Origin of the sequence: Isoptericola halotolerans (assembly GCF_013149785.1) — a bacterium.
GTDB lineage: Bacteria > Actinomycetota > Actinomycetes > Actinomycetales > Cellulomonadaceae > Isoptericola > Isoptericola halotolerans.
This window is the reverse complement of sequence record NZ_JABEZU010000005.1, coordinates 112810-168242: the sequence shown is the minus strand read 5'-3', so window position 1 is coordinate 168242 and position 55433 is coordinate 112810. Positions and strand designations below refer to the sequence as shown.

Here is a 55433-nt window from a genome sequence, read left to right as displayed (position 1 = left end):
CGGCCGGCCGGCCGGGGGCCAGGACGTCCGCCGACCGCGGGTCCTCGAGCACCCTCCGCATCCGCGCAGGCCAGTAGGCGAAGCGCCCTGTGGGGTCTCCGGGACCCACGATCAGCCCGGGACGGACGACGGCGGCGCTCGCGACGCCGTCGCGCACCAGCTGTTCGCAGGCGATCTTCATCGCGCCGTACGTCTCCGGCCCCGCGGGACCGACGTCCGCCGGCTCGGGGTCGCGCAGCCTCCCCGCACCCGGTCCCGCCGGGTCAGCGTCGTCGGCGTAGACGTTGATCGTCGAGACCAGCACCCAGTGCGCGCCGGGCCAGGCGGCGACGGCCCGCCGCACGTGCGACGGCGTGCCGGACACGTCGACGACGGCGTCGACGTCCTCGGCCGCGACGTCGACCGGGACCGGGTCCGCACGGTCCAGACGCAGGTGCCGGACGCCGTCGGGCACCGGGCCGGACCTCCCCCGGTTCACGGCGGTCACGTGGTGCCCCCGGGCCACCGCCTCGGCCGCGACCGCCCGGGACAGGAACGCCGAACCACCCAGCACCAGGAGTCTCATGCCTGCCACCCTGGACCGTCCGGGCCGTCGCGGCACGCCTCTTCTGCCACCGGCAGAAGGATCAGCCGCCGGTACGCGGCGTGCGATCGTCGCGGATCCCCACCATGCTCACCAGGCCACCGACGACGAGCAGCACCGCGGTGACCACCAGCGCACGGTGGAAGGAGGCCACGTCGAGCACCCCGCCGAGGATCACGCCCGCGAAGGCGATGACCACCAGCCCCGCCACCCGGGAGACCGCGTTGTTCACGGCCGAGGCGATGCCCGCGTCCGACGACGGCACCGACCCGAGGATCGCCGCGGTCAGGGGCGCCACGGTGACGGCCAGGCCCAGACCGAACACCAGGATGCCGGGGAGCACCTGCGTGACGTAGGTGGCCTCGGCATCCATGGTGAGCATCAGCAGGAAACCGCACCCGGCGACCACCGGACCGACGGTCATGAACCAGCGGGCGCCGTAGCGGCCGGCCAGGGTGCCGAAGCGCGTGGAGAGCAGGAGCATCGCGAACGTCGTCGGCAGCTGGGCCACCCCCGCGGCCGTCGCGGAGTACCCGGCGACCTGCTGCAGGAACAACGTGAGCACGAAGCCGCCGAAGGCCAGGGCGCCGTAGACGGCCGCCGTGGCGAGGTTGCCCCACGCGAAGTTGCGCACCCGGAACAGGCGCAACGGCAGCATCGGGTCGGCGGACCGCCGCTCGACGACGACGAACGCCACGAGCAGCACCGCCCCGACCCCCACCATCGGCCAGATCTGCTCGATGAGCCCCAGCACCGCGGCCGCCAGCCCGAGGGCTGCGAGCGCCGCGCCGAGCAGGTCGATGCGCCGTCCGGCGACCACGCCCGACGGCGGCACGCGCCGCAGCAGCACCAGGGTCACCGCGACCACCGGCAGGTTGATCCAGAACACCCAGCGCCAGGAGACGAGGTCGACCAGGCCGCCGCCGACGAACGGGCCGACGATCATCGCCGTGCCGGTCCACGCCGTCCAGGTGCCGATCGCGCGCGCCTGGGCGGGGCCGTCGAACGTCGAGATGATGAGCGCGAGCGAGCTCGGGACCAGCAGCGCCCCGGCCACCCCCTGCAGCAGGCGTGCCACGACGAGGACCGGCCCTGTGGGTGCCACGGCGCACAGCACCGAGGCGACGGCGAAGCCGACGAGCCCGACCCGCAGGATGCGGCGTCGCCCATGCACGTCGGACAGGGACCCGGCGAGCAGGATGAACGACCCCAGGGTCACCAGGTACCCGTCGACGACCCACTGCTGGAGCGTCAGCCCGGCCTCGCCCGGCCCGCCGAGCTCCTCGGCGATCGCAGGCAGCGCCACGGTCACCACGGTGCCGTCGAGGAACGAGACGAACGAGGCGAGGATCGCGACGATCAGCACACGTCGCCGCAGGGGCGTGTCCACGCCGGTCACGCTACGGCGGCCGCGCGGCACCGGCCATCCGTGCGGCAGGACCGCAGGGCCTCGGGTCGCCAGCTGTGGCGAGGCGGCCGGGTCACGACAGGAGAGACCACGTGCTGCAGTCGACGACGATGATGCAATGGAAGAAGACGCTGCCGGCACTCGTTGCCGTCTGGCATGAGGATCGGTGAGGCATCGAGGGCCAGCGGCGTCAGCGTCAGATCGCTGCGCTTCTACGAAGGCGAAGGACTGATCGTCCCGGGCCGTTGCAGCAACGGGTACCGCGACTACTGCCCCTCCACCCTCGAGCGGGTCCGGGTGATCCGCTCCTTGCTGGCGTCAGGCCTGTCCGTGAGGCTGATCATGACGCTCTTGTCGCGCCCCGGAGACGATCCCGGGGTCGATCCGGAGCTGCCGTCCGCCGAGTTCCTCGCGGAGGTTCGACGCTATCGCGATCGGCTCGACGACCGCATCACCGCGCTCGTCGCCCGGCGGTCGGCACTCGAGGGCTTCCTCGCACGGGCTCGCGACGGCCGCCGATGACATCGGCTTGACCTTCACGTACGAGGGAGGGTTCTACGGTGCGGGCATGACGACCGAGAACGACACGATGCGAGCCCTCGTCCAACGATCGCGCGGCGGACCGAGCGGCCTCACCCTCCAGGACGACTACCCGCGACCGACCGCCCCCGGCCCGGGCGACTACCTGGTCCGCGTGGAGGCAGCCGGGGTCAACTTTGCGGACGTGATGCAGAGCCGAGGGACCTACGGGGGCGGGCCCGAGGTTCCCTATGTGGCGGGCTTCGAGGCGGCCGGCGAGATCATCGCCGCCGGGGTCGACGTCGAGGACCCCCACCCGGTAGGGACACACGTCATAGGAGCCGGGCGTGGGGCGTTCGCCGAGCACATGACGATGCCTGCCGCGGCGGGAGTGCTCCCGGTACCGTCGGGCTGGAGCGACGCCGAGGCTCTGGGTCTGGTGCTGAACTGGGCGACCGCACTGGCGGCACTCAGGCCCCTGGGCGAGATCGCGCACGGTGACGTCGTCCTCATCCACGCGGCGGCAGGTGGCGTGGGACAGGCCGCTGTCAGAATCGCCCGCCACTACGGTGCGCAGGTGATCGCCACCGCCTCACCGGCGAAGCACGGCATCGTCCGATCGCTCGGTGTGGACACCGTCCTCGATGCCGACCGCCCCGACCTGGCGGCGGAGATCATCCGCCGGAGCGGAGGTGTTGATCTGGTCCTCGAGTCCGTCGGGAAGAAGACCTTCGCGACGAGCCTGTCTGTCACCAAGCCCTTCACCGGACGCATCGTGGTCCTCGGTGCCGCGTCCGGAGAAGCGAGCCTCACCACCCATGACCTGGTGTTCTCCCACCCGGTGCAGATCAAGGGGCTCCACCTCGGTGCCCTGGCCGACGCAGCACGTCCCGTCTTCCGGGGTCTGCTGGACGAGATCCAGGAACTCATCGATCAGGGTGTCTACGCCCCCTGCACTCCACACGTCCATCCCCTCCACGAAGGTCCCACGGTGCTCCGGGCGGTCGCATCAGGTACGACGCACGGCAAGCACGCCCTCGACCCCTGGTGGTGCTGAGGCCGGACGGTCTTGGAGCCCGAGCCGCTCAGCAGGACGCCGCGACGTCGGTGCGGTAGGCCAGCGCCCAGCACAGGACGCCGACATCCTGGCGGATGCCGTCCACGGCACCCCGGAGGTCGCCGATCTCCTGGCGCACGGCGTCGATGTCGGTGTCGGTGGTGGCGTCCTGGTCGGCCCGCAGGTCGTTGCGCACGCTCGCGAGGTCGGTGCGCACGGTGCCGAGGCCGTCCTGCAGGTTCGACTCCAGGCTGTCGATCCCGTTCGACACCTCGAGCAGCCGGGTCTGCAGGTCGGCCATGCCGGTGGTCCCCTCGGCGGGGAGCCCGGTCCAGGCCTCGACGCTCTCGAGCCGTCCGGCCAGCGCGTCGACCGTCTCCGTGTCGGGACCGGCCTCCAGCGCGGCGCGCAGCTGCGCGGACTCGGCCTGCGCCGACTCCGCCTGGGCCAGCGCGACCTCCACCTCCCCGGCGAGCTTGCGGTTCGCGGACCAGACCAGCGCCACACCGAGCGAGGCGACGAGGGCGAGCACCAGCGCGGCGGCGAGCAGCGCGACCTGGGTGCGACGACCGTCGAGGCGCTCCACCAGCCCCGTGCTCCTCGTCGCCGGCTCCGGCGGGAACATCGACGCGACGGACACGAGCTGGCCGGTGCCCGGCCTGCGGGCGATCCGGCCGCCGTCGGGAGTGGAGCGGGCCGGCTGCGCACCGGGCTCGAACGTCATCGCGGTCCTCCTGAGGCCAGGGGCGGGTCGCTGACATCCTTCCGCCACCGGGCCGAGGTCACAAGCGGTCCGCTAGCGTCGCAGGACCACCCGATCGACGAGGAGGACCTGTGACCGGCTTCCGCGAGCGCCTGCGCGCGCTGCCCGTGCTCCCTGACGGCCTGACGGCCTGGGACGTCGAGGATCTCGACGACCTCCCCGCGACGCCGCACGCGCTCTTCGAGAGCTGGTTCGAGGAGACGGTCGCCGCCGGGGCGACCGGTCCGCACGCGATGACCCTGTCGACGTCGGACGGGCGCGGAGCGGTGCACGCCCGCACGGTGATCCTCAAGGACCTGACCCCTGAGGGCTGGTGGTTCGCGGGGCACGCCACGAGCCCCAAGGGCGTCGACCTGGCGTCCGACCCCCGCGCCGCCCTGACCTTCCTCTGGCGGGAGACGGGTCGGCAGGTGCGCGTCACCGGCACCGCGGTCTCGGACCCCGACGCCGGGGCGGCGGACTTCCGCGCCCGGCCCGACGCCTCGCGCGCGGCCGGACTGGTGGGCCGCCAGAGCGAGACGCTCGCCGCCGTGGGCGAGCATCGTGCCGCGTGGGCCGACGCCCTCGACCGGGTCCGCGCCGACCCCGAGCTCGTCGCCCCGACCTGGACCGCCTGGTGCCTGCGCCCGCGCGACGTGGAGTTCTGGGGCTCCGGCGCCGGGACCGGCCAGACGCGGGTCCGGTACTGCCGACCGGACACGAGCGGTCGGCGGTGGACCAAGGAGTTCCTGTGGCCCTGATGTGACCCACATCACTGCAGGTCAGGAGCCTGTGACCTTGCTCTCATTCTTTGTGACACTTTTCACCAGCGTCGTAGCATGATCTGGTGACTACGCGCGCAACGGCCTCCAGCAACGGCTCCACCGACGCCGTCGACGTCGTCCTCATCGGCGGTGGCATCATGAGCGCCACTCTCGGCACGCTCATCCAGCAGGTCGAGCCGACGTGGTCGATCCGCATCATCGAGCGCCTCGACGACGTCGCGCTCGAGTCGTCCAACCCGTGGAACAACGCCGGCACCGGACATGCCGCCCTGTGCGAGCTCAACTACACCCCGGAGAAGCCCGACGGCACCGTCGACATCTCCAAGGCGGTGTCGATCAACGAGCAGTTCCAGACGTCGCGCGAGCTCTGGCACCACCTGCTCGCCACGGGCCGCCTCGCGGACTCGTCCTTCGTCAGCCGCACTCCCCACATGACCTTCGTCCGGGGCGCGAAGAACGTCGACTACCTGCGCCGCCGGCACAGCACGCTCAGCGCGCACCCGCTCTTCCGCGACCTCGAGTTCTCCACGGACCGCACCGAGATCAACCGCTGGGCGCCGTTGCTCACGACCGAGCGCGACACCGAGGAGCCGATCGCCGCCACCCGCTCCGTCGCCGGCACCGACGTCGACTTCGGCAACCTGACCCGTCAGCTCGTCGACGGGCTGGTGGCAGGTGGCGCAGAGCTGCAGCTCCAGCACGAGGTCAGGTCGCTCAAGCGCACCCGCGACGGCGGCTGGCGCCTGCGTGTCAAGGACCGCTCGTGGAACGCACCCCAGCGGATGTCGACCCTCAAGGCCCGCTTCGTGTTCGTCGGCGCGGGCGGGGGCGCCCTGCCGCTGCTCCAGTCGGCCGGCATCCCCGAGATCAAGGGCTTCGGCGGCTTCCCGATCTCCGGCGAGTTCCTGCGCACCGACAACCCGGAGATCGTCGCCCAGCACCAGGCCAAGGTCTACGGCAAGGCCGACGTCGGTGCCCCGCCGATGTCCGTGCCGCACCTGGACACCCGCGTCGTTGACGGCAAGAGCTACCTGATGTTCGGGCCCTACGCAGGGTTCAGCCCCAAGTACCTCAAGAAGGGCAAGTACCTGGGCCTCGTCACCTCGCTGCGAGCGCACAACCTCACCTCGATGCTCGGCGCGGGCCTGAAGAACCTCGACCTCACGCAGTACCTCGTCGGCCAGGTCGTCGCCGCACCCGAGACCAAGTTCCACGCGCTGCAGCAGTTCATGCCCACCGCGCACCCCAAGGACTGGGAGACGATCACCGCGGGCCAGCGCGTCCAGGTGATCAAGCGCGACGCCGACGGCAAGGGCGTCCTGCAGTTCGGTACCGAGATCGTCTCGGCCGCCGACGGCTCGATCGCCGGGTTGCTCGGCGCCTCCCCCGGTGCGTCCACGGCCGTCTCGGCGATGGTGGACCTGCTCGACCGGTGCTTCCCGGACCGGTTCGCCACGTGGCGTCCCCAGCTCGCCGCGATGATGCCGAGCCTGGACGGTGTCCCGGCCGACGCCCGCGAGATCGAGACCACCTCCGACGCCGCCACGGAGCTCTCCGCGACACAGGTCGCCGCGGCGCAGCACCAGACGGTCGACGGCGTCCTGCCGGCCAGCGTCTACGAGTCTCAGGCCGACAGCCGCATCTGAGCCGCTCCTGACCCGAGCCGTACCCGGCCTGAACCTCTCGCGGGGCTCAGGCCACCTCGGCCCGCAGCCGCGCGACGATCGCGTCGACCACCGGCGTGGCGAGACCGTGCGCCGCACCGCGCCGGGACACCGCCCCGCCGATCGCGTCGAGCTCTCCGAGGTGCCCGGCCGCCAGGTCCGCCTGCAGCGACGACCGCATCGTGGGCGGGAAGCCGCTCAGGATCGCCCGCAGGTCCTCCGCCGACGTCGGGACACCCTCGGCCGTCGTGACCGCCGCGACCTCGGTCAGCACGCCGTCGGCCAGAGCGGGGTCGGCAGCCAGGCCCGCCCCGATCCCGCTGCGGTGCGCGGAGGTGAGCAGGGCCAGCGGAGCCAGGAACCGCAGCTTGGACCACAGGACCTCCGCCTCCGTGCCACCGGTGACCAGGTCGATGTCGGTGTCACCCAGCGCCCGCACCACGCCCAGGTCCGCGGCGTCGTCGGGCACCGTGATGCGCAGCAGGTCGCCCCGATGGCGCACGGTCATCGCGCCGTGGTCGCCGGCTGCCGTGCGCAGCGTCTCCCCCGCGTAGGAGGCCGCCACGAGGCGGGTCTCCCGGCCGGCATCGCCTCGCGCAGCGCGGCCATGTGCTCCACGCCGTTGAGCAGCGAGACGACCTCGCGGGGCGCCGCGGCCGCGATCTGGGCCGTGACGTCGGCGACCCCCTCGGCCTTGACCGCCACGATCACGCGGGCGCCGTGCGGGACCCCTGTCGTCGCCCGCAACGGGGCGTGCCACGACCCGCAGCGGTCCGTGACGATCTCCAGGCCGTGGTCGGCGACACGTCGGGCGGTACCCTCGCGTCCGACCAGGACGACGTCGTGCCGCGCCCGCTGCAGGAAGGCCGCGACCAGACCGCCCACGGCACCGGGCCCGACGACGGCGATCAGCGGGTTGCGGGGGTCGTCCACACCAGGCATGCGCCGATGGTAGCCCGTCGCCTCGCGGGGGCTCAGAGAGACGTGATGATCCTGTCCACCTGCTCCTTCGCGTCGCCGAACACCATCGCGGTGTTCTCCCGGAAGAACAGCGGGTTCTGCACGCCCGCGTACCCGGTAGCCATGGACCGCTTGAAGACGACGACCTCGCGCGCCTTCCACACCTCCAGCACCGGCATGCCCGCGATCGGTGAGGCAGGGTCGTCCTGGGCGGCCGGGTTCACGGTGTCGTTGGCCCCGATCACCAGCACGACGTCGGTGTCGGGGAGGTCGGCGTTGATCTCGTCCATGCCGAGGACGACGTCGTAGGGCACCTTGGCCTCGGCGAGCAGCACGTTCATGTGGCCCGGCAGGCGGCCGGCCACCGGGTGCACCCCGAACCGGACCTGGACGCCCCGGGACCGGAGCTTCTCGGTGAGGTCCGCGACCGGGTACTGGGCCTTGGCCACCGCCATCCCGTACCCCGGCACGATCACGACCGACGACGCCGCCGTGAGCTGCGCGGCGACCTCCGCCGCGAACGTCTCCCGGTGCTCCCCCGCGGGCCCGGCGTCGACGGCACCCGGCGTGGTGCCGTACCCCCCGAGGATCACCGAGACGAACGACCGGTTCATCGCGCGGCACATGATGTACGACAGGATCGCTCCGGAGGAGCCGACCAGCGCGCCGGTGATGATGAGCAGGTCGTTGCCCAGCATGAAGCCCGCCGCGGCCGCCGCCCAGCCGGAGTAGGAGTTGAGCATCGAGACGACGACGGGCATGTCGCCACCACCGATCGACGCGACCAGGTGCCAGCCCAGCACGAGCGCCACGACCGCGACGAGCACCAGGGCGGTCAGTGCCGTGGCCTCCGACCCGGCAGCGGTGGCCGTCAGGAACCACGCGAGCAGGGCTGCCGACGCCACCACGAGGCCGAGGTTGATCAGGTTGCGACCGGGCAGGCGCAGCGGCGCCGACCGCATCCGCGCGGACAGCTTGAGGTTCGCGACGACGGAACCGGTGAACGTCACCGCCCCGATCAGCACCCCGAGGAACACCTCCACCAGGTGCACCGTGCCGGAACGCGGAGCCGACAGGTACGACCCGAACCCGACGAGCACGGCGGCCAGACCGACGAACGAGTGCAGGAGCGCGATGAGCTCCGGCATCTGCGTCATCTCGACCCTGCGCACCCGCCAGGTGCCGATCGTCGCGCCGACGACGAGCACGCCGAGGATCAGGGCCGCCGTCACCTGCCACGGACGCTGCGACTGCACGAGCGCCAGGGCCACGGTCGCGACGAGCGCGAGTGCCATGCCGATGATGCCCAGCACGTTGCCGCGCCGGGCGGACTCCTGCCGCGAGAGGCCGGCGAGCGAGGCGATGAACAGCACCGCCGCGACCACGTAGGTGGCCTGCACGGCCGACAGCGCCGTCACCGGGCCACCTCCGTCGCCGTGGGGGCACCGGCCGGCGCACCCTTGCGGAACATACGGATCATGCGGTTCGCGACGAGGAAGCCACCGAAGACGTTGATCGACGCCAGCGTGGCCGCGGCGACCGCCAGGGACGTGACCACCCAGTCGTCGACCCCGATCTGCAGCAGCGCGCCGACCAGGATGATGCCGCTGATCGCGTTGGTCTGTGCCATCAGGGGCGTGTGGAGGGCGTGGGTGACCGCGGAGATGACGTAGAAGCCCACCACCACCGCCAGGGCGAACACCGTGAAGTGGCCGATCGTGTCCGGGGGCGAGGCGGCGACCGCCAGACCGACGAGCACGGCGGCCGCGGCGGCCAGCAGGCCGTTGCGCCGTGACCGGGACCGGTGCGCGGCGGCCTGCTCGGCAGGGCTCGGGCCGACGGGCTCCGGCGCGGGGGCGGGCGGGGACGGTGCGGCCGACACCGGCACCGGCGGCGGGGGCCAGAGCACCTCACCGTCGCGAGTGAGGGTCATCGCCCGCACGACGACGTCGTCGAGGTCGACCACGAGACGACCGTCCTTCGCCGGCGTCATCAGGGAGACGAGGTTGACGACGTTCGTCCCGAACAGCTGGGAGGTGTGCTGCGGCATCCGCCCGGGCAGGTCGGTGTAGCCGAGCACCACGACCCCGTTGTCGCTCACCACACGCTCACCCGGCACGGTGAGCTCGCAGTTGCCGCCGCCCGTGGCCGCGAGGTCCACGACCACCGACCCGGGGCGCATCGCGGCGACCATCTCGGTGGTGATCGTGGTCGGTGCCGCACCGCGGACCAGAGCGGTCGTGACGACCACGTCGGCCGCTGCGGACTCGGCGGCGTAGGTGCGCAGGGCCGCCGACTCCTGGTCGGCCGTCAGCGCCCGCGCGTACCCGTCGGCGCTGACCTCCTGGGCGGCGCCCTGCCCCGCCACCGCCACGGCGCCGAGGGACTCGATCTGCTCGGCGGCCTCGGGGCGGACGTCGAACGCCCGGACCTGGGCTCCCATCGACGACGCCGTCCCGATCGCGGCGAGGCCCGCCACCCCGGCCCCGATGACGAAGACCGTGGCAGGCGGCGTCGTCCCGGCCGCCGTGACCTGGCCGGTGAACATGCCGCCGAACTCCTCGGCCGCCTCCACCACCGCACGGTACCCGGCCACGTTGGACTGGGCGGAGAGCACGTCGAGCGCCTGGGCCCGGGAGATCCGGGGGACGGCGTCCAGCGCGAGCGCGGTCACCCGGCACGCGGCCAACGCCTCGATCCGCTCCGGCCGTGCGGCCGGGGCGAGCTGGGAGACCAGGACCGCCCCCGGGCGGAGCAGCTCGAGCTCGTCCGACGGCGGGTTGACGCAGGTGACGACGTCAGCGGCCCAGACCTGCTCGCGCCCGGCCAGTCGTGCGCCCGCCTCGACGTACGCCACGTTCGGCAGGTTGGCCCGCTCGCCGGCACCGTCCTCGACGACGACGTCGTAGCCGAGTGCGACGAGCTGGCGGACGGTGGCGGGGGTGCCGGCGACGAGCCGCTCACCGGGGCGCGGCTCACGCGGGATACCGATCTGCACGGGGCTCGGACCTCCTTCGGTCGAAACCCCTGCAACCTACCCGCTGCCCGGGCCGGGGACGAGGACCTCCGGGTGGACGAGACGCGGTCTCGGTCGCGCTGCCGTGTCGCACCGAAGGCCGATAGCATCCAAGAGCGACGACGAACGGAGCGAACATGTCGAACCTCGAGGCCCTGACCGCGGTCCACCTGGCGAAGGCGCGCGCCGCCGAGAACGGGCGCAGCGCCGAGGTGCTGGTGCACGACGGCACGCTGCGGCAGTCGGTGCTCGCCCTCGTCGCCGGCACCGAGCTCGGCGAGCACAACGCGCCTCCGGCGGCCTCGATGCTCGCGCTGCAGGGCCGGCTGCGCGTCACGGTGGCCGACGGGCACGAGGAGATCTCGGCCGGCGAGCTCCGCATGCTCACGCACGACCGGCACGCGGTGCTCGCCCTCGAGGACTCCGTGTTCCTGCTGACCACCGTCACGAGCGTGCCCAAGCCCTGAGAGCTCGTGCGCCCGGGGCCAGACACCCGGACGGCGCTCAGCCCCGGCGAGGGCCCACCCACACCTGCTGGGCGTTGACGAACTCCCGGATCCCGTGCGGTCCGAGCTCCCGACCGTACCCGGATCCCTTGATCCCCCCGCTGGGGAGGCGCGGGTCGGTCTTGACGATGCCGTTGACCGCCACCTGGCCCGCCGCGATGCGGGACGCCATCGCCTCGCCGCGCTCCGACGTCGACCACACCGAGGCGGCGAGACCGTAGTCGGTGTCGTTCGCCATCGCGAGCGCCGCCTCGTCGTCGGCTGCCTCCATGACGACCATCACCGGTCCGAAGGTCTCCTCGCGGCACGCGGTCATCGTCTCCGTGACGTCGGCGAGCAGCGTGACCGGGTAGTAGTAGCCCGGCCCGTCCGGGAGCTCGCCGCCCAGCAGGAGCCGAGCGCCCGCCTCGACCGTCTCGGACACCTGCCGGTGCAGCCCGTCGCGCAGGTCGGCGCGCGCGATCGGGCCGACGTCGGTGCTCTCGGCACGGGGGTCACCGAGGGTCAGCTTCTCCAGCCGCAGGCGCAGACGCTCGACGAGCTCGTCGTAGACCGACGACTCGACGATGATGCGCTTGGCGGCGATGCACGACTGCCCGGCGTTGATGATCCGGGACAGCGTGATGGTGTCGGCCGCGGCGTCCAGGTCGGCGTCGGCCAGCACGAGGCAGGGGTCGGAGCCACCGAGCTCCAGGACCGTCGGCTTGATCTCCCCGGCCGCGACGCTCGCGACGGCGGCGCCCCCCTTCGCCGACCCCGTGAAGGAGACCGCGTCGATGCGGCGGTCCCGGATGACGTCGGCGACCGCCGGGGTCTCCAGCGGGAGGTCGGCGAACACCCCGGCGGGCGCGCCGGCCGCCTCCAGCTCGGCAGCCACCACCTCGGCAAAGGCTCGGGCGCACCCGGGCACGTGGGGGTCGTGCTTCATCACGCAGGTGTTGCCCGCCATGAGTGCCGGCGCGGCGAACCGCGCCGCCAGCCAGAAGGGCGCGTTCCAGGGCAGCACGCCCAGCACGGTGCCCAGCGGCAGGTGCTGGACGTAGCTGTGGGTGGCGTCCGACTCGATCGTCTCCGGTGCGAGGTACTGCGCTCCGTGGTCGGCGTAGTGCTCGAAGCACCAGGCCGCCTTCTCCACCTCGCCCCGGGCCTCGCGGATCGGCTTGCCCATCTCCTCGGTCATCACCGGGGCGAGCTCCTCGACCTGGGCGCGCAGGCGGGCTGCCACCGCTCGCAGCACCTCGCCGCGCCCGTCGAGCCCGCGGGCGGCCCACGCGCTCCGGGCGGCCTCGGCGGCGGCCAGCACGGCCTCCGTCCTGGCGGCATCCGCGGGCGGGACCTCGCGGACGACCTCGCCGGTGCTGGGGTCGATCACAGTGAGCATGGTGCTCCTCTCAGGCGACTTCGGGACGGATCGGTGTGGCGCCCTCCTGCGGCACCGCACCCGTGGAGGACTCCGAGGTGACGGTGAAGTCCTTGTCGAGGGTGAAGAAGGACTCGCAGCCGTCCGCCGTGACGTGGACGGTGTCGGAGATGCCGACGGTCTTGTCGCCGTCCACCCCCCACATCCACGGCAGGATGTGGAACGTCATCCCCTCGCGCAGGATCGCGGGGTTGCCCTGGTTGAGGCTGACGATGTAGCCCTCGTCCCAGCTCGGCGGGAAGGCGATGCCGATGGAGTAGCCCGACCGCGTGACCAACCGGGCACCCACCCGGTTCTCGCTGATGATGCTGCGCACGATGTTGTCGGCGTCGGACACGGTCAGCCCGGGGCGGATCGCAGCCTCCACCTCGCTGAGCGCCAGCTTCATCCGCTCCTGCGCCTCGAACATGGAGTCGGACAGGTCGTCGAGGACGGCGGTACGCATCATCGCCGTGTGGTAGCGGCGGAAGCACCCGCCGACCTCCAGGAAGACGTGCTCGCCCGGCTGGACCGTGCGCCCCTCCCAGGTGGCGTGCCCGATCATGCTGCGGGGCCCCGAGGTGACGTACGGCATGACGGCCGGGAACTCGCCGCCGGCGCGGAACATGGCCGAGCTGATCTCCGCGGCGATCTCGTTCTCCGTCACCCCGGGCGCGCACGCCTCGAGCCCGGCCCGCATCCCCGCCTCGGTCGCCTGGGCGGCCTTGCGCATGATGTCGATCTCGACGGGCGACTTGCACACCCGCCCCTCCTCGACGATGCCGAAGCAGTCGAGCAGGCGTCCCTCGGTGAACGACGCGTGGATGTAGTCCTGGTGGTAGGCCGGGAAGTAGTAGCTGTTGCGCTCGTACCCGACCTCCTTGGTGTGCAGCCCGAACTCCCGCATCGCCTGGACGAGCCCCTGGATCGCGTCACCGGTGTCGGGGTACGGCCGGGTCTTCTCCACCCAGGTGCGGGCGTGGACGTTCGACTCCTCCATCGCACGCGTGATCATGAACGGTTCGCCGTCCAGCGGGACGACCAGCGCCTGGAAGAACGAGTACCCCGTGGTCTGGTAGTCCGTGAGGTACATGAGGTTCTCCGGGTCGGTGATCACCACCGCGTCGAGCAGCCGGTCGGCCATCCGTCGGCGCAGCTCGCCCACGCGCCTCTCGTACTCCTCGAACGGGAACGTCATGTCGTCGCGTGGGTTCATCCCGGGCTCCTGTCGGTCGGTCAGATGGCGCGTCGCACGGCCTTGTCAAGGATCTGCAGGCCCTCGTCGAGGTCCTCGTCAGGGATCGTCAGCGGCGGGATCAGCTTGAGCACCCGTCCGCCCGAGCCGCAGGCACCGATGAGCAGGCCGTTGCTGAAGCAGTCGGCGACGACCGCCTTGGCCACGGCCCCGTCGACGACGTCGAGTCCCTGGACCATGCCGCGTCCGCGCACGCTGACACCGCCGCCGACGTCGTCGGCGATCGCTCGCAGGGCGGAGACCATCCGCTCACCCTTCGCGGCGACCTCGTCCATGAGCACGTCGTCGTCGAAGTAGGCCAGTGCTTCCCGCCCGGCCACGAAGGACAGACCCTGCCCCCGGAACGTGCCGGTGTGCTCGCCGGGCGACCAGTGCGCGTCGTGCTCGGGCTTGTTGAGGTTCATCGCCAGCGGCGTACCGAACCCGCCGATGCCCTTGGCCAGGCAGACGATGTCCGGGTCCAGCCCCATGCCGTCGAAGCTGAAGTAGCTGCCGGTACGGCCGCACCCGACCTGGATGTCGTCGATGATGAACAGCGCCCCGACCTCGTGCGCCAGGTCCTGGACCGCCCGCAGCCACTCGGCGCTCGCGACATGGACGCCGCCCTCGGCCTGGATGGTCTCGACGAGGAACGCCGCCGGCGGCACGAAGCCGCTGGACGCGTCGAGCAGCAGGGCCCGGAAGTCGGCGACCGCCTGGACCCCTCCCCCGGGCGCCGTGTCGAAGGGCAGCCGTACCACGTGGTCCAGCGGCACTCCCGCCGCGTTGCGGAAGTAGTCGTTGGCGGTCGCCGCGAGCGCGCCGAGGGTCATCCCGTGGAAACCGTTCGTGAAGGCCACCACGTCGCGGCGGCCCGTGACGCGCCGGGCGAGCTTGAGGGCCGCTTCCACGGCGTTGGTGCCCGTCGGGCCCATGAACTGCATCTTCATGGTCATGTCGCGCGGTGCCAGGACGGTCTCGACGAACTTCTCCATGAAGTCCCGCTTGGTCGTGGTCGCCATGTCCAGGCTGTGCGCCACGCCGTCGGACTCGAGGAACTCGATCATCGCGCGCTTCATGCGCTGGTTGTTGTGGCCGAAGTTCAGGACGCCCGCACCGGCGAAGAAGTCGACATAGCTGCGCCCGGCCTCATCGACCTGCCGGGCGTTCGATGCCGACGCGAAGACCGTCGGGTACGTGCGGCTGTAACCGCGGATCTCGGATTCCCACTTCTCGAACGCCTCCATCAACCACTTCTACGTGTCCCCCCGAGGGCTGTCAACAGATACCGACAAGGGTTTACCGCGGTGACATGTGCGGAGAACCGCGAGCGACAGGTGCGGTCCGCCGTCGGGCGGTAGCGTCGGGACGACATCCAGCGGCACCAGGAGGCCACCATGCCCGATCTGCAGATCCCCGCTCCCGTGGCGTCGTTCGTCGACGCCGTCAACCGGCACGACGAGGCAGGCTTTCTCGACGCCTTCACCACCGACGGCGTGGTGGACGACTGGGGGCGCCTCTTCGCCGGTCGCGAGGCGATCAAGGAATGGAGCGACAAGGAGTTCATCGGCGCCCGTGGCACCCTCACGCCGGAGGAGGTGACCGTCGACGGCGGCAGCGTCACGGTCGTCGGCGACTGGCGCAGCAACCACGCCAACGGTCGCAGCAGCTTCGCCTTCGACCTCGACGGCGACAGCATCACCCGGATGACGATCCGCGAAGGCTGACCGACCCGTGTCGGGTCGACCGGACGCAGCTCAGGTCTCGTCCCGGCGGTCGATGCCCAGCGTGGCGAGCAGGTCCTCGTGCAGCTGGGACCAGACGCGGTGGCAGGAGTCGACACCGCTGCCGTCGACCCACTCGCTCCGGCCGGACTGCGCACGACGCAGCGCCGCCGCGAAACGGACGTCGTAGCCGCCGAACCGCTCGAGCACGCCGGCCAGGCGCTGGACCAACGGCGCCAGGGCGGTCGCGAGGGCTGCGAGCTCGCCCAGGACACGACCGTCCCGCTCGGGGTCGGTGTGATCGTTGGGCACCCACCGGCCGGAGCCGGTGGGCCTGAGCTGCCAGTCGGTGCAGGCCTGCAGCAGCCGCGCGTTGAGCGGGAGGAACTCGCGGTGACCGGCCGCGATCACTCCGTGGAGGTCGGCGTCGACGCGCTCACGAGCGAGCAGCCGCTCGTTCTCGGCCTTGCCGGCCTGGGTCAGCGACCAGCCGTCGAGGTCGGCGAAGGAGGTGTGCTGGACCCAGCCGCGGAGGGCCGCGCCATGCAGCTCCCGGGCCGTGTCCTCGAGGTCGAGGCCGGCACGGTCGGCGACCTCGAGGAGATCGGCGAAGCCGAGCAGGCGCACCGCATGCAGCACCGGCAGCACCGTCGGCGGAGCGCTCACGAGCGTTCGCCGTGCCGGGCGGTGAGCCGCGTGAAGTGCTGCTGGCAGGCCTGGGGGGACCTGTAGCCCATCGCGTCGGCGATCTGTGCCCACGTCAGCCCCGCGCTGCGCGCCGTGAAGAGCAGCCCGCTCTCGAGACCGTCGACCTCCGCCCGGGCGGCAGGTAGCAACGTGAGCGCACCGAGCAGGTCCTCGGTCTCCAGGTCGGACGACCGCCACAGGGCCAGCTGCACCAGTTCCACGGCGGCCGGCGGCAGAGGGTGCGGCCTCCACGGACGGGGCTCGAGGCGCCCGGTCGCCAGGGCGGAGAGCCGCTCCTGCGCACGGTGCTCCCGGCGAGCCTGCCGCTGGTCGGCGTCCGGCTCGTGGTCGAGGTCGTCCTTGCGTTCCATGCGTGACATCCTGCAGAATCAACAAATTATTGTCAACGGATTGTTGAACCGGTCATGCTCACCACACTGGCGCACGCCGACGCCTCGACGTGCGGCCACAAGGCCGCCGCACTGGCCACGCTGCTCCGTGCGGGCCTGCCCGTGCCGGACGGGTTCGTCGTGCCTCTCGCAGCACACCGAGCCGCTGGGGCCGGCGACGATCCGCTGGTCCATGACGCTCTGCGCAGGGACGTCGCCCGACGCCTCGCGACGATGGGTGACCCGTTCCTCGCCGTCCGATCATCGGCGACCGACGAAGACGCCCCGGGCACGTCCGCCGCCGGCCGGTACACGACCGTCCTCGCCGTCCGGGGAGCGCCGGCGGTCATGGACGCGATCCGCACCTGCTGGGCGTCCGCAGCCTCCGGTCGCGCCGCTCAGGACGACACCGCCATGGCGGTGCTGGTGCAGCGTCTGGTCGACGCCGACACCTCAGGCGTGATGTTCACCCCCACGCACACCGGCGGCAGCACCCGGATCGAGGCGTCCTGGGGTCTGGGTCCGAGCACGGTCGGCGGGACGGTCACCCCGGACACCTACCTGGTGGCGCCCGACGGCGCCGTCCGCCGCGCCCTCGGCAGCAAGGCGACACGCGTGGACAGGGACCGGCACGTCGGCGGCCTCACGGCGCAGGCCGTCCCCCCGGCCCACCGGGCCACCCCCACCCTCGACGACGGCACCGCCCGCGAGCTCACCGAGCTCGGTCACCAGGTCGCGGCCGAGCTCGGCCGACCTCAGGACGTCGAGTGGGCGCTCGCGGGCCGCACGCTCCGGCTGCTCCAGGCCAGACCGATCACCGCGCCGCTGCCCTCGTGGCGCATCACCGTCCCCGACGCGCCGGGCCTGCTCCTGGCCGGTACGCCCGGCTCCCACGGGACGGCCTCCGGGACGGCCCGCGTGCTGCACGGTCCGTCCGACATCCCCCGGGTGCGCCCCGGAGACATCGTGGTCTGCCGCGACACCGACCCGGCGTGGACGCCCCTGTTCCGCGTCGCGGCGGGCATCGTCACCGAGGTCGGCGGAGCGCTCAGCCACGCCGCGATCGTGGCACGCGAGCAGGGCCTCCCTGCTGCCCTGGGGGTCCGCGGCGCCACCACCGCGATCCTCGACGGGAGCCCTGTCACCGTCGACGGCACGGCGGGCACGGTCCGCCTCGCGCCGTCCTGACCCCTGGGAGACCCATGGCGACCCGATTTCTCTACCTCGCGCGGCACGGTCACGCCGATCCCTTCGGAGAGCTCACCGACGTCGGCCGCGAGCAGGCCCGCCTTCTCGGCAGCAGGCTCGCGCACCTGCCCGTCGACGCCGTCTGGCACTCACCGCTTCCCCGCGCGGCCACCAGCGCCCAGGAGATCGCCGCACGGCTCGGACCCGGCGTCGAGGTGGCCGAGGCTCCAGAGCTGGTCGACCACGTCCCCGACGTCCCGGCGGACGACGAGATGCCGCCGGCGTGGAGGCCGTTCTTCGACGGGTTCGACGCCGCCGAGGCCGCTGCGGGCCGACAGGTCTCGCGATCGCTGACCCGCCGCTTCGCCGTCGGGACCGCCGGGCCAGGAGACGCCCACGAGGTCCTCGTCACCCATGCCTACCCGATCGCCTGGCTGGTCCGCGACGCGCTCGGCTCCCCCACGCAACGGTGGCTCGGCCTCGAGAGCGCCAACACGGCGCTGACCGTCATCGAGCACCGCCCGGGTCAGCCGGCCGGTCTGGTGATGTTCAACGACCAGAGCCACCTGCCCGCGGCGCTGCGGTGGACCGGGTTCCCACGCGCGCCCCGGCCCTGAGGACCGCACGTGGGGGCGGTTCTGAGAACGACGAAGGCCCCGCCTCTCGGCAGGGCCTTCGTCGTTCATGATCCTTCTGGTGGAGCTGAGGGGACTCGAACCCCTGACCCTCTGCATGCCATGCAGATGCGCTACCAGCTGCGCCACAGCCCCGTGAACCTGACGCGGACGCCGGATTCGGGTGGTTCGTGCACTTCCTGGGGGCTTGCGCCCCTTGGGAACGGAGATATCTTAGGCAGACTTCGGCTCTGGCTCCAAATCCGCGTGCGGGCCTGCCTGCCAGCGGTCCAGCGGGTAGCCGGCCCCCACGTTGTGCGCCACGAGACGCCACCCCGGGACCGCTCCCGGAGCGGATCGGTGCAGGTGGGACCAGTGCACGTTGTGCATGCCGGAGATGCCTCGCCAGCCGGCGGCGTCCAGACCGAGCAGGCCGGTGATGGCCAACGAGATCGCTGCGCCGTGCGAGACGACCACGAGACTCTCGTCACCCTGGAGCCGCTCCGCGTGCTCGAGCACCGCCTCGACCATGCGAGCCGCCACCTCGACCTTGGTCTCCGCACCGATGCCCTGCGGCTCGCCGCCACGGCGCCACTCGTCGCGCTCGGCGGGCCAGCCGGCCGCCATCTCGTCGGCCGTGAGCCCTTCCCAGTCGCCGAACGACCGCTCGCGCAGCCGGACGTCGACCTCGACCGGTGCCCCGACGAGCCGCGCGTACGCGCCCGCGGTGTCCACGGCACGCACCAGGTCCGAGGAGACGATGCGCGTCGCCCGGTGGGAGGCCAGGAGTGCTGACGCACCCTCGGCGGCCTGCCACCTGCCCACCTCGTCCAACGGGATGTCGATCTGCCCCTGCAGACGCAGTGCCGCGTTGTACGCGGTTCGTCCGTGGCGCAGCAGCACGATGGTCCCAGCCGTCATGTCCGGGTCACACCCCGCCGGAGAGGTGGATCGTGCCGTCGGGCGAGGAACCGCCGAACTCCGCGCGGGCAGCCGCCCCGTCGCCGCCCCGGGCGTCCTCGGGCAGCACGACCTCGGGGCAGTCCTTCCAGAGACGCTCGAGCGCGTAGTAGACGCGGTCCTCGGCGTGCTGCACGTGGACGACCACGTCGCCGAAGTCGAGCAGCACCCACCGTCCCTCGGCCTTGCCCTCCCGGCGGATCGCCTTCGCGCCCGCGGCGAGCATCGCCTCCTCGACGGCGTCGACGACGGCGACGACCTGACGCTCGTTCGTCCCGGAGGCGATGAGGAAGACGTCGGTGAGGACGAGCTGCTCGCTGACGTCCAGCGCGATGATCTCCTGCGCCTTGCGGTCCGAGGCAGCGCGCGCGGCGACGACCGCCAGCTCGACCGCGCGGTCCGTGGCCGTCATCGCGCCCTCCCCTCGTGGGGCGTCACGACGGAGACGGACGCCTCCTCGGTCCCGAAGCTCTCGTCGTCCGGTCCGTCCAGCAAGACGTTCCACAGCAGCAGGCCGAGGACGAACGCCACGACCACGAGCACGATGTAGTGCAGCCAGGTGTACGACGGCTCCGGCTCGTCCCACTCCTCGTCCTCGTCCACGTCGTCAGCGAGATCGACCCGCGCGGGCTGCCCGTGGCCGACCACCGACGCGAAGGGTGACGCGGCGGAGTCCTGCACCGGTGCCTGCGGTGCGCCGACCGGTTCGGCGGCCGAGCGCGAGCTCGCGGCGGCCGGGCCCGGCGTGCCCCAGGGCAACGGCGGTGCCACCGCGGTCGCGTCCGGGTCCGGCGCCGACGGGCCGGCCGGGGCCGGCGTGCCGGGCCACGCCGGCGCACCCCGGGACGGCATGGGCGCGGCCGGCGCCGGCGTCGCCGGCGACCTCGTCGGAGCCGGGGCGCCCGAGCCGTAGGCGGAGCGCCGGCTGGGGGTAGCGCCGTCGAACGGGTTCGGCACGGGCTCGGCACCTGCCGGCGCGGGCGTGGTCGCACGGGAGGGTGGCCCGCCGAACGGCGAGCGCGGCCCCTGGTCCGTGGGACCCGCGGAGGGGCGCGGTGCGTCCGGCGCGCTCGTCGCCGACGGGGCGAAGGGCGACGGCGACCGCATCGAGGTGCGGGTCGGGGTCCTCGTGGGCGACGACGGTGCCGGGGCCGGAGCCGGTGCCGACGGAGCTGCGCCGCCGTCACCGGGTCGGCGCACGGGCGCGAGCCTGCCGGTCTCGTCGAGCCCTCGCACACCGCCGGAGGTCGACGGCGGACGGACGGTCGGTGCCGGGGCGGACGCCGCGCTCGCCGTCGGCGCCTGCTGCTCGCGCAACGACCGGCGCGACGGCGGCGCACCGGCGCCCGTGCCGGGGGGTGCGGGCGGCGGCGAGGATGCGCTGGGCACGCCACGACCGAAGGCGGCCGGGCCGGCACCGGGCACCGGTGCCGAGCCGCCCGGGGCGGACTGACGGGCGGCCGCCTCGGCAGCCGCCTGCTCGCGCTCGCGGATCTCCCGACGTGTCAGCGGCCGGGACGTGTTGTCACTCATCGAGACCTCGATACAGACCGTGCTTGGCGATGTACTGGACGACGCCGTCCGGCACCAGGTACCAGACCGGCTGACCCGCTTCCGCGCGCCGGCGGCAGTCCGTGGACGAGATCGCGAGCGCGGGCACCTCGAGCGTCGTGACACCCTCCGGAGGCAGGCCTTCGACGGTGAGCCGGTGGCCAGGCCGGGTGACGGCCACGAAATGAGCCATCTCCCACAGCGACCCCGTGTCCTTCCACGTCAACAGCTGTTCGATCGCGTCCGCGCCCGTGATGAAGTACAGGTCGGCGTCCGGACGATCCTGACGCAGATCGCGCAGCGTGTCGACCGTGTAGGTCAGACCCGGCCGGTCGATGTCCACCCGACTCACCGTGAACCGGGGGTTGGACGCCGTGGCGATGACCGTCATGAGGTAGCGGTGCTCGGCCGGGGACACCTGGGTGTCCTGCTTGAAGCTGGGCTTGCCGGTCGGGACGAAGACGACCTCGTCGAGATCGAGCAACGCCGCCACCTCGCTCGCCGCCACGAGGTGACCGTGGTGGATGGGGTCGAAGGTCCCGCCCATCACCCCGATGCGGGGACGACGCTGCTGGCTCACCGTTCGGCGGGCCGCGTCAGTGCTTGTTGCTGGCGTTGCGGAAGGCGAACGTCGCCAGGAGCGCGACGACGAAGCCACCGAAGGACAGCACGCCGAGCATGATCGGCGAGATCCCGGTCGACGCGTGCGCGGCAGCCTCCTCGGCTACCTGGACGGCGGTGTGCAGCACGGTGGCTCCTCAGGGGTGGTCGGGTCAGGTCGGGGCACAGTCTCTCACGACGGGCGCTCAGGGCCGTACGTGGCCGTCACCGTGCACCACCCACTTGGTCGTGGTCAGCTCGGCCAGCCCCATCGGCCCCCGCGCGTGCAGCTTCTGGGTCGAGATGCCGATCTCCGCGCCCATCCCCAGCTGGCCGCCGTCGGTGAACCTCGTCGAGGCGTTCACCATCACCGCTGCCGAGTCGACCTCGGCCACGAACCGCTCGGACGCGGCCAGGTCCTGGGTGACGATCGCCTCGGTGTGTCCGGAGCTCCAGGTGCGGATGTGGTCGATCGCCTCGTCCAACGACCCGACCACCCGTACGGCGAGCTCGGCCGCGAGGTACTCCGTGGCCCAGTCGTCGTCGGCGGCCGGGGTGATCTCGACGCTCTCCGGGGCATGGGCACGCGTGCCCTCGTCACCGTGCAGCACGACGCCGGCTCCGCCGAGCGCGGCGAGCGCCGCCGGCAGGAACGCCTCGGCGACGTCGACGTGCACCAGCAGCGTCTCGGCGGCGTTGCAGACGCCGACGCGCTGGGTCTTGGCGTTCATGACGATCTCGACCGCCGTCGGGACGTCGGCGGTGGCGTCGACGTAGACGTGCACGTTGCCCGTCCCTGTCTCGATGACCGGCACGGTCGACTGCTCCACGACCGTCCGGATCAGGTCCGCCCCACCGCGGGGCACCAGCAGGTCGACGAGGCCACGGGCCTGCATCAGGGCGACGCCGCCAGGCCGTCCGAACCGGTCGATGGACTGCACGAGATCACCGGGAAGTCCGCGGTCCTCCAGCGCACGGCGCATCACGTCCACGATCACGGTGTTGGACGACGACGCCGCGCTCCCACCCCTCAGGATGACCGCGTTGCCGGACTTCAGCGCCAGGCCGGCCGCGTCGACGGTCACGTTCGGTCGCGCCTCGTAGATCATGCCGACCACGCCCATCGGTACGCGCAGCTGGCGCACCCGCAGGCCGTTGGGCAGCGTGCTGCCGCGCACCACCTCGCCGACCGGGTCGGGCAGCGCCGCGAGCTCGCGCAGCGCGTCGGCGATCGCGCCCACGCGCTCCCGGGTGAGGGTGAGGCGGTCGAGGAGACCGTCGCTCATGCCGCCCTCCCGGCCACGGGCCACGTCGTCGGCGTTCGCTGCCACGATCTCGGCCGACGACGCGACGAGGGCGTCGGCGACCGCGTGCAGCGCGGCGTCCTTCGTCGCACGGTTGGCCGTGGCCAGCGCACGCGAGGCGGTCTGGGCGCGCCGGGCGACGTCCTGGACCGCCACCGCGACCTCGGCGTCCGGCTGCGGTCGCTGCACGGTGCCGGGTGTCCTGGGAGGCGTGGGATCGAACGTCGTGGTCATGCCCTCGAGACTACGTCGCCGAGCCGGACGACGACAGGCCGTTCCGTCCTTCGAGCACGAGGTCGTCGCGGTGCACCACCTCGCGGTCGTACCCCTCACCGAGGTCCGCACGCAGCTCGTACGTGGAGCGCCCGAGCAGCGGCGGGAGCTCGGCGGCGTCGTAGGCCACGAGCCCTCGGGCGACGACGGTGCCGTCTGGGGCGACGAGCTCGACCGGGTCACCCGCGTCGAACTGCCCCTCGACCCGGGTGATCCCGGCAGGCAGCAAGGACGCCCGTCCGCCGAGCACCGCCCGGGCCGCCCCGGCGTCCAGGTGCAGGCGCCCCGCCGCACGGGCCGCGTGGGCGATCCAGAGCCGGCGCGCCGTCGTCCGCTTGCCACCCGCGGCGAAGAACGTGCCGACGTCCCCGCCGGCCAGCGCCGTGGCGACGTGCCCGGCCGCGGTCAGGACGACGGGGACACCGGCCTCCGTCGCGATCCGCACCGACTCCAGCTTGGTGACCATCCCCCCGGTCCCGACGCTGCTCCCCCGGGCCGTGACCTCGACGCCGGCGACGTCGGCGAGGTCCGCCACGTACGAGATCCGCCGGGCACCGGGCCGGCTGGGCGGGGCGTCGTGCAGACCGTCGACGTCCGTCAGCAGCACCATGGCGTCGGCCCGCACCAGGTGCGATACCAGAGCGGCGAGCCGGTCGTTGTCGCCGAAGCGGAGCTCGTCGATCGTGACCGCGTCGTTCTCGTTGACGACCGGCACCACCCCGAGTGCGAGCAGCTTCTCCAGGGACCGCTGCGCGTTGCGGTAGCGGACCCGGCGCACGGTGTCCTCCGCCGTCAGCAACGCCTGCCCCACCCGTAGCCCGTGCACGGCGAAGGCCTCGCTGTACCGGGCCACCAGCTCGCCCTGTCCGAGCATGGCGCAGGCCTGCATCGTCGCGAGGTCTCGCGGCCGCGCAGTCAGCCCCGCCGGGCCGATGCCCGCGGCGATGGCGCCGGAGGTGACCAGCACCACCTCCTGACCCAGCGACCGGCGCTCGGCCAGCACGTCCACGAGGGCACCCAGCGCGGCCACGTCGAGGTGGCCGTCCGGTCGGGTCAGGGACGACGACCCGATCTTGACGACGAGGCGCCGGGCGGCAGGCAGGGCGGAGCGAGAAGTCGCGTTCACGAGGCCATCATGGCCGCAACGGGAGTCAGTCGTCGCTGGGGTCCGCCCAGTGACCCGACTCGCGCTCGGTCCACAGCTCCTCGCGGGCCGCAGCCTTGGCGTCCATCCGCTCGCTGTGCTCCTGGCGCCTACTCGCACGCGTCGGCCGCGAGGGCTCGTCGAAGCGCAGGTCGGTCCCCCGGGCGCCGAGCAGCTCGGCACCGGTGCTCATGGTGGGCTCCCAGTCGAAGACGACGGCGTCACGGTCGTCGCCGATCCGCACCTCGTCGCCCGCGACGGCACCGGCCTTGAGGAGCCGGTCCTCGACGCCGAGCTTGGCCAGCCGGTCGGCGAGGAAGCCGACCGCCTCGTCGTTGTTGAAGTCGGTCTGGCGCACCCACCGCCACGGCTTGCGGCCCTCGACGAGGAAGTAGTCGCGCCCCGTGGACCCGTCGGTGCGCCGCGTGACCGTGAACCCGGCGTCGTCGACGGCCCTCGGCCTCAGGACGACGCGGGCCGGCTCGGGCGGCGGCGCCGCGGCCCTGGCCTGAGCCACGATGTCGCCGAGCGCGAAGGTCAGGGGGCGCAGGCCCTCGTGCGAGGCGGTGGAGATCTCGTAGACCGGCAGGCCGCGAGCCTCCAGGTCCGGTCGCACGAAGTCCGCGAGCTCGCGCGCCTCGGGCACGTCGATCTTGTTGAGCACGACGAGCTGCGGACGCTCGGTCAGCGGGACCCGTCCACCCTCGATCCCCAGGTCGCCCGCGTAGGCGGCGAGCTCGGCCTCGAGCGCCTCCAGGTCGCTGATCGGGTCGCGCCCCGGCTCCAGCGTGGCGCAGTCGAGCACGTGCACGATGACCGCGGTGCGCTCGACGTGCCGCAGGAACTCCAGCCCCAGCCCCTTGCCCTTGCTGGCGCCCGGGATGAGTCCGGGGACGTCGGCGATCGTGTACCGGGTGTCGCCCGCCTGCACGACGCCGAGGTTCGGCACCAGTGTGGTGAACGGGTAGTCCGCGATCTTCGGCCGGGCTGCGGACACCGCGGCGATCAACGACGACTTGCCGGCGCTCGGGAAGCCGACGAGCGCGACGTCGGCGATCGACTTGAGCTCGAGGACGACGTCGCGTTCCTCGCCGGGCTCGCCGAGGAGCGCGAAGCCGGGCGCCTTGCGCTTCGGTGAGGCCAGGGCACGGTTGCCCAGACCTCCGCGACCGCCCTCGGCGATGACGTACTCCGTGCCGTCGCCGACCAGGTCCGCCAGCACGTTGCCGTCACGGTCCTTGACGACGGTCCCGTCCGGGACGCGCAGGACCAGGTCGTCGCCCTTGGCGCCGTCCTTGTCGTCACCCAGGCCCGGGCCGCCCTTCGGCGCCCGGCGGTGCGGCGAGTGGTGGTACTCCAGCAGCGTGGTGGTCTGGGCGTCCACGACGAGCCGGACGCTGCCGCCGTCACCGCCGTTGCCGCCGTCCGGACCGCCGAGCGGCTTGAACTTCTCACGGTGCACGGACGCGACACCGTGCCCGCCGTCACCGCCGGAGGCGTGCAGCACCACTCGATCGACGAAGCTGGCCATGGGTAGATCCTCTCAGCGGCAAGCGGGGAACAGCACGAGGGGCGCACCCGAGTCGGTGCGCCCCTCGTGGGAAGTGCGGCAGCGGTTCGCTGCGCGGCGGTACCAGGCGGTCAGATCGGTATCGTCAGCCAGCGGCGACGATGTCGACGACCTTGCGGCCACGACGCGTCGCGAAGGCGACCTCGCCGGCGGCCAGGGCGAAGAGGGTGTCGTCCCCGCCGCGCCCGACGTTCTCACCGGGGTGGAAGTGGGTACCGCGCTGGCGGACGATGATCTCGCCGGCGCCGACGACCTGGCCGCCGTAGCGCTTCACACCGAGCGACTTCGCGTTCGAGTCACGACCGTTGCGCGAGGAGCTCGCGCCCTTCTTGTGTGCCATGTCAGTCCTGCTTTCTGAGAGTACGAAGAGAGTACGAAGAGGGTGGGACCTGGCGGCCGGAGCCGCCGGAGGTCACTTGATGCCGGTGACCTTCAGGCGGGTCAGCTGCTGACGGTGACCCTGGCGCTTCTTGTAACCGGTCTTGTTCTTGTACTTCTGGATGGAGATCTTCGGACCCTTGACGTCCCGGACGACCTCGGCGGTGACCTTGACCTTCGCGAGCTTCTCCGCGTCGGTGGTCACCTTCTCCCCGTCCACGAGCAGGATCGCGGTCAGCTCGACGGAGTCGCCGGCCGAAGCCCCGACCCGGTCCATGACGACGATGTCCCCCACGGACACCTTCTCCTGACGGCCACCGGCCTTGACGATCGCGTACACCATGCTGTGCTCATCTCTCCTGGTCTTGGCGTGCTCGCCCGACGTCGGTCACCGGCTTGATCTGGGACTCGGACCGCCGCAGCGGTCGAGTGCGGTGCGCCGAGGGCACACGGGACAGGCGCACTGAGAGCGCGCCGACGCACCACTCTACGCGACGCCACCTGCTGCGATCAACTGGCGCACACCGCTCCAGGACGTGACCTGCGGCACGGCCCCGGCCTGCCGGGCGATCGCGACCAGACCGACGTCGCCCGATGATGGCACGGTGACGCCCGAACCACCGCCGCACGGCGGACCCGGACCCGACTCCGCCGACGCGGACGCCATCGCTGTCGCTGTCACCGATGCGATGCATGCCGTCGACCGGCGAGGCTTCCTGCCCCGCGGGCAGCGCAGAGCTGCCGGCGACGACCGTCCGCTGCCGATCGGCCACGAGCAGACCTGCTCTCAGCCGTCCACCGTCGCCACGATGCTCACCATGCTCCGTGTGCCCCGCGGCGGCGCCGTGCTGGACGTCGGTGCCGGCTCGGGGTGGACGACGGCACTGCTGGCCCACCTGGTCGGGGCGGGTGGAGAGGTGCTCGGCACCGAACGCGTCCCCGAGCTCGTCGCGCGGGGCGGTGCGAACCTCGCGCGCCTCGGCATGCCCTGGGCGCGGATCGAGGCCGCCCGGCCGGGCGCGCTCGGGGCTCCGCGGGCGGGCGGCTGGCCGCGCATCCTGGTCTCGGCCTCCCCGGACGAGCTCCCCGGTCAGCTCGTCGAGCAGCTCGCGCCGAGTGGACGCATGGTGATCCCGGTGCGTCACGCGATGCTGCTGGTCGAACGGTCGCCCGACGGCGCGGTCCGCACCACGGAGCACGGCAGCTACAACTTCGTCCCGCTGGTCCAGGACTGAGTCACGACCCGTCGAGCGCGACGACCAGAGGTCACTTCACCCTGACCGCGTCCGTCGCCCGGCCCGACGTCAGCGTCTGCGACCCGGCATACTTGACGATCCACGTACCGGACTTCTTCTGCGTGAAACGCTTGGTGAAGGTGCCCTTGGACGTGACGGTGGCACTTCCCTGGTAGGTCGCCCCCCGAGGTCCGGACGGGTCGAAGTACACCTTCACCTTCTTGCCCTGGAGCGGACGTATCGCGCCCTTGCCGTAGTCGGAGACCGGGTTCCAGTACTTGAGCGTGCCCTTGACCGTGACGACAGCGCCCTTGCGGACGGGTTCGGGCGACGCGTCGACCCGGAGGTACGACGCTCGCTTGAAGGAGAAGATGTCCGCGTACCGGACGTCCGGGAGCTGGCAATAGTGGTCCCAGCGGTCGCCGTCCTCGTCGACGCCGTAGACGTCGAACTCTCGCTGGACGATCGCCACGGCCTTGTACCTGCCGAACGGCTCCCAGTCGTACCAACGGGGCGACGTCACCTTGCCGGAGGCTGCGAACTTGCTCGAGTAGAGGAACAGCCCGCCACCGACGTCGTTCCCGTAGCGGTCGTGATACTCGAGGTCGTAGTTCCAGTAGAAGTCGCCCCACCCCGCGTAGACCTCTCCGTACTCGGGATAGCTCTTCGCGTCGAAGCATGCACGGATCTGCGCACTCGTCGGCTTCTTCACCGAGTAGGAGACCCTGACGGTCTTGTTGTGCTGCCCCTTGTACAGCACCACGTCAGGATGGTCGACGCTGCCGCCCGGCCCGCTGGACGCGGCGTCCGCGGGGACCGCTCCGAGACCGCTGAGCAGCAGCGCACCCGCGACTACCAATGCACACCTGCGCTTCATGAGCTCTCTCGTTCTTCCGGGAGGTCGCCGAACCTCGGGCCCGATCGGACGACAGGCCGATCATTCGCAGGGTAGGCAGACCCCGCCGTACCGGCGCGTCCGCTCACGGGTGAGAACACTCGCCCAGAAGTTCGGCGGTCTCGGCCGTGCCGCGGATCACACCTCCGCGAGACCTTCACGTCCGGGTCGCGACCTCGGAACCTACGGTCCCGTAGGCTCGGCTCATCCGCGGGCGACTGCCCACCGACTCGGCTGGGAAGTCGACACCGAACCATTGCGAGGTATGCATGCCCCCCTCCGCACCGACCCTCGTCGACGCGACCCGCCCGCCGCCCCGTGCTGCGGAGCGCTTCACCAGTTCCTACAGCGAGCTCGCCGGGCAGGTCCGCGAGGCCGGTCTGCTGCGCAGGGCCTATGGGTACTACCTCGCCATGGGCATCGGCGTGACGCTCGCGCTGGGCGGGATCGTGACGGGGATGGTGCTGCTCGGGGACTCCTGGTTCCAGCTGCTGATGGCCGGGGCGCTCGGCATCGTGCTGACCCAGATCGCGTTCCTCACGCACGAGGCCGCGCACCGGCAGATCTTCGCGAGCGGGCCGGTCAACGACCGCGTCGGGCGTTGGCTGGCCAACGCCGTGGTCGGCATCAGCTACTCGTGGTGGATGACCAAGCACACCCGCCACCACGCCAACCCCAACCAGGTGGGCAAGGACCCGGACATCGCGGCCGACACGATCCGGTTCACGCCGGAGTCCGCCGCCGAGGTCCGTGGCCCGCTGCGCCACATCACGCGTCGCCAGGGCTGGCTGTTCTTCCCGCTGCTCACCCTCGAGGGCCTCAACCTGCACGTGACGTCGATCCGGTCGTTGCTGACCGGTGACCCCAAGACGCTCAGCGCCCGTCGGCGCGAGATCGTCACGATCGCCGTGCGCCTCAGCCTGTACGTCGCCGTCATCGTCTGGATGATGCCGCTCGGGCTGGCAGCAGCCTTCCTCGGTGTGCAGTTCGCCGTCTTCGGGGTCTACATGGGCGCCTCGTTCGCCCCCAACCACAAGGGCATGAAGCTGGTGCCGGCCGGCGCCAAGATGGACTTCCTGTCCAAGCAGGTGCTGACGTCCCGCAACATCCGTGGCGGCTGGTTCATGAACGTGCTGATGGGTGGCCTCAACCACCAGGTGGAGCACCACCTCTTCCCGAGCATGCCGCGCCCGAGCCTGGCGAAGGCCCGCCTGCTGGTCCGCGACCACTGCGCCCGCCACGGCCTGCCCTACACCGAGACGAGCCTGATCGCGTCGTACGCGATCGTCGTCCGGTACCTGAACCAGGTGGGGCTCGCGGCCCGCGACCCGTTCGACTGCCCCCTGCGGCAGGAGATGCGCGGCTACTGAACCGGTGGCGTCCCGGACCCCGGTCCGGGGTCCCGGTGCGCCCGGCACCGCGCCTGGTAGGACTCCGTCCCCCCGACGTGTCCTTCGACGGCCACGAGGGGATCACCCACCGGGCCGCGGCGGTGCAGACGCACGTGGTACGCGGCGTCTGCACCGCACACGCTGCAGACGGCGGTCAGCCTGGTGACGGTCTCGGCGTGCGCCATGAGCGCGGGCACCGGTTCGAACGGGCGACCGTCGAACGTCACCGTCAGACCGGCGACGACGACGTCGAGTCCCGCGTCGAGCAGGTCGAGGACGACCGGTACGAGCTCGGGACCGAAGAACTGCGCCTCGTCGACGGCGAGCAGACGCACGTCCGGCGACAGGATGCTCGGGATCGCCCGGGCGTCGTCCACCGACCGCGACGCGACGGCCACGCCCGAGTGGGAAGCCACCCGGCCCGCACCGTAGCGGCTGTCCAGGTCGTGCGTGACCACCAGCGTCCCGCGTCCCGCGATCTGGGCCCGCCGCACACGGCGGACCAGCTCCTCGGTCTTGCCGGCGAACATGGGGCCGCCGACGACCGTGAGGCGACCGGGAGCTCGACCGTCGTCCATACGGACCAGTCAAGCATCCCGGTCGCCGCGATGCTCAGGGCGTGTCGGTCAGCGGCGGAGCCTCGCCGCCAGCCTGCTCAGGAGCCTCTTCGGCCCCGGCTCCTTTGGCCGGCTCGACCTCCGGCTCCGGCGCGGGGGCCGGCTCCTCGGGCTGCGCGGCGGACGTCCGCTCCGCGACCGGCTCGGGCAGGACCGCGTCGACCGCAGCCTCCACCGCCGCGCCGACCTCGGCCGCCGTGCCCTCGGTGACCGGCTCAGCACGTTCGGAGGTGTCGGCCGGCTCCGGTGAGCCATCCGCCACGCCCGCCGAGCCCTCGTCGTGCTCGCCCTCGTGGTCGTGGGCGTGCGCGGCCGCTGCGGCGATCGTGGCCAGTGTCGCCTTGACCGCCTCGCGCGCTTCGGACTTGTCGTCCGGGAGCTTGGCCATCTCAGGGCTCGCCTGCTGCGGCTCGTCCTTCTTGGCGCCACGCTTGCGCCGGGAGCGCTTGGCACCGGAGTCGTCGCCGGAACCGGACGACGCCCCGCCACCTCGCTCGATCGGTTCGCTGTGCACGATGAAGCCGCGGCCCTTGCAGTGCTCGCACGTCGAGGAGAACGCTTCGACGAGACCCTGCCCGACACGCTTGCGGGTCATCTGGACGAGGCCGAGCGACGTGACCTCGGCCACCTGGTGCTTGGTGCGGTCCCGGCCGAGGCACTCCACGAGGCGGCGCAGGACCAGGTCGCGGTTCGACTCGAGCACCATGTCGACGAAGTCGATGACGATGATGCCGCCGATGTCCCGCAACCGGAGCTGGCGGACGATCTCTTCCGCCGCCTCCAGGTTGTTGCGCGTGACGGTCTCCTCGAGCGTGCCGCCCGAGCCGGTGAACTTGCCGGTGTTGACGTCGACGACCGTCATCGCCTCGGTCCGGTCGATCACCAAGGACCCGCCCGAGGGCAGCCAGACCTTGCGGTCCATCCCCTTGGCGAGCTGCTCGTCGACGCGGTGCTTGGCGAAGACGTCGCCCGGCTCGTTCCACTTCGAGACCCGCTCGCGCAGGTCCGGGGCGAGCTCGGCCACGTAGGACGAGATCTCGGACCAGGCGTGCCCACCCTGGACCACGAGCGAGGTGAAGTCGTCGTTGAAGATGTCACGCACGACGCGGATCGCCATGTCGGGCTCGCCCTGCAGCAGGCTGGGCGCGCTCGTCGACGACTTCGACGCCTTCTCGCTGATGGCCTGCCACTGCGACTGCAGGCGCTCGACGTCGGCGCGCAGCTCGTCCTCGGAGGCTCCCTCGGCCGCGGTGCGCACGATGACACCGGCGCCCTCGGGCACGACGTCGCGCAGGATCTTCTTGAGACGGCTGCGCTCGGTGTCGGGCAGCTTGCGGCTGATACCGGTCATCCCGCCGCCGGGCACGAACACGAGGTACCGGCCCGCGAGGGTCACCTGGGAGGTCAGCCGTGCCCCCTTGTGCCCGATGGGGTCCTTGGTCACCTGCACGAGGACGGAGTCGCCCGACTTGAGGGCCTCCTCGATCCGTCGGGGCTGACCCTCGACACCGGCGGCGTCCCAGTTGACCTCGCCGGCGTACAGCACGGCGTTGCGACCCTTGCCCACGTCGACGAAGGCCGCCTCCATGGAGGGCAGCACGTTCTGCACGCGACCGAGGTAGACGTTGCCCACCATCGACGCCTGTTCCTGCTGGGAGACGTAGTGCTCGACGAGCACCCCGTCCTCGAGCACCGCGATCTGCGTACGGCCGTCCTCCTCGCGCACGAACATCGATCGCTCGACCGACTCGCGACGGGCGAGGAACTCGGCCTCGGTGATGACCTGGCGGCGACGGCCCGCGTCCCGGCCGTCACGGCGACGCTGACGCTTCGCCTCCAGGCGGGTCGACCCCTTGAGGGCCGTCACCTCGTCCTCGGCGCGCTCCTTGCGGGAGCCCTCGCGGTCACCGCTGCGACCACCCCGGCGGCGACGGCGACGACGTCGGCTCGAACCGGACGACTCGTCCTCCGTCCGGTCGGCGTCCTCCGCGTCCGCGTCGACCTGAGCATCCTGGTCGTCGTGCTCGCGCGAGCGGGCCGGGCTCTCGGGCTCGGCCGCCTCGACGTCGTCAGGGGTCGCGTCGGCCTCGTCGGCCGAGTTCTCCGCCTCGGTGTCGTCCTGATCGTGCGCGTCGATCTTGCGGCCCCCGCGACGGCCCCGGCCGCCACGGCGACGTCGCCGACGGGGCCGGATGTCCGTCTCGTCGCCGTCCTCGACGAAGTCCTCCGGTCGCAGCTCGGGCAGCGCGACACCTTCCGACTCGAGCTCCGTCTCGATGATCTCGAGCTCGGAGACCGCGGCCTCCTCGGCCTCGCTCAGCGTGAGCGGCTCGGCCTCGGCCGTGGCGGCGCCCTCGACCGCCACGGGTTCGGCTGCGACCGGCTCGTCCGCCGCCTGGGCCGCCCGGGTGCTACGACGCGAGCCCGTCCGTCGCGACGGCCGCTTCGCGGTGGCAGGCTCGCCGTCGTCCGCCGCCTGGGCCGGTGCGCTCTGCGCAGCCTCCGGGGCCACCGCGGACCCGTCGTCGGCGTGCTGGGCAGGCGGGCCGGCAGGGGCCTGCGCCCGGCGCGAGGTGCGCCCAGACATCTCCGGGGCCTGGAACAGCAGGGCCGTGGTCGCCGCGCGAGGCGCTCCGGACTCGCTGGACGTGCTCGCGGAGGCCGGTGCGGACGCGTCGTCCGTCGTGGTCGCGGGCGCGTCCGACGCCGGAGCGTCCTGCGCCGTCGTCGCGACGACCTCCTGCGACTCGTCGGGCTTCTCGACCGGCTTCCTCGAGGCACGGCGGCGCGACGTCGTCGGAGCCTTCTCGGGCTTCTCGGCGGTCTCAGCCTTCGCGGCCTTCGCGGCCTTCTCGGGCTCGCCAGCCTTCTCCGCCTTCTCGGCCGTCTCAGGCTTCGCGGTCTTGCGCGAGGCGGACGTCGACCGCCTCGACCGCTTCCTCGCAGGCTCGGCCTGGGCGGACTCCGACGAGGTACCGGGCAGCACGATGTCGTCCAGGGAGAGCGAGGGCTCCTGGCCCTTCGCGACCGACCCCTGCGGAAGGGTGATCTTCTCGCCCGCCGGGGCGGGGTCGGGACTCGCGACGGTGGCGCGCGCCACGCTGTCGGCGCTGTCGTCCGCCACGGCTTCCTGTGCCGGGTTCACGGCAGGACCTGCGGTCCGACGGACGGCGCGTCGGGGACGCCGCCCGGACGACGAGGCACCACCGTCCGTCGGAGCTGCGGGCTCGGGAGCTGCCGGCGGCGCCTCGTCAGGAGTGTCTGCGGGCGCCGGTGACACGGCAGGGACGACGATGGGCGCCGGTCCGTCGGTCTGCGGGGCGGAGGTAGGGCGAGTGACTCGACGGCGGGTCGCGCGACGGGGCGAGGTGCCCTCGGTCGCGGCCTGGTCGCCGGTCGGGATGTCGGACGTCACGAAGTGCGCTCCTGCTCCCGGGAACCGGCCCACACCTGCCGGCCGCCCGGGCGGTCGTCGTCCCGGGTGGCAGCGCTGCTCAGCGCGCCGCCCGGACGGAAAGTCTCGGTCTCGGCTGCGACTCCCCCGTCTTCGCGGCCGCCGACGACCAGGCCCCTTCACGCCTGGCCGCGGCACCGCGTCCGGGACGCGGGAGCTGCAAGCTTGTCGACCGTCCGAGGGATGTGGCCCCGAAGGTCTGCCGACCAGTATCGCACCCTTGGCTGCTGCCGCCGACCGCGACGTCGTCACCGGCGTGGCGCCGCTCACATCAGGGCCGCCCGGCTTGACTTGTGAAGATCTTCACGAGAACGTTCGTGAAGGTCTTCACAAGCGTGATCCGCTCTCGCCCTGCGCACTCGTCCCGGCAGCAACACCTTCAGGACGGTGGTTCGGCTGCCGGGCGGTCACCTGCACCGGCTCGCACCGAAGGAGTCCACACCGTGGATGCTCTGGCCCTGGCCCGATGGCAGTTCGCCATCACCACCGTGTACCACTTCATCTTCGTCCCGCTGACGATCGGGCTCGCACCGATCGTGGCCGGCATGCAGACCGCCTGGGTCATCACGCAGAAGGAGCGGTGGCTGCGCCTGACCAAGTTCTTCGGCAAGCTGCTGCTCATCAACTTCGCGCTCGGTGTCGTCACCGGCATCTGGCAGGAGTTCCAGTTCGGCATGGCCTGGAGCGAGTACTCCCGGTTCGTCGGCGACGTCTTCGGCGCACCGCTCGCCATGGAGGCGCTGGCCGCGTTCTTCGTCGAATCGGTCTTCCTCGGCGTCTGGATCTTCGGCTGGGACCGCGTGTCCAAGAAGATCCACCTGGCGTCCATCTGGCTGTTCGCCCTCGCCACCAACCTCTCGGCGTTCTTCATCCTCGCCGCCAACTCCTGGATGCAGCACCCCGTGGGCGCGGTCTACAACCCCGAGACCGGCCGGGCCGAGATGGAGTCGATCTGGGCCGTCCTGACGAACAACACCCTGCTCGCCGCGTTCCCGCACGCCATCTCCGCCGCGTTCCTGACCGCCGGCACCTTCGTCACCGGGATCGCCACCTGGTGGATGGTGCGGCTCGTGCGCAGCCGGAAGCCAGAGCACGTCGAGACGGCGCGCACCGTCTACCGGCCCGCCGTCCGTGTCGGGGTGTGGGTGATGATCGTGGCCGGCATCGGTGTCATCTGGTCGGGCGACGTCCAGGGCAAGCTCATGTACGAGCAGCAGCCGGGCAAGATGTCCTCCGCCGAGGCCCTGTGCGAGGGCACCGAGTCGGCGGAGTTCTCCATCCTCGCCATCGGCCCCCTGCACGCCGGCTGCGAGGACGTCCGGCACCTCATCTCGTTGCCGGGTGTCACCAGCTACCTCGGCACCGGGCACTTCTCCGGCGAGGAGTCGTACCTGCCGGGCGTCTACGACGTCCAGGAGGAGTACACCGAGCGCTACGGCGACGTCACCGCCGACGGCGAGGCCGTCACCTACACCCCGCCGCTGGCGATCACCTACTGGTCGTTCCGCCTGATGATCGGCTTCGCGGCGTTCTCGGTGGCGCTCGCGCTCGCTGCCCTGTGGTTCACCCGCAAGGGGCGCGTCAGCGACAACATCTGGCTGTCACGCCTCGGCCTCGTCGCCATCCCCGCGCCCTTCATCGCCTGCTCCTTCGGCTGGATCTTCACGGAGGTGGGCCGTCAGCCGTGGGTCGTGGCGCCGAACCCGACCGGCATCGACCAGATCCGGCTGCTCACCGAGCGCGGCGTCTCCACCGCCGTGCCGGCCGGCGTCATCCTCACCTCGATGATCGTCCTCACCGTCATCTACGCGGTCCTCGCCGTGGTCTGGTACCGGCTCATGCACCGGTACGCCGTGGAGGGGGCGCCGCAGACCGTCCGGGACGAGTCGCCCGAGGCCCAGGAGCCCGACGACTCCGACCGCCCGCTGTCCTTCGCGTACTGACACCGAACCTGAGAAGACAGGAGACCTGACGTGGACCTCGCGATCCTCTGGTTCGTCATCATCGCCGTGCTGTGGACCGGCTACCTCGTGCTCGAAGGGTTCGACTTCGGCGTCGGCATGCTGATGTCGATCCTGCCCCGCGGCGACAAGGAGCACCGGGAGAAGGAGCGGCGCGTGCTGGTCAACACCATCGGTCCCGTGTGGGACGGCAACGAGGTGTGGCTGCTCACCGCCGGCGGCGCGACGTTCGCCGCGTTCCCCGAGTGGTACGCGACGATGTTCTCGGGCTTCTACCTGCCCCTGCTCATCATCCTGGTCGGGCTCGTGGCCCGAGGCGTCGCCTTCGAGTACCGCGGCAAGATCGCCGACGCCGCCTGGGCACGCCGCTGCGACCTCGCGATCCAGGCGGGCTCGTGGATCCCCGCCGTGATGTGGGGCGTGGCCTTCGGCAACCTGGTGCGCGGGCTGCTGCTCGACGCCGACCACCAGTACGTCGGCGGGTTCTGGGCCCTGCTCAACCCCTTCGCGCTGCTCGGCGGCCTGACGACGGCGACCCTGTTCCTGCTGCACGGCGCGGTCTTCGTCGCGCTCAAGACCGACGGTGACATCCGCCGTCGCGCCTCGAGGCTCGCGTCCGGGCTGTCGGTCGTCACTCTCGTCGTCACCGGCGGCTGGGCGGTCTGGGCCCAGGTCGCCTACTCGGTCCCGTGGACCTGGGGGGCAGTGGTCGTGGCAGCCGGTTGCCTCGCCGGCGTCGTCGTCGCCACCCGCGCCCGCCGCGAGGGCACGGCCTTCACCCTGTCCGCGGTCACGATCGTCGCGGCCGTGGTGCTCATCTTCGGCTCCATGTACCCCGACGTGATCCCGGCCGTGGACGGCGGCGTGGCCCTCAGCGTCGCCGACGCATCCTCCACCGACTACACGCTCACGGTCATGAGCTGGGTGGCCGTGTTCCTCACGCCGGTCGTCATCGCCTACCAGGCCTGGACCTACTGGGTGTTCCGGCGCCGGCTGAGCACCCGGGACATCCCGGCTCCCGCCGGGCTGTCCTGGCAGAAGATCAAGGACGCGGCGTTCTGAGGTGAGACCCCTCGACCCGCGGTTGCTGCGCCAGGTCCGTGCCGCCCGCAGCTATGTCCTGCTGACCACCGCGCTGGGCACCGCGCAGGCCGCGCTGGTCGTGGTGCAGGCCTTCGCGATCGCGCACGCCCTCGCCCCCGTCGTCGTCGCCACGAGTCCCGGCGCCGACGGAACGCTCGACCGCGCCGCGCTCACCGGGTGGCTGTGCGTCCTCGCTGGCGCCGCCGTCGGGCGCTCGCTGGTGGCCTGGGCCCAGGAGCGGTTCGGTCGTCGCGCGGCGACGGCCGTGGTCGCCGACCTGCGCGAGCAGGTCGTCGGTCACGCCGTGGAGCTCGGCCCTCGACCGCCGTCGGGCGCGGCGCCCGCGGACGTCGCCACCCTGGCCACCCGAGGGCTCACCGACCTCGAGCCCTACCTCGTGCGGTTCCTGCCGCAGCTGCTGCTCACCGCGCTCGTGACCCCGGCCACCGTGCTGGTGGTCCTGGGGCTCGACTGGGTGTCGGCGGTGATCGCCGCGGCGACGTTGCCGCTCGTGCCGTTCTTCATGTGGCTGATCGGCACCATGACGGCCGGCACGTCCGAGCGCCGTCTGGCGACCGTCGAGCGGCTCGGGTCCCAGGTGCTCGACCTGATCGCCGGGCTGCCCACCCTGCGGGCCTACGGTCGCGCGGTCGGCCCCGGTGCGCGGGTGCGGTCGCTCGGGGAGGCGTCACGGCGCGCCACCATGGGCACGCTGCGCATCGCGTTCCTCTCCGGCGCCGTGCTGGAGCTGCTCACCACGCTGTGCGTCGCGATCATCGCCGTCGGCGTCGGCCTGCGGCTCGTGCACGGCGGCATCGAGCTCGTCCCGGCGCTCGTCGTGCTCGTGCTCGCCCCCGAGATCTTCCTGCCGCTGCGCCGCGTGGGCTCGGAGTTCCACGCCTCCACCGACGGCCTCGCTGCCACGCGACGGGCGTTCGAGGTGCTCGACCTGCCGGTCCCGACCGTCCGGGACGACGTCGCCGACTCCCCCGTCGCCCCCACGGCCGGGACGACCCTCGTGCTCGACGACGTCACGGTCCGCGCTCCCGGCCGCGACGTCGAGGCACCGTCACGCCTGTCGGCGCGGATCACGCTCGGCACGGGCACGCCGGGAGGCGGACGCGTGGTGGCGCTGCGGGGCCCGAGCGGATCCGGCAAGTCGACCCTCGTGCTGCTGATGCTCGGCCTGCTGCGCCCCGACTCCGGCACCCTCACTCTGGAACGGACCGGCGCCGAGCCGGCCGCGCTGCCCGAGGTCTCGGCCCGGTGGTGGGACCAGGTGGTCTGGGTCCCCCAGCGCCCCGCGATCGGCCCGGGCACCGTGCGCGACGTCGTCACCGACGGTCGCGAGGTGTCGCAGGCCGCGCTGGAGGCCGCCGCCCGGACGACCGGCCTGGACACGGTCCTCGCCGACCTGCCGGACGGCTGGCGGACACCCGTCGGTCTCGACGGCGCCGGGCTCAGCGTCGGGCAGCGTCAGCGCGTGGCCCTGGCCCGGGCACTCGTGGGTGCCGCGGACCGGCCGGTCGTCGTCCTCGACGAGCCGACCGCCCACCTGGACGCCCGCGGCGAGCAGGTCGTCCTGGACACCGTGCGGCAGTGGCGTGACGCCGGGCGGACCGTCGTCGTCGTCGCGCACCGCTCCTCCCTGCTGGAGGTGGCCGACCAGGTCGTCGAGGTCGAGGCCCGAGAGGTGGTGCCGTCGTGACCGACCCCCTGGTGCGCGTCCTGCCGATGCTCGAGGTCCGCTGGGGACGCGTGGCTCGTGCCGTCTCCCTCGGCACCCTGACGCTGGTGTGCGCGATCGGCCTGGCGGCCGCCGCGGCGTGGCTCGTCGCCCGTGCCTCGCAGATGCCCCCCGTCCTGGTCCTCTCCCTGGCGGCGGTCGGCGTGCGCGCGTTCGGCACCGGGCGGGCCTTCTTCCGCTACCTCGAGCGGCTCGCCTCGCACGACGTCGCGCTGCGCGGGATGGCGGCGCTGCGGGCCAACCTGTACGACCGGCTCGCTCGTGGTGGGGCCGACGTCGTGGCGCTGCACCGGGGTGACCTCCTCGCCCGCGTGGGCGGCGACGTCGACGACGTGGGCGACGTCGTCGTGCGTGCGCTGATCCCCGGTGCCGTCGCGGTGGTGGCCGGGACCGGTGCGATGGTGCTGGTGGGTGCGTTCCTCCCGGCCGCTGGTGCCGTGCTGCTGGCCTGCCTGCTGCTGACCGGCGTGCTCGCACCGTGGTTGGCGTCGCGGGCCTCCCGGTCGGTCGAGCTGCGCGGTGCCGCCGCCCGCGGGGACGTCGCCGCCCGCACGCTGGACCTGCTCGAGAACGGCCAGCAGCTCCGGGTGGCGGGTGCGCTGGACCAGCGTCGGGCCGCGCTCCGGGAGGCCGAGACGCGGCTCGCCGCCACGACCGACGACGGCGCACGGGTCGCGGGCACGTCGGCCGCGATCGAGGCGGGTGCCCAGACTCTCGCCGTGCTCGGGTGCCTGCTGGTCGGCGTTCCCGCCGCGTTGGCCGGCGACCTCGCCGCCACCGAGCTCGCGGTCGTCGTCCTGACCCCCCTCGCGGTGTTCGAGGTGACGAGCGCACTGCCCGCCGCGGCGGTACAGCTGCGCCGCTCACGCGCCGCGGCGCGACGGCTGCTCGAGCTGCTGCCGTCGGACCTCGATGTCGAGGAGCCCGCCGAGAGGCACGAGGACGGCCGGTCGAACGGCGCAGCGGACGGCACAGGGAACGGCGCCAGCACGCTGCTGGAGCTGTCGGACGTCGACGCCGCCTGGCCCGGCGGGGACGTCGTCGTCCGCGGCGCCGACCTCGTGCTGCGCCCCGGGTCGGTGGCGGCGCTGGTCGGCCCCTCCGGCGTCGGCAAGTCCACGCTGATGCTCACCGCGGCGGGGATGCTCGGACCGGCTGCCGGGCGGGTGACGGGCCGTGGCCTCTTCGTCGCCGAGGACGGCCACGTGTTCGGGACCACGGTCCTCGAGAACCTCCGGGTGGCCCGCGCGGACCTCACGGCGGACGAGGCCCGCGCGGTCCTGGACGCGGTGGGACTGACGGGATGGCTGACCGCCCTGCCCGACGACCTCGACACCCCGCTCGGCACCGGCGGCACGACCGTCTCCGGGGGTGAGCGCCGACGCCTCCTCGTCGCCCGGGCGCTGCTCGCCCGGCACCGCGTGCTCCTGGTCGACGAGCCGGCCGAGCACCTCGACGCCGCCACGGCGGACGCCCTCGTCGAGACGCTGGCGTCCCTCGCCCGGTCCACCGGACGAGCGGTGGTCGTCGCCTCCCACCGGCTCTCACCGCTCGCCGTCGCCGACGAGGTGCTCCTGCTCGGGCACGACAGCGGGGTCGGCGCGGCGGCACGGGTGGTCGCGCGGGGCACTCACGACGAGCTGCTGCGCGACGTGCCGGGGTACCGCTGGGCCGCCGCGCAGGAGGCCGCTCCCCCTGGGGGCTCAGGGTCCCTCCAGGTGGACCCCAGGGTGCCGACCAGGGGTCTCCCTGATGTCGGGGCCGCGCCGCGTCCGTAGCGTCACCAGCATGATCAGGATCGACTCGCTCACCCAGCGGTACGGCGACCTCGCCGCCGTCGACGACGTCTCCTTCACCGCGTTCCCCGGCCGCGTGACCGGGTTCCTCGGTCCGAACGGCGCCGGCAAGTCCACCACCCTGAGGGTCCTCACCGGCCTGGCCAGGCCCACCGCCGGGCGGGCCACGGTGCTGGGCCACCGCTACACGGACCTGCCCAACCCCGGGCTCGACGTCGGGGTGCTGCTCGACGCCTCGGCGCAGCACGGTGGCCGCACCGGCCGCGAGACCCTCGCCCTCGCCCAGCGCACGATGGGCCTGCCCGCGATCCGCGTCGACGAGATGCTCGACCTCGTGGGGCTCACCTGGGCCGAGGGCAAGCGCCGGGTGCGCGACTACTCGCTCGGCATGCGGCAGCGGCTCGGCATCGCGACCGCCCTGATGGGCGACCCGAGGGTGCTCGTCCTGGACGAGCCGGCGAACGGCCTGGACCCCGCGGGCATCCGCTGGATGCGTGACCTGCTGCGCGGTTTCGCGGACGACGGCGGCACGGTGCTGCTGTCCAGCCACCTGCTGTCCGAGATCGAGATGGTCGCGGACGACATCGTCATGATCGGTCGTGGCCGGATCGTCGCGTCCGGTGCCACGGCCGAGCTGCTCGCCGGCGTCGGGACCCTCGTCAGGTCCGACGACGGCGCACGACTCGCCGCGGCGCTCACCACCGCCGGGTTCCAGGCGACAGTGCGCCCGGACGGGGCGGTGGCGACCGACGCCGACCCCGCGGACGCCGGGCTGGTCGCGTTCCGCGCCGGTCTGCCGGTCACCGAGCTGCGGTCCGCAGACGGTCATGGCCTGGAGGACATGTTCCTCGAGCTCACCGCCGCGGACCAGCGCGAGGACTCCCCCGCGCGGCACGCCGGCCTCACGGACGGAGCATCAGCATGAGCACTCCCGCCCTGGACACCCGCGCGGTCGCCCCACGCCTGGCGACCGGACGCCCCCCGATCCCCCTGGCACGCCTGGTCGACGTCGAGGTGCGCAAGCTCGTCGACACCCGGGCCAGCCGCTGGCTGCTCGCGTCCGTGCCCCTCCTGACGCTCGTCGTCGTCACCGGCGTCACTCTCTGGGGTCGCGACGCCGAGGTCACCTTCGGCATGCACACCACGACCAACATGATGCCGCTGGAGCTGCTGCTGCCCCTGGTCGCGGTCCTGTCGGTGGCGAGCGAGTGGAGCCAGCGCTCCGCGCTGACGACGTTCGCCCTGGTCCCCCGGCGTGGCCGCGTCGTGGCGGCCAAGGCCGCGGCACTCCTGGTCGTGACCCTCGCGGCGACGCTCACCGTCGTCGTCCTCAGCGCGATCGGTACCGTGGCGGCCGCGCAGGTGCGCGGGATCGAGGCCGTCTGGGACCTTCCCCTCGACCTCGGGCTTCGGCTGGCCGTCGCGAACGTGCTCGTCGTCGCGTTCGGGTTCGGCGTCGGTGTCGCGATCCGCAGCACGGCGCCGGCGATGGTCGCCTACCTCGGTTTCATGTTCGTCGTGCCGATGATCTCCAGCGTCGTGGCCGGGCTGTGGACCTGGTGGGCCGAGAACGGCGCCTGGTGGGACCTGAGCTGGTCGGCGAGCTTCGTCACGGCCCCCGAGATCACGGGTGAGCAGTGGGCACAGGTCGCCACCTCGGCCTTGCTCTGGATCGTGGTGCCGACGACGCTCGCCGTGCGACGGCTGCTGCAGGTCGAGATCCGCTGACCTGCGCTGTCAGCCGGCCAGCAGCGCCATCGCCGCGGAGCGCCCCGGGATCCCGCTGACACCACCGCCCCGGCGCGCTCCCGCCCCGGCGACCAGCACCCGCGGGTGGAGGGTCTCGACGCCCCACGTGCCCGGGGCGTCCAGACCGGTCGCAGGCCCGGCCTCCGCCGTCCCGGGCTCGGCCCACGGCCAGGACAGGTCACGGTGGAAGATGTGCCCACCCGGCAGGCCCACGCTGCCCTCCAGGTCCACGGGGCTGCGCGCCTCCAGGCAGGGTGCCCCGTCCGGCCCGCGCCACAGGATGTCCTGGATCGGCTCGGCCAGCACCGAGTCCAGCGAGCGCAGCGTGGCCGCGAGCGCCCTCTCCCGTGCCCCGTCCGGGTCGTCGCGGAAGAGCCGCGCCGGCATGTGCAGCCCGAACAGCGTGAGTGTCTGGGCCCCGGCCGCGCGCAGGTCCGGGCCCAGGATCGAGTCGTCGGTGAGCGAGTGGCAGTAGATCTCGCACGGCGGCAGGTCGGGGACCTGGCCGGCGGCCGCCTGGGCGTGCGCGGCCTGGAGCTGGGAGTACGACTCGTTGACGTGGAACGTCCCGGAGAAGGCCGCCACGGGGTCGATGCCCTCCCGCAGCCGGGGCAGGCGGCGCAGCAGCATGTTGACCTTGAGCTGGGCGCCCTCGGGGGCCTGTGCGGTCTCACGCCCGGACGGCGAGCCCCCGGCGGCGGCGAGCAGCGTGTCTAGGGTCGACGGAGCCGCCCCGCTGACCACCGCTCCGGCGCGCACGGCGTGGGTGCCGCCGTCGGCGTCCGTCCAGGACACCTCGGCGTCGGAGCGCGCCGTCCCCGGGTCGACGGCGGTGACCTGCGCCCCGGTGACGACGGTCGCCCCGGCGGCGCGAGCGGCGTCGTGCAGGGCGCCGGAGACCGCGCCCATGCCGCCGACGGGGACGTCCCAGTCCCCTGTGCCGCCGCCGATCACGTGATAGAGGTAGCAGCGGTTCTGGAGCAGGGCGGTGTCGTCCAGGTCCGCGAAGGTCCCGATGAGGCCGTCCGTGGCGGCCACACCCCGCACGACGTCGGAGGCGAACGTCGCCCGCAGCGTCTCGCCCAACGGCTGCTCGACGACGGCGCGCCAGGTCTCGTCGTCGTCGACGAGCGCCCGGGCCTCCTCACGCGAGACGAGCGGGGCGGTGACGGTGGGGAACAGCCGCTGCGCCAGCCGGCCCACCCGGGCGGAGAACGCCTGCCAGGCCTCGTGGTCGCGGCCCGCACCCAGGGTCTCGAACGAGGCGCGCGTGGCGTCGTCGGAGCCGTTGTCGACCAGCAGCCCGCCGTCGCCGACCGGGGTGTAGGAGGAGAAGCGCCGGCGCCGCAGCGTCAGGCGCAGGCCGAGCTCGTCGACCACCTGCCGCGGCATGAGGGAGACCAGGTAGGAGTACCGCGAGAGCCGCGCGTCGACGCCGTCGAAGACCGGGGCCGAGACCGCGGCCCCGCCGACGTGGTCGAGCCGTTCGAGCACCAGGACGGACCGGCCGGCCCGCGCGAGGTAGGCGGCGGCGGTCAGGCCGTTGTGCCCACCACCGACGACCACGGCGTCGTAGCGGGCAGCGATCCGGACCGGGGCGTGCGAGGCGTTCATGCGGCACATCGTGGCACGAGGACTCGGGTAGCGTCCGAGACATGAAGATCCTCGTGCCGAGCAACGTCCCGTTCGACCTGACGATCGACGTCGAGGGGGTCGACGTCGCCCCCTACGTGATGCGCGAGAACGTGCCGGAGGAGCACCTCGACGCCGACGCGCTGGTCACGTGGGCGAGCCCGCAGCGGGTGATGGACGACGCGGCCCGCCGGCTGTCCCGGCTGCGCTGGGTCCAGACCCTCAACGCCGGACCGGACCAGGCGCTCGCCACAGGCTTCGCACCCGAGGTGGTGATCACCTCGGGCAGAGGGCTGCACGACGCCACGGTCGCCGAGCACACGCTCGCCCTCCTCCTCGCGTCCGTGCGCCGGCTGGACCGGACCATGGACGCGCAGCGCCGCCGCACGTGGGACGGCGACCTGGGGCGCGAGCAGGCACGCTCGGAGTCCGAGTTCACGCTGCACGGTGCGCACGTGGTCGTGTGGGGGTTCGGCTCGATCGCCGCGGAGCTGGCTCCGCTGCTCACCGCGCTCGGTGCGCGGGTGACGGGGGTGGCGTCCTCGGACGGCGAGCGCCACGGACACCCCGTGGTCTCCCGCGACCGGCTGGCCGAGGTGCTGCCGACGGCGGACGTGCTCGTCTCCCTGCTGCCTGCGACGCCGGAGACCGACAAGGCGCTCGACGCGTCCGTGCTGTCCCTCCTGCCGGCCCACGCCCGGTTCGTCAACGTGGGACGGGGCGCCACCGTGGACGAGCCGGCGCTGGTGGCCGCACTGCGGTCCGGCGCCCTGGCCGGCGCCGCCCTGGACGTCACCGCCACGGAGCCGCTGCCCGCCGACTCCGAGCTCTGGGACGCCCCCGGTCTGATCCTCACCCCGCACGTCGCCGGCGGTCGGCCACAGGGGGCGGCGGCCTTCGTCACCGCGCAGGTGCGCCGATGGCTGTCCGGCGGCGCGGCGGAGCTCCAGGCCGTCGTCGCCCGCTGAGCAGCCCGGCCCGCCTCACCGGCCGCGCTGCTGCTGGCGCAGGTGGCGGCGCTCCTGCAGCGCGGTCGCCGCGATGGTCACGAGGAAGAAGAACCCGACCGCCTGCAGCCGGCCGTCGGGCTCGGTGGTCCCCAGCACCACGAGGAGCAGGACCAGCACCACGGCGACGTAGAGCGTGAACCACGCGAACCGGCGGGGGTCCTTCTCCTCGTGCGCCGTCCAGTAGCGGGTCGTGAGGAACGACGCCGCGACCGGCCCGACGAACGTGACGGCAGAGCTGAGGTCGGCGACGTCCAGCACGGGTGCTCCTTCTCGGTCGGTACGTGGCTCGACGACCGATCCTAGAGGTGTCGTGCGCGGCGAGCGGCCGCCGCTCGATGTTCAGCCCCGCGTGTACTCGGCGAGCACCACGCCGGACTCGTACGGCGTGATCGCCAGCGGCCGCAGCGCCGTCGGGCGGTAGGGCAGGTCACCGAAGAGGCGGACGCCGTCACCGAAGAGCACCGGGTTGAGCTTGAGCGCGAGGCGGTCGATCTCGTCGGCGAGCGCCGCGGCGAGGCCGCCGCCGCCGCAGAGCCAGATGCCGGCGCCGTCCTCGGCCTTCAGCTCACGCACGACCTCGACGGGATCGCGATCGGTGAACTCGACTCCCTCGGCTCCTTGCGGGGCCTCGTGCTCGCGGGTGAACACGATCTGGCGCAGGTGCCGATAGGGGTTCGGGAGGGCCGGGAGCCCGACCGCGTAGGTGTTCCAGCCCATCAGGACCGTGTCGAAGGGCCCGTCGTCGACCGCGAGGCCCGCCGCCTCCGCGAGCTCGGTGGGCGCCGTGCCGCGGTACCTGTGCCAGATCCCGGCGGCGTGATCGCCGTCGACGAGGAACCTGTCGAACTCGTCGGAAGGACCTGCGATGAATCCGTCCGTGCTGACAGCGACGAAGTAGGTCAGCTCACGCACGGGTTCCCCAATCACGACATCTGCACGACGAACTACTTCCGCAACCGGGAGTCGCTCATCACCGGACTGTTCGAGCGCATCGGTACGCGGCTCGCACCGACACCAGCAGACCTCGCGGCGAGAGCGGGCGCACAGCCGAGCCGCGAGCTCTTCGCCGCCTACCTCCGGGACATCGTGCGCCGGCTGACAGCCCAGCGCGAGGTGACCCTCGCTCTCTACGAGCTGCGCCTCGAGGCCGCCCGACGCCCTGAGCTGGCTCGGCTGCTCGGCGACTGGCAGCGAGCCGACCTCGATGCCGTCATCGCGTTCAACGAGGCAGCGGGGCTTCCCGGAGGCCGCCGCGAGATCGCGCTCTTCCACTATGCGATCGAAGGTCTCGTGCTGGACCGCCTCGTCTCGCCCATCGATCCGGACACCCCGACCGACGAGGTCGTCGACGCGCTGGTGGCCGGACTCCTCCCGTAAGGCCTGCCGGCTGCGCGGTCTAGGCCCCGAGCGCCAGCGACGCCCCCATTCCGGTCGCCAGCAGGGCGACGGCGGGCGTCCAGCGTCGGTCGTCGGCGCGGGCGAAGCCCGTGTCGCGGACGCGCTTGAGGACGCCGACGTAGCGCCCCTCGCCGACGACGCGTGCGAGGAGGATCGCCAGCGCCGCGACGCCGCACCAGGTCCACCACCAGCCGTCGGCCCCGAGAACGAGCGCGAGGACCACCACCACGTAGACCGACAGCGCCGCGGCGACCGCGAGCGTGGGCAGCGGGCCGGGCTCGGCGAGCCGCTCGCGGGAGCCCGCTCGCTGCGGGAGCACGTCGGCGGCGCCCAGGGTGGCCCCGGTGGCCCAGGCGACGTGGAACCCGGCGGCGACCGTCGCCGCCAGGACCGCGAGCCCGGCCAGCAGCCACCAGACCGTTGCCGGCACGGCGCCGACCGCCGCGAGCGACAGCAGACCGGCAGCGGTGAACAGCGGCCAGGCCAGGTGCCAGCGGACGATCGCGAAGAACAGCGCCGCGGAGGCCAGGCACATGACGCCGACGACGACCGGCGCGGACCCGCCGAGCAGCACGCCGGCCGCTGCCCACCAGGCGATCGAGGTCAGGTGCCACGCACCGCGCAGCAGTCCCTCCGCGTGCCGACGTGGCAGCCGGACGCGCCAGCCGGGCGCGGCCAGGAGCGGCCGCAGGACGAACAGCTCGCCGAGGACGGAGTGCAGCACCCCGACGACGATCAGCAGCACAGCAGCGGTGAGCAGCATCTTTCCTCCATACGGTGGCGTATGGCCACGCTATCCATACGGTGGCGTATGGTCAAGGGATGGCTTCGCTCTCCGCCTCCGACTGGATCCGCGCCGCCGCACGCCGGCTCGCCACCGACGGGGTCGACGGCGTGCGCGTCGAACCCCTGGCGACCGACCTCGGCGTGTCCAAGGGGAGCTTCTACTGGCACTTCGCCAACCGGGACGCGCTGCTCGAGGCGGTGCTCGACCACTGGCAGCGAGCGGGTGTCGCCGGTGTCATCGCCGCGGTGGAGGACACCGGGACCGAGCCCGAGGCCCGGCTCCGAGAGCTCCTGCGCCGGTCCTTCCACCACGCCGACCGCGGGTTCGACGTCGGGGTCCGCGCGTGGGCCGCCCGGGACGAGCGGGCGCGCACCGCGGCCGGCGCCGTCGACGCCGCCCGCACCGACTACCTCACCCGGCTGCTCGAGGATGCCGGGTCACCGGACCCCCGCCGTCGGGCAGCCGTCGTCTACCGCACGCTCCTCGGCGAGTACGCCTTGCGACAGTCGGGAGCCGCAGGGCTCGACGAGGCCTCGGTCGCTGCCCTGGTGGACTGGAGCCTCGGCGCCGACGACGCATGACGGACGACCAGGTCACGCACCGGGCTCGTCAGGGCTTCCGGCGGCGCTCATACAAGGCGAGCGCCGCGGCGACCGACACGTTCAACGAGTCCATACCGGGCGCCATCGAGACCGCGTAACGGCGGTCTGCGAGCGCCTCGAGCGAGCTGGAGGAGCCACGCCGCTCCGACCCCAGGAGGATCGCCATCCGGTCGGGGTGCCGCCCGATGCCTTCCAGAGGCTCCTCGGCGTCCGCGGCCAGGCTCGCGAGCAGCACGTCTGCCGACCGCAGGAACTCCACGAGCTCACCCTGGTCGGCCAACAGCACCGGCATCGCGAACACCAGGCCACGGCTAGCGCGGATCACGCGACGGTCGTAGGCACTGCGCAGCCCGCTGTCGATCAGCACCACAGCGGCCGCGCCGAAGGCGCACGCACTGCGGACGATCGCCCCGACGTTCCCCGTGATCCGGACCCCGTCGAGCACCAGCACGTCGCCACGAGCAGCGGCGACCTCACCCCAGGAGGAGGGTCTCGGCGCCCGCGCGAGAGCCAGCAGACGCGAGGCCTTGTCGCGTGACAAGAGCGGACGCAGGACATCCTCGCCGACCGTGAACCGGTCGGCCCGGGGCACCCCCGCGTGGAGACCTTCCGCCCGTGCCGCACGGTCGGGCGTCGCGTAGATCGCCTCGATCCTGACGCCGGCTGCGACGGCCTGCTCGATGCACTCGGCGTCGTCGATGACGATCGTGCGGGGGACGGGTGCGCGGGAACGCAGGACGTCCGCGACGCGTCGGACCGCGGGATGCCGGTCGGTGTCGATGAACGGGGCGGGTCCGCTGACGGCAGGAGGAGGGATCAGGATGGGCTCGGTGGACGCCATGACCACACGGTCGGGCCTCACGTCGCGTCAGGGTCAAATCCCCAGGTCAGAGCGCCGGACTCTCACTCCCAGCGCGCAGTGACCGGATCGACGCCATGAGACCGCGCGGCGGCGAAGATCGCGTCGCGGAGCCACTCGCTCAACGCGGGCTCCGTCTCGTCGAGGTTGGCGCGGAACCGAGGATCCTCGACGAACATGCGCCCCAGGAGGACGTGCATCGACGGCGAGCACTCCCACATCGACCCCATCAACGCCCGGTGCCGCTCGGCGAACGCGATCCCCGCAGCCCCGGACGGCTCGACACCTGCTCTCCTCGCGTCGGCCATCTCCGCGAACAGGGCCGCACCGCTCTCGTGGAGCACGGTCCGTTCCTCGGGGGACAGAGCAGCCACGTTCTCCTCGAACTGGCGCCACTGCTCGGTGCCGCCCCACCGTTCGTGCGCCTCGACCGACCACTCCTGGCGCCACGTCCGCCCGAAGATCTCCGTCTGCTCCTGCGCCGTGAGGCTCTCACCCGACTCCTTGCGCGCCAGGAGCGCGTCGACCGCGGACGCCATCTGCTGCATCTGCGCGATCCGCTCCCCGAGCATGCGCTGCTGGTCGCGGAGCTGCTCGACCCCGTCGGTGTCCGAGCCGTCGAGGATCTCGGCGATCGATGCCAACGAGAGACCGAGCTCTCGGTAGACGAGCACCCGGTGGACCCGCCCGAGATCGTCCGGCGAGTAGCTCCGGTAGCCGGCGGAGGTCCGCCCCGAGGGCACGGCCAGCCCGATCTCGTCCCAGTGGTGCAGTGTGCGGACACTCACGCGGACGAGATCGGCGACGGTTCCCACGGTCATGCCGTCGAAGGACATCGGTTCACCCCTCCCTCCCTGCCGACGCTAGCGTCTGCGCTGGCACCGAGGGCAGAAGTGCGAGGAGCGGTTCATGAACGACTCTCGGCGGATCAGGCCGCCACAGCGCGGGCACGGCTCCCCCGCCTGTCCGTAGACCGCCAACGACCGGGAGAAGTACCCGGACTCCCCGTTGACGTTGACGTAGAGCGCATCGAAGCTCGTCCCGCCCTGCCCCAGCGCCTCGGTCATGACCTCGGTGGCGGCGTCGAGCACCCGGCGCACGACCGGGCGGGTCATCGTGTCCGTCGCCCGGGCGAAGTGCACCCGTGCCCGCCACAACGCCTCGTCCGCATAGATGTTGCCGACGCCGGAGACGGTCGTCTGGTCCAGCAGGGCTCGCTTGATCCCGGTCCGACGACGGCGCACCCGGTCGACCAGCGCATCGCGGTCGAGCGCGGGGTCGAGCAGGTCGCGCGCCACGTGGACGACAGGTTCGGGGAGCGCCGCCAGCGGTGAGCCGAACCCTCCCGGTGCGCCGTCCGGCGTCGGCGCCAGGTCCGCCACCGCCAGGTGGCCGAAGGTGCGCTGGTCGACGAAGTCCAGATAGCGGGCCCCGGACGGCGCCGACTCCAGGTGCAGCCGAACCCTCAGGTGGGGGTGCGCCCACTCCCCCGCGACCGCGGGGTCACGGACCAGGAGCTGGCCGGACATCCCCAGGTGGGCCAGCATCGCCGCGGACACCCGGCCCCCGGGGCCCTCCAGCGCCAGCCACAGGTACTTGCCGCGGCGGGCCGCCCCCACCAGGCGCTGCCCGCGGAGCTGGTCCGCAAAGCTCAGGGGCCCGCCGTCGTGCCGCCGCACCGAGTAGTCGCGAAAGACCTCGGCGCCCGTGACCCGGGCGCCCAGGACCAGGCGGTCGAGCCCGTCGCGGACGGTCTCGACCTCGGGGAGCTCAGGCACCGGCGGGCTGCTCCGCGCCGTCGGCCGGCAGCGCCATGATCGCCCGGTAGGCCTCCTCGGCGGCAGCCTGCTCCGCGTGCTTCTTGGCGGTGCCGCGACCGATGCCCATGACGGGACCGGCGACGACCTGCGCCTCGAACCGTCGGGCGTGCTCGGGCCCCTCGCCGGTCACGGAGTAGACGGGCACGTCGAAGCCTCGCCCGGCCGCCGCCTCCTGCAGGGAGGTCTTCCAGTCGAGCCCGGCGCCGAGGTCGGCAGCGTGGTCCAGCGTCTCGTCGACCAGGCGGTGCACCAGGTCGCGAGCGACCTCCAGACCGTGCGAGAGGTAGGTCGCACCCAGCAGGGCCTCGACGGTGTCCGACAGGATCGAGTCCTTGTCGAACCCGCGCGTGCGCATCTCACCCTTGCCGAGCAGGATGTAGCGGCCCAGCTCCAGGTGGCGGGCGACGGCGGCGAGCGAGCGCTGCGAGACCGTGGCGGCGCGCATCTTCGCCAGCTCACCCTCGGACTTGTCCGGATGGCGGCGGTACAGCGCCTCGGTGACGACGAGACCCAGGACGGTGTCGCCGAGGAACTCGAGCCGCTCGTTCGTGGGGATGCCACCGGCCTCGTGCGCGAACGAACGATGGGTCAGGGCAAGCACGAGAAGCTCGGGATCCAGATGGACCCCGAGCTTCTCGAGAAGCTCACGCGGCTCCGGACTCCCGGAAGAAGATGTGGGGCCGGTAGCAGGCATCTCAGCCGGCGTGCTCGGTACGCAGCGCCTCCGCGTACTGACGACCCTTGTACGCGCCACAGGTCGGGCACGCAGTGTGGGACAGCTTCTGCCCCTTGCAGCTCGGGCACGTGGTGAGGGTCGCCGCGGTGGTCTTCCACTGCGAACGACGCGCACGGGTGTTGCTGCGCGACATCTTGCGCTTCGGAACAGCCACGGTCAGCTCTCTTTCGTCTCGTCGGACACGCTCGACTCCTCGAGCATGGTCTGCAGCGCCGCCCAGCGAGGGTCGACGACGTCATGATGGTGCTCGGGGTCGTCCGCCAGCCGCGCTCCGCACTCGGAGCACAGGCCGGGGCAGTCCTGCCGGCACAGCGGTTGAAATGGTAGTGCAGTCACGAGCGAATCCCGAACCACGGGCTCGAGGTCCGCCAGGTCGTCGGTCAGCTCGGGCTCGTCCTCGGCCTCGTCGTCACCGGACTCGTCGGCCGCCTGGGCCCGCTCCGGGTACACGAACAGCTCCTGGACGCGCACCGTCACCTCGTCGCGGATCTCGTCGAGGCAGCGCACACACTCTCCCACGGCGGTGCCCCGCACCACGCCGGAGACGAGCACGCCCTCCATCACGGACTCGAGCCGCAGCCCGAGCGTCAGGTCGGCACCCTCGGGCACACCGATGACCGCCGTGCCCAGGTCGGCAGGTGCGGCGACGACGCGCGCGACCTCCCGCATGGTGCCGGGACGCCGCGAGAGCTCGTGCGTGTCGAGCACGAGCGGCGAACGCTTGTCGGTCGTGATGTGTGTCTCCCGAGAGGTGGGCGCACCGGTGAGGTGCAGCGATGGTCGAGGGGATGTCGACGACGTGTCGATGAGGCGTCCGCAGGTTCGATGGTCCCTGCGGGTCAGCGACCCAGTCTACGCGATCGAGCAGCCCCGGCCAACGGGACGACGGCGTGACCTGCGCAACGTGCCGACCCTGCGAGCCGCGTGGCGTCGCTCAGGCGCTCCGCTCGGCGCCGCGTGCGCCACCCTGCGGCCAGTCCGGGTCGCTGACGGCGTCCCACCGGACCCGGGGCGCGCCGTTCGCCAGACGCTCGGCGAGCTTCGCACGCCCGGCCTGCACCTGGGCGCCCAGCTTGCCGAGATCGGCCTCGAAGTCCGCCAGCCGACCGTCGCAGTACTCGTCGGCATCGGTACGCAGCTGCTCTGCCTGCCGCTCGGCCTCGGCGAGGATCTCGGCGGCTCGCGACTCCGCCTGCACGACCACCTGCTCGGCCTGCACGAGCTCGATGGCCCGCGCACGCGCCGTCGCGAGCACGTCCTCGGCCTGGCGGTGGGCGTGCTCGAGGGCACGCTCCGCCTCGGCCAGGACGTCGTCCGCCCGCGCGACCTGCGTCGGCAACGAGTCGCGGAGCTCCTCCACCAGGCCGAGCGCCTGGTCACGGTCGACCTTCACGTTGGTCGACAGCGGGGACGTCCGCGCGTTCTCGATGAGCCCGGCGAGGTCGTCGATGATCTCCAGGAGCCCGGCGGTGGGGTTGTGGGTCTCGGTCTCAGGCATGTGGCGCTCCTCACGCACGGTGCGCGACGGCGGCGCGCACCGCCTCGGCCGCACCGCGCGGCACGAGGTCGTCGATCGGCCCGCCGTGGCGGGCGATGTCCTTGACCAGCGACGACGCCACGTGGGCGTAACGCTGCTCGGCGGGCAGGTAGATGGTCTCGACACCGCTCAGGTGCCTGTTCATCAGGGCCATCGGGTGCTCGGCATCGAAGTCCGCCCCGCCGCGCAACCCCTTGACGACGGCGGTGGCACCGGTCTGGCGGCAGAAGTCGACCAGCAGACCGGTGACCTCCTCGACCCGGACCGCTTCCAGCTCCGGGTCCTCGGCGAGAGCGGCGCGGACGAGGTCGACCCGCTCTTGAGGTGTCAGCAGGGCCGACTTGGAGGCGTTGCGGGCGACACCGACCACGACGACGTCGAACAGTCGTGCGGCGCGCCGCACGATGTCGAGGTGCCCGAGGGTGATCGGGTCGAAGGACCCGGGACAGACAGCGATGCTCACGCCCCGACGCTAACCCGTCCGGCGCACGTTCCGGTCGAGGCTCCCCGGAGTGGTCGCCACGTCGAGCAGTCCGGCACGGTCAGGCCCGGGCAGGACTCCCCGTGCTGTCGGCGCTGTCGGCGCCCTCGGACCGTTCGGCATAGTGCACGGCGGTGTCGCCGTAGCGCTTCGTGGTCACGGGCACGAGGCCGTCCGGCCAGGTCGGCGCCCCGCTGCGCCGGGCCCGCTCGACGACGACGACGGCAGCCGGAGCGAGGACGCCCGGCGCCGCCAGATCGGCGAGGATGCCGTCCAGCACGGCGTCCTCCAGGTCGTACGGCGGGTCGAGGAGCACGAGGTCGAACGCGCCACGGCCGGTCCCCCCGTCCGCCGCGAGGCGGGCGGAGACGCGCTGCGCCGGCTCGGCGAGCACGCGCACCGTGCCGTCGAGCCCCAGCACCGACACGTTGCGGCGGGCGATCTCGGCCGCCTTGCGCGCGGACTCCACGAGCGTCACGGACGCCGCGCCGCGGCTGGCCGCCTCGATGCCGAGCGCGCCGGACCCGGCGAACAGGTCGAGCACCCGGCCGCCGTCGACGACGCCGTCGTGCTCCAGCCTCGAGAAGAGGGCTTCGCGGACACGTTCGCTGGTGGGGCGGGTGCCCGACGGCGGCACCACGAGGGTGCGCCCGCCGACGGTCCCGGCGACGATCCTGGTCATGCCGCCGAGCGTAGCCGCCGTCGCTCAGCCGGGCGGCAGCACGACGTCGGCGACCACGGGCAGGTGGTCGCTGGCGGTCCGGCCCAGGGTGGAGATCCCGGTGACCTCCGCGCCCCGGGCGAGGACGTGGTCGATCCGGACGGCCGGCAGCCGGGCGGGGAACGTGAACCCGAGCGAGCCCGGTGGCGTCTCCACCTGGGCCAGCACCGGGTCGAAGGCCCCGTCGGCCAGCACCGTGTTGAAGTCGCCGCCGACCACGACGGCCCGGGCGCCGTCCGCGGCCAGCACGTCACCGAGCATCCGCAGAGAGTCGTCGCGGGGTCCCGACGTGAGCCCCTGGGCGCCCAGCCGGACCGAGGGCAGGTGCACGGCGTACACCGCCAGCCCGGGTGCGCCGGGGGTGTCGAGGACGACGCGCAGCCCGCGGTCCCACGAGGTGTCCACCCCCGGTGGGCGCAGGTCGACCGGATCGGCGTCGGTGATGGGGTGCCGCGACCACACCCCGACGGTGCCCTGCAGCGCCGAGTGGGGCAGAGCCTGCGCGAACGACCTCTCGAACTCGTCGGCGAGCTCCGGGGTCACCTCGACCAGGGTGACGACGTCGGGCTCCGGGCCGAGCAGGACCCTCGCCGTCCACGCTGGGTCGGTGTTGGTGTCGGCGACGTTGTGCAGCACCACGACCAGGTCGCCCCCGCCGCTCGCCGCCGGGGCGAGGAAGGGCAGGCAGACCCACAGCCACACCCCCGTGGCGAAGAGCACGGCCAGACCCCCCAGCGCCGTCCGCCGGAGCACGGCCAGCAGGCCGAGTCCTGCCAGCACCAGGCCGCACCACGGCAGCGCGGTCGCCACGAGGCTTCGCAACCCGCCCACGGCCGGCAGCAGGTCGTGCAGGACGAGCAGGACAGCCAGGGCCAGGGCGAGCACCACCAGGCCGGTCGACCTCGACGCTCCCGTCGTCCCCCGGGGCGCGTCCCCGGTCGGCTTCGGCGCGCCACGCGGCGGGCGCGGACGGCCTGCCCTGGTCACACGGGCCGCCACGGTGTTCACGCGCCGACCGTAGCCAGCCGCGGCGACCCTGGCACGGCGCCACGCTCATGCCCGCTCGAGGTACTCCTCCTGCTCCGCGTCGAGCTGCGCCGCGATGGCGCGCGCCAGCACCGGGTGTCCGTCCAGCCCGGGATCGGCCTCGACGACGCCGGCGGCCTCGGCGCGGGCCTGCGCGATGAGGTCGGCGTCCTTGACCACGCGCAGCAGCCGCAGCGAGCTCGACCGGCCGGACTGCGCCGCGCCGAGCACGTCCCCCTCCGAACGCAGCTCCAGGTCGAGGGTGGCCAGCTCGAAACCGTCGGTCGTCGCGGCCAGCGCCTCGACCCGGGCCGCGGCCGGTGTGCCCGGCTGCGCGGTGGACACCAGCAGGCACAGCCCGGGATCCGCCCCGCGCCCGATCCGCCCGCGCAGCTGGTGGAGCTGGGAGATCCCGAACCGGTCGGCGTCGAGCACGACCATGACCGTGGCCTCGGGGACGTCGACCCCCACCTCGACGACCGTCGTGGACACCAGCACCGGCGCCTCGCCGGAGGCGAACCGGGACATCGCAGCGTCCTTCTCACCGGGGGGCATCTGGCCGTGCAGCACCCCGATCTCCACGCCGTCGAGCCGCGGCGTGCCGCGCAGCATGTCGGCGACCTCGAGCACCGCGCGCAACG

General features: G+C 72.7%; 60 protein-coding genes and 1 tRNA gene (2 of these 61 only partly in view). 20 read left to right on the top strand and 41 right to left on the bottom strand.

From position 1 onward, the window contains the following. Window positions 1-565, bottom strand: the 5' portion of a protein-coding gene (locus tag HDG69_RS17715; protein WP_171785152.1) for a Rossmann-fold NAD(P)-binding domain-containing protein. Its footprint begins 419 nt before the window's first position; the window shows 565 of its 984 coding nt (coding positions 1-565); it begins with the start codon at window positions 563-565; its stop codon lies off the left edge, out of view. A 61-nt stretch (window positions 566-626) separates the two neighbouring features. Further along, on the bottom strand, window positions 627-1973 hold the full coding sequence (locus HDG69_RS17710) for an MFS transporter (protein WP_343036510.1): 1347 nt from the start codon (window positions 1971-1973) through the stop codon (window positions 627-629). Between the two features lie 174 nt (window positions 1974-2147). Here HDG69_RS17710 and HDG69_RS17705 point away from each other — a divergent pair, with 174 nt between their 5' ends. Further along, window positions 2148-2513 (top strand): MerR family transcriptional regulator, encoded by a 366-nt coding sequence (locus tag HDG69_RS17705; protein ID WP_171785151.1) that lies wholly within the window; start codon window positions 2148-2150, stop codon window positions 2511-2513. A 46-nt stretch (window positions 2514-2559) separates the two neighbouring features. Continuing rightward, a complete protein-coding gene (locus HDG69_RS17700; RefSeq protein ID WP_171785150.1) occupies window positions 2560-3567 on the top strand; it encodes a zinc-binding dehydrogenase in 1008 nt (335 codons plus the stop codon). A gap of 28 nt (window positions 3568-3595) precedes the next feature. Here HDG69_RS17700 and HDG69_RS17695 read toward each other — a convergent pair whose 3' ends face one another. Continuing rightward, on the bottom strand, window positions 3596-4291 hold the full coding sequence (locus HDG69_RS17695) for a hypothetical protein (protein ID WP_171785149.1): 696 nt from the start codon (window positions 4289-4291) through the stop codon (window positions 3596-3598). Window positions 4292-4401: 110 nt separating this feature from the next. Between HDG69_RS17695 and HDG69_RS17690 the strand changes: the two genes are divergently transcribed. Then, window positions 4402-5070: a pyridoxamine 5'-phosphate oxidase family protein gene (locus HDG69_RS17690; protein WP_171785148.1), complete on the top strand. Its 669-nt coding sequence runs from the start codon at window positions 4402-4404 to the stop codon at window positions 5068-5070. Window positions 5071-5156: 86 nt separating this feature from the next. After that, the gene (gene mqo, locus HDG69_RS17685; RefSeq protein WP_171785147.1) at window positions 5157-6740 is read left to right on the top strand and encodes a malate dehydrogenase (quinone); all 1584 of its coding nucleotides are present in this window, start codon (window positions 5157-5159) and stop codon (window positions 6738-6740) included. Between the two features lie 46 nt (window positions 6741-6786). On the opposite strand, the gene HDG69_RS19230 is transcribed toward mqo, so the two are convergent. The 4 genes from HDG69_RS19230 to HDG69_RS17670 are packed head-to-tail and all read right to left on the bottom strand — an operon-like array spanning window position 6787 to window position 10716. Further along, window positions 6787-7323: a ketopantoate reductase family protein gene (locus HDG69_RS19230; protein WP_343036509.1), complete on the bottom strand. Its 537-nt coding sequence runs from the start codon at window positions 7321-7323 to the stop codon at window positions 6787-6789. After that, window positions 7263-7700 carry a ketopantoate reductase family protein gene (locus HDG69_RS19225; protein WP_246256766.1) on the bottom strand — a complete coding sequence of 146 codons (438 nt, stop codon included), beginning with the start codon at window positions 7698-7700 and terminating at the stop codon, window positions 7263-7265. The genes HDG69_RS19230 and HDG69_RS19225 overlap by 61 nt, the downstream gene beginning before the upstream one ends. 32 nt (window positions 7701-7732) lie before the next feature. Then, complete coding sequence (gene pntB / locus HDG69_RS17675) at window positions 7733-9136, bottom strand: Re/Si-specific NAD(P)(+) transhydrogenase subunit beta (RefSeq protein ID WP_171785146.1); 1404 nt, start codon at window positions 9134-9136, stop codon at window positions 7733-7735. Beyond that, the gene (locus HDG69_RS17670; protein ID WP_171785145.1) at window positions 9133-10716 is read right to left on the bottom strand and encodes a Re/Si-specific NAD(P)(+) transhydrogenase subunit alpha; all 1584 of its coding nucleotides are present in this window, start codon (window positions 10714-10716) and stop codon (window positions 9133-9135) included. Before HDG69_RS17670 ends, pntB begins: the two co-directional genes overlap by 4 nt. Before the next feature lie 155 nt (window positions 10717-10871). On the opposite strand from HDG69_RS17670, the gene HDG69_RS17665 reads away from it, so the two are divergent. Continuing rightward, window positions 10872-11201, top strand: coding sequence for a cupin domain-containing protein (locus tag HDG69_RS17665; protein ID WP_171785144.1), 330 nt, complete (start codon window positions 10872-10874; stop codon window positions 11199-11201). Between the two features lie 37 nt (window positions 11202-11238). Here the strand turns inward: HDG69_RS17665 and HDG69_RS17660 are convergent, their stop codons facing one another. Genes HDG69_RS17660 through HDG69_RS17650 form a run of 3 tightly spaced genes read right to left on the bottom strand, consistent with a single transcriptional unit; the run spans window position 11239 to window position 15120 of the window. Next, window positions 11239-12621, bottom strand: coding sequence for an aldehyde dehydrogenase family protein (locus HDG69_RS17660; RefSeq protein WP_171785143.1), 1383 nt, complete (start codon window positions 12619-12621; stop codon window positions 11239-11241). Between the two features lie 10 nt (window positions 12622-12631). Then, complete coding sequence (gene doeA / locus HDG69_RS17655) at window positions 12632-13855, bottom strand: ectoine hydrolase (protein ID WP_171785142.1); 1224 nt, start codon at window positions 13853-13855, stop codon at window positions 12632-12634. A 20-nt stretch (window positions 13856-13875) separates the two neighbouring features. Then, on the bottom strand, window positions 13876-15120 hold the full coding sequence (locus HDG69_RS17650) for an aspartate aminotransferase family protein (RefSeq protein WP_171785141.1): 1245 nt from the start codon (window positions 15118-15120) through the stop codon (window positions 13876-13878). Window positions 15121-15270: 150 nt separating this feature from the next. On the opposite strand from HDG69_RS17650, the gene HDG69_RS17645 reads away from it, so the two are divergent. Further along, window positions 15271-15600 (top strand): nuclear transport factor 2 family protein, encoded by a 330-nt coding sequence (locus HDG69_RS17645; protein WP_171785140.1) that lies wholly within the window; start codon window positions 15271-15273, stop codon window positions 15598-15600. Window positions 15601-15630: 30 nt separating this feature from the next. On the opposite strand, the gene HDG69_RS17640 is transcribed toward HDG69_RS17645, so the two are convergent. Both HDG69_RS17640 and HDG69_RS17635 read right to left on the bottom strand, forming a co-directional pair. Further along, window positions 15631-16263, bottom strand: coding sequence for a transcriptional regulator (locus HDG69_RS17640; protein WP_171785139.1), 633 nt, complete (start codon window positions 16261-16263; stop codon window positions 15631-15633). Then, window positions 16260-16655 (bottom strand): SANT/Myb-like DNA-binding domain-containing protein, encoded by a 396-nt coding sequence (locus HDG69_RS17635; RefSeq protein WP_171785138.1) that lies wholly within the window; start codon window positions 16653-16655, stop codon window positions 16260-16262. The genes HDG69_RS17640 and HDG69_RS17635 overlap by 4 nt, the downstream gene beginning before the upstream one ends. A 54-nt stretch (window positions 16656-16709) precedes the next feature. Here HDG69_RS17635 and HDG69_RS17630 point away from each other — a divergent pair, with 54 nt between their 5' ends. After that, on the top strand, window positions 16710-17861 hold the full coding sequence (locus HDG69_RS17630; protein WP_171785137.1) for a PEP/pyruvate-binding domain-containing protein: 1152 nt from the start codon (window positions 16710-16712) through the stop codon (window positions 17859-17861). Between the two features lie 14 nt (window positions 17862-17875). Then, a complete protein-coding gene (locus HDG69_RS17625; protein WP_171785136.1) occupies window positions 17876-18478 on the top strand; it encodes a histidine phosphatase family protein in 603 nt (200 codons plus the stop codon). 77 nt (window positions 18479-18555) lie between these two features. On the opposite strand, the gene HDG69_RS17620 is transcribed toward HDG69_RS17625, so the two are convergent. From HDG69_RS17620 to HDG69_RS17605, 4 genes are all read right to left on the bottom strand, one after another. Beyond that, window positions 18556-18631: transfer RNA gene (locus tag HDG69_RS17620), tRNA-Ala, on the bottom strand. A 78-nt stretch (window positions 18632-18709) separates the two neighbouring features. Continuing rightward, window positions 18710-19396 (bottom strand): histidine phosphatase family protein, encoded by a 687-nt coding sequence (locus tag HDG69_RS17615; RefSeq protein ID WP_171785135.1) that lies wholly within the window; start codon window positions 19394-19396, stop codon window positions 18710-18712. 7 nt (window positions 19397-19403) lie between these two features. Continuing rightward, complete coding sequence (gene rsfS, locus HDG69_RS17610) at window positions 19404-19847, bottom strand: ribosome silencing factor (protein WP_171785134.1); 444 nt, start codon at window positions 19845-19847, stop codon at window positions 19404-19406. After that, entirely contained in the window at window positions 19844-20392 is a 549-nt protein-coding gene (locus HDG69_RS17605; protein WP_171785133.1) for a hypothetical protein, read from the bottom strand. Before HDG69_RS17605 ends, rsfS begins: the two co-directional genes overlap by 4 nt. Window positions 20393-20417: 25 nt before the next feature. On the opposite strand from HDG69_RS17605, the gene HDG69_RS17600 reads away from it, so the two are divergent. Continuing rightward, entirely contained in the window at window positions 20418-20888 is a 471-nt protein-coding gene (locus HDG69_RS17600; protein WP_171785132.1) for a hypothetical protein, read from the top strand. Window positions 20889-20960: 72 nt separating this feature from the next. Here HDG69_RS17600 and nadD read toward each other — a convergent pair whose 3' ends face one another. The 7 genes from nadD to rplU form a co-directional block, all read right to left on the bottom strand. Beyond that, on the bottom strand, window positions 20961-21566 hold the full coding sequence (gene nadD / locus HDG69_RS17595) for a nicotinate-nucleotide adenylyltransferase (RefSeq protein ID WP_171785131.1): 606 nt from the start codon (window positions 21564-21566) through the stop codon (window positions 20961-20963). A 16-nt stretch (window positions 21567-21582) separates the two neighbouring features. Continuing rightward, window positions 21583-21735 (bottom strand): hypothetical protein, encoded by a 153-nt coding sequence (locus HDG69_RS17590; protein ID WP_171785130.1) that lies wholly within the window; start codon window positions 21733-21735, stop codon window positions 21583-21585. A 57-nt stretch (window positions 21736-21792) separates the two neighbouring features. After that, window positions 21793-23124, bottom strand: a complete 1332-nt coding sequence (locus tag HDG69_RS17585; protein ID WP_171785129.1) for a glutamate-5-semialdehyde dehydrogenase — start codon at window positions 23122-23124, stop codon at window positions 21793-21795. Window positions 23125-23134: 10 nt separating this feature from the next. Beyond that, a complete protein-coding gene (proB, locus tag HDG69_RS17580) occupies window positions 23135-24289 on the bottom strand; it encodes a glutamate 5-kinase (protein WP_171785128.1) in 1155 nt (384 codons plus the stop codon). Window positions 24290-24314: 25 nt separating this feature from the next. Continuing rightward, window positions 24315-25838 carry a GTPase ObgE gene (gene obgE / locus HDG69_RS17575; protein ID WP_171785127.1) on the bottom strand — a complete coding sequence of 508 codons (1524 nt, stop codon included), beginning with the start codon at window positions 25836-25838 and terminating at the stop codon, window positions 24315-24317. A gap of 124 nt (window positions 25839-25962) precedes the next feature. Then, window positions 25963-26217, bottom strand: coding sequence for a 50S ribosomal protein L27 (rpmA, locus tag HDG69_RS17570; RefSeq protein WP_171785126.1), 255 nt, complete (start codon window positions 26215-26217; stop codon window positions 25963-25965). Between the two features lie 72 nt (window positions 26218-26289). After that, a complete protein-coding gene (gene rplU / locus HDG69_RS17565; RefSeq protein ID WP_171785125.1) occupies window positions 26290-26598 on the bottom strand; it encodes a 50S ribosomal protein L21 in 309 nt (102 codons plus the stop codon). A 262-nt stretch (window positions 26599-26860) separates the two neighbouring features. Between rplU and HDG69_RS17560 the strand changes: the two genes are divergently transcribed. Beyond that, entirely contained in the window at window positions 26861-27490 is a 630-nt protein-coding gene (locus HDG69_RS17560; protein WP_425484052.1) for a protein-L-isoaspartate O-methyltransferase family protein, read from the top strand. 31 nt (window positions 27491-27521) lie between these two features. Here HDG69_RS17560 and HDG69_RS17555 read toward each other — a convergent pair whose 3' ends face one another. Beyond that, window positions 27522-28349 carry a hypothetical protein gene (locus HDG69_RS17555; protein WP_171785124.1) on the bottom strand — a complete coding sequence of 276 codons (828 nt, stop codon included), beginning with the start codon at window positions 28347-28349 and terminating at the stop codon, window positions 27522-27524. Between the two features lie 305 nt (window positions 28350-28654). On the opposite strand from HDG69_RS17555, the gene HDG69_RS17550 reads away from it, so the two are divergent. Next, window positions 28655-29755 carry a fatty acid desaturase family protein gene (locus HDG69_RS17550; RefSeq protein ID WP_171785123.1) on the top strand — a complete coding sequence of 367 codons (1101 nt, stop codon included), beginning with the start codon at window positions 28655-28657 and terminating at the stop codon, window positions 29753-29755. Here HDG69_RS17550 and HDG69_RS17545 read toward each other — a convergent pair. Next, window positions 29749-30354 carry a thymidine kinase gene (locus HDG69_RS17545; protein ID WP_171785122.1) on the bottom strand — a complete coding sequence of 202 codons (606 nt, stop codon included), beginning with the start codon at window positions 30352-30354 and terminating at the stop codon, window positions 29749-29751. The two genes, HDG69_RS17550 and HDG69_RS17545, sit on opposite strands and share 7 nt — an antisense overlap. Window positions 30355-30388: 34 nt before the next feature. Continuing rightward, window positions 30389-33538 carry an Rne/Rng family ribonuclease gene (locus tag HDG69_RS17540; protein ID WP_343036508.1) on the bottom strand — a complete coding sequence of 1050 codons (3150 nt, stop codon included), beginning with the start codon at window positions 33536-33538 and terminating at the stop codon, window positions 30389-30391. A gap of 752 nt (window positions 33539-34290) precedes the next feature. Here HDG69_RS17540 and HDG69_RS17535 point away from each other — a divergent pair. Genes HDG69_RS17535 through HDG69_RS17510 form a run of 6 tightly spaced genes read left to right on the top strand, consistent with a single transcriptional unit; the run spans window position 34291 to window position 42162 of the window. Then, the gene (locus HDG69_RS17535) at window positions 34291-35790 is read left to right on the top strand and encodes a cytochrome ubiquinol oxidase subunit I (RefSeq protein WP_171785120.1); all 1500 of its coding nucleotides are present in this window, start codon (window positions 34291-34293) and stop codon (window positions 35788-35790) included. Window positions 35791-35820: 30 nt separating this feature from the next. Then, window positions 35821-36870, top strand: coding sequence for a cytochrome d ubiquinol oxidase subunit II (gene cydB, locus HDG69_RS17530; RefSeq protein ID WP_171785119.1), 1050 nt, complete (start codon window positions 35821-35823; stop codon window positions 36868-36870). A 1-nt stretch (window position 36871) separates the two neighbouring features. Then, on the top strand, window positions 36872-38599 hold the full coding sequence (cydD, locus tag HDG69_RS17525; RefSeq protein WP_171785118.1) for a thiol reductant ABC exporter subunit CydD: 1728 nt from the start codon (window positions 36872-36874) through the stop codon (window positions 38597-38599). Then, window positions 38596-40416, top strand: coding sequence for a thiol reductant ABC exporter subunit CydC (cydC, locus tag HDG69_RS17520; RefSeq protein WP_343036507.1), 1821 nt, complete (start codon window positions 38596-38598; stop codon window positions 40414-40416). Before cydD ends, cydC begins: the two co-directional genes overlap by 4 nt. A 10-nt stretch (window positions 40417-40426) precedes the next feature. Beyond that, complete coding sequence (locus HDG69_RS17515; RefSeq protein ID WP_171785117.1) at window positions 40427-41359, top strand: ABC transporter ATP-binding protein; 933 nt, start codon at window positions 40427-40429, stop codon at window positions 41357-41359. Further along, on the top strand, window positions 41356-42162 hold the full coding sequence (locus tag HDG69_RS17510; RefSeq protein ID WP_171785116.1) for a hypothetical protein: 807 nt from the start codon (window positions 41356-41358) through the stop codon (window positions 42160-42162). The genes HDG69_RS17515 and HDG69_RS17510 overlap by 4 nt, the downstream gene beginning before the upstream one ends. A 9-nt stretch (window positions 42163-42171) precedes the next feature. Here HDG69_RS17510 and HDG69_RS17505 read toward each other — a convergent pair whose 3' ends face one another. Continuing rightward, window positions 42172-43797, bottom strand: coding sequence for a phytoene desaturase family protein (locus tag HDG69_RS17505; RefSeq protein WP_171785115.1), 1626 nt, complete (start codon window positions 43795-43797; stop codon window positions 42172-42174). Window positions 43798-43838: 41 nt separating this feature from the next. Between HDG69_RS17505 and HDG69_RS17500 the strand changes: the two genes are divergently transcribed. Further along, window positions 43839-44783, top strand: coding sequence for an NAD(P)-dependent oxidoreductase (locus HDG69_RS17500; protein ID WP_171785114.1), 945 nt, complete (start codon window positions 43839-43841; stop codon window positions 44781-44783). A gap of 15 nt (window positions 44784-44798) precedes the next feature. On the opposite strand, the gene HDG69_RS17495 is transcribed toward HDG69_RS17500, so the two are convergent. Both HDG69_RS17495 and HDG69_RS17490 read right to left on the bottom strand, forming a co-directional pair. After that, window positions 44799-45083 carry a hypothetical protein gene (locus HDG69_RS17495; RefSeq protein ID WP_171785113.1) on the bottom strand — a complete coding sequence of 95 codons (285 nt, stop codon included), beginning with the start codon at window positions 45081-45083 and terminating at the stop codon, window positions 44799-44801. A gap of 81 nt (window positions 45084-45164) precedes the next feature. Further along, window positions 45165-45737, bottom strand: coding sequence for a dihydrofolate reductase family protein (locus HDG69_RS17490; protein ID WP_171785112.1), 573 nt, complete (start codon window positions 45735-45737; stop codon window positions 45165-45167). On the opposite strand from HDG69_RS17490, the gene HDG69_RS17485 reads away from it, so the two are divergent. After that, complete coding sequence (locus tag HDG69_RS17485) at window positions 45624-46202, top strand: TetR/AcrR family transcriptional regulator (RefSeq protein ID WP_343036506.1); 579 nt, start codon at window positions 45624-45626, stop codon at window positions 46200-46202. The genes HDG69_RS17490 and HDG69_RS17485 overlap by 114 nt on opposite strands. Before the next feature lie 19 nt (window positions 46203-46221). Here the strand turns inward: HDG69_RS17485 and HDG69_RS17480 are convergent, their stop codons facing one another. Next, the gene (locus HDG69_RS17480; protein WP_171785110.1) at window positions 46222-46986 is read right to left on the bottom strand and encodes a DUF3995 domain-containing protein; all 765 of its coding nucleotides are present in this window, start codon (window positions 46984-46986) and stop codon (window positions 46222-46224) included. A gap of 59 nt (window positions 46987-47045) precedes the next feature. Between HDG69_RS17480 and HDG69_RS17475 the strand changes: the two genes are divergently transcribed. Further along, a complete protein-coding gene (locus HDG69_RS17475) occupies window positions 47046-47591 on the top strand; it encodes a TetR/AcrR family transcriptional regulator (RefSeq protein WP_171785109.1) in 546 nt (181 codons plus the stop codon). A gap of 28 nt (window positions 47592-47619) precedes the next feature. On the opposite strand, the gene HDG69_RS17470 is transcribed toward HDG69_RS17475, so the two are convergent. The 11 genes from HDG69_RS17470 to HDG69_RS17420 all read right to left on the bottom strand — a co-directional run. Then, window positions 47620-48453: a TrmH family RNA methyltransferase gene (locus HDG69_RS17470; RefSeq protein ID WP_171785108.1), complete on the bottom strand. Its 834-nt coding sequence runs from the start codon at window positions 48451-48453 to the stop codon at window positions 47620-47622. Window positions 48454-48515: 62 nt separating this feature from the next. Then, window positions 48516-49307 (bottom strand): MerR family transcriptional regulator, encoded by a 792-nt coding sequence (locus tag HDG69_RS17465; protein WP_171785107.1) that lies wholly within the window; start codon window positions 49305-49307, stop codon window positions 48516-48518. A gap of 27 nt (window positions 49308-49334) precedes the next feature. After that, window positions 49335-50249 (bottom strand): bifunctional DNA-formamidopyrimidine glycosylase/DNA-(apurinic or apyrimidinic site) lyase, encoded by a 915-nt coding sequence (gene mutM / locus HDG69_RS17460; RefSeq protein WP_171785106.1) that lies wholly within the window; start codon window positions 50247-50249, stop codon window positions 49335-49337. Next, a complete protein-coding gene (gene rnc / locus HDG69_RS17455; protein ID WP_171785105.1) occupies window positions 50242-50985 on the bottom strand; it encodes a ribonuclease III in 744 nt (247 codons plus the stop codon). The genes mutM and rnc overlap by 8 nt, the downstream gene beginning before the upstream one ends. A gap of 1 nt (window position 50986) precedes the next feature. Further along, window positions 50987-51181: a 50S ribosomal protein L32 gene (gene rpmF / locus HDG69_RS17450; RefSeq protein WP_106268541.1), complete on the bottom strand. Its 195-nt coding sequence runs from the start codon at window positions 51179-51181 to the stop codon at window positions 50987-50989. Between the two features lie 2 nt (window positions 51182-51183). After that, window positions 51184-51735, bottom strand: a complete 552-nt coding sequence (locus HDG69_RS17445) for a YceD family protein (protein WP_171785104.1) — start codon at window positions 51733-51735, stop codon at window positions 51184-51186. Between the two features lie 226 nt (window positions 51736-51961). After that, window positions 51962-52525, bottom strand: coding sequence for an ATP synthase subunit B family protein (locus HDG69_RS17440; protein WP_171785103.1), 564 nt, complete (start codon window positions 52523-52525; stop codon window positions 51962-51964). 10 nt (window positions 52526-52535) lie between these two features. After that, window positions 52536-53027: a pantetheine-phosphate adenylyltransferase gene (gene coaD / locus HDG69_RS17435; protein ID WP_171785102.1), complete on the bottom strand. Its 492-nt coding sequence runs from the start codon at window positions 53025-53027 to the stop codon at window positions 52536-52538. A gap of 79 nt (window positions 53028-53106) precedes the next feature. Beyond that, a complete protein-coding gene (gene rsmD / locus HDG69_RS17430; RefSeq protein WP_171785101.1) occupies window positions 53107-53727 on the bottom strand; it encodes a 16S rRNA (guanine(966)-N(2))-methyltransferase RsmD in 621 nt (206 codons plus the stop codon). Between the two features lie 24 nt (window positions 53728-53751). Further along, entirely contained in the window at window positions 53752-54774 is a 1023-nt protein-coding gene (locus HDG69_RS17425; protein WP_171785100.1) for an endonuclease/exonuclease/phosphatase family protein, read from the bottom strand. Window positions 54775-54819: 45 nt separating this feature from the next. Beyond that, on the bottom strand, window positions 54820-55433 hold the end of the coding sequence (locus HDG69_RS17420) for an ATP-dependent DNA helicase RecG (RefSeq protein ID WP_343036505.1). 1639 nt of this gene lie beyond the right edge of the window; the window shows 614 of its 2253 coding nt (coding positions 1640-2253); its start codon lies off the right edge, out of view — the gene reads right to left on this strand; the stop codon is at window positions 54820-54822.

Excerpts from the sequence above, each read along its gene's own strand:
- HDG69_RS17660 (WP_171785143.1), bottom strand. The coding sequence starts at position 12,621 with ATGCTCACTGTGATCGACCCCAGCACCGGCGAGGTCGTCCGCGAGGTC.
- HDG69_RS17545 (WP_171785122.1), bottom strand. The coding sequence starts at position 30,354 with ATGGACGACGGTCGAGCTCCCGGTCGCCTCACGGTCGTCGGCGGCCCC.
- HDG69_RS17465 (WP_171785107.1), bottom strand. The coding sequence starts at position 49,307 with ATGTCCTTCGACGGCATGACCGTGGGAACCGTCGCCGATCTCGTCCGC.
- HDG69_RS17650 (WP_171785141.1), bottom strand. The coding sequence starts at position 15,120 with ATGGAGGCGTTCGAGAAGTGGGAATCCGAGATCCGCGGTTACAGCCGC.
- HDG69_RS17635 (WP_171785138.1), bottom strand. The coding sequence starts at position 16,655 with ATGGAACGCAAGGACGACCTCGACCACGAGCCGGACGCCGACCAGCGG.
- HDG69_RS17475 (WP_171785109.1), top strand. The coding sequence starts at position 47,046 with ATGGCTTCGCTCTCCGCCTCCGACTGGATCCGCGCCGCCGCACGCCGG.
- HDG69_RS17505 (WP_171785115.1), bottom strand. The coding sequence starts at position 43,797 with ATGAACGCCTCGCACGCCCCGGTCCGGATCGCTGCCCGCTACGACGCC.
- doeA (WP_171785142.1), bottom strand. The coding sequence starts at position 13,855 with ATGAACCCACGCGACGACATGACGTTCCCGTTCGAGGAGTACGAGAGG.
- HDG69_RS19225 (WP_246256766.1), bottom strand. The coding sequence starts at position 7,700 with ATGCCTGGTGTGGACGACCCCCGCAACCCGCTGATCGCCGTCGTCGGG.
- obgE (WP_171785127.1), bottom strand. The coding sequence starts at position 25,838 with ATGGCCAGCTTCGTCGATCGAGTGGTGCTGCACGCCTCCGGCGGTGAC.
- rsfS (WP_171785134.1), bottom strand. The coding sequence starts at position 19,847 with ATGACGGCCACGGACCGCGCGGTCGAGCTGGCGGTCGTCGCCGCGCGC.
- HDG69_RS17515 (WP_171785117.1), top strand. The coding sequence starts at position 40,427 with ATGATCAGGATCGACTCGCTCACCCAGCGGTACGGCGACCTCGCCGCC.
- HDG69_RS17550 (WP_171785123.1), top strand. The coding sequence starts at position 28,655 with ATGCCCCCCTCCGCACCGACCCTCGTCGACGCGACCCGCCCGCCGCCC.
- rpmA (WP_171785126.1), bottom strand. The coding sequence starts at position 26,217 with ATGGCACACAAGAAGGGCGCGAGCTCCTCGCGCAACGGTCGTGACTCG.
- HDG69_RS17700 (WP_171785150.1), top strand. The coding sequence starts at position 2,560 with ATGACGACCGAGAACGACACGATGCGAGCCCTCGTCCAACGATCGCGC.
- HDG69_RS17500 (WP_171785114.1), top strand. The coding sequence starts at position 43,839 with ATGAAGATCCTCGTGCCGAGCAACGTCCCGTTCGACCTGACGATCGAC.
- HDG69_RS17705 (WP_171785151.1), top strand. The coding sequence starts at position 2,148 with ATGAGGATCGGTGAGGCATCGAGGGCCAGCGGCGTCAGCGTCAGATCG.
- HDG69_RS17480 (WP_171785110.1), bottom strand. The coding sequence starts at position 46,986 with ATGCTGCTCACCGCTGCTGTGCTGCTGATCGTCGTCGGGGTGCTGCAC.
- HDG69_RS17645 (WP_171785140.1), top strand. The coding sequence starts at position 15,271 with ATGCCCGATCTGCAGATCCCCGCTCCCGTGGCGTCGTTCGTCGACGCC.
- HDG69_RS17470 (WP_171785108.1), bottom strand. The coding sequence starts at position 48,453 with ATGGCGTCCACCGAGCCCATCCTGATCCCTCCTCCTGCCGTCAGCGGA.
- HDG69_RS17585 (WP_171785129.1), bottom strand. The coding sequence starts at position 23,124 with ATGACCACGACGTTCGATCCCACGCCTCCCAGGACACCCGGCACCGTG.
- HDG69_RS17440 (WP_171785103.1), bottom strand. The coding sequence starts at position 52,525 with ATGCCTGAGACCGAGACCCACAACCCCACCGCCGGGCTCCTGGAGATC.
- HDG69_RS17630 (WP_171785137.1), top strand. The coding sequence starts at position 16,710 with ATGCTCACCACACTGGCGCACGCCGACGCCTCGACGTGCGGCCACAAG.
- rnc (WP_171785105.1), bottom strand. The coding sequence starts at position 50,985 with ATGCCTGCTACCGGCCCCACATCTTCTTCCGGGAGTCCGGAGCCGCGT.
- HDG69_RS17665 (WP_171785144.1), top strand. The coding sequence starts at position 10,872 with ATGTCGAACCTCGAGGCCCTGACCGCGGTCCACCTGGCGAAGGCGCGC.
- HDG69_RS17625 (WP_171785136.1), top strand. The coding sequence starts at position 17,876 with ATGGCGACCCGATTTCTCTACCTCGCGCGGCACGGTCACGCCGATCCC.
- HDG69_RS17510 (WP_171785116.1), top strand. The coding sequence starts at position 41,356 with ATGAGCACTCCCGCCCTGGACACCCGCGCGGTCGCCCCACGCCTGGCG.
- rsmD (WP_171785101.1), bottom strand. The coding sequence starts at position 53,727 with ATGACCAGGATCGTCGCCGGGACCGTCGGCGGGCGCACCCTCGTGGTG.
- HDG69_RS17615 (WP_171785135.1), bottom strand. The coding sequence starts at position 19,396 with ATGACGGCTGGGACCATCGTGCTGCTGCGCCACGGACGAACCGCGTAC.
- HDG69_RS17695 (WP_171785149.1), bottom strand. The coding sequence starts at position 4,291 with ATGACGTTCGAGCCCGGTGCGCAGCCGGCCCGCTCCACTCCCGACGGC.
- rplU (WP_171785125.1), bottom strand. The coding sequence starts at position 26,598 with ATGGTGTACGCGATCGTCAAGGCCGGTGGCCGTCAGGAGAAGGTGTCC.